Origin of the sequence: Salinisphaera orenii subsp. halophila YIM 95161 (genome assembly GCF_003732545.1) — a bacterium.
In the GTDB taxonomy this organism is placed as follows: Bacteria; Pseudomonadota; Gammaproteobacteria; order Nevskiales; family Salinisphaeraceae; genus Salinisphaera; species Salinisphaera orenii_A.
In genome coordinates this window covers 1-46,796 of record NZ_AYKF01000075.1, presented here as the reverse complement: position 1 = coordinate 46,796, position 46,796 = coordinate 1, and the positions used below count along the sequence as shown (strand labels likewise).

General features: G+C 68.1%; 46 protein-coding genes and 1 other RNA gene. 23 read left to right on the top strand and 24 right to left on the bottom strand.

Going from position 1 to position 46,796, the window contains the following annotated elements; genetic code table 11:
• Nucleotides 1-151 precede the first annotated feature (151 nt).
• Together SAHL_RS07890 and SAHL_RS18515 are read left to right on the top strand one after the other, a co-directional pair.
• Nucleotides 152-373, top strand: a complete 222-nt coding sequence (locus SAHL_RS07890; RefSeq protein ID WP_123590864.1) for an addiction module protein — start codon at nucleotides 152-154, stop codon at nucleotides 371-373.
• Nucleotides 370-669 (top strand): type II toxin-antitoxin system RelE/ParE family toxin, encoded by a 300-nt coding sequence (locus SAHL_RS18515; protein WP_123590863.1) that lies wholly within the window; start codon nucleotides 370-372, stop codon nucleotides 667-669. Before SAHL_RS07890 ends, SAHL_RS18515 begins: the two co-directional genes overlap by 4 nt.
• 185 nt (nucleotides 670-854) lie before the next feature.
• On the opposite strand, the gene SAHL_RS07880 is transcribed toward SAHL_RS18515, so the two are convergent.
• Nucleotides 855-1,802, bottom strand: coding sequence for a LysR family transcriptional regulator (locus SAHL_RS07880; protein WP_123590862.1), 948 nt, complete (start codon nucleotides 1,800-1,802; stop codon nucleotides 855-857).
• 250 nt (nucleotides 1,803-2,052) lie between these two features.
• Between SAHL_RS07880 and SAHL_RS07875 the strand changes: the two genes are divergently transcribed.
• Nucleotides 2,053-2,892, top strand: coding sequence for an alpha/beta fold hydrolase (locus SAHL_RS07875; RefSeq protein ID WP_123590861.1), 840 nt, complete (start codon nucleotides 2,053-2,055; stop codon nucleotides 2,890-2,892).
• 329 nt (nucleotides 2,893-3,221) lie between these two features.
• Nucleotides 3,222-3,725 carry a GNAT family N-acetyltransferase gene (locus SAHL_RS07870; RefSeq protein WP_123590860.1) on the top strand — a complete coding sequence of 168 codons (504 nt, stop codon included), beginning with the start codon at nucleotides 3,222-3,224 and terminating at the stop codon, nucleotides 3,723-3,725.
• 294 nt (nucleotides 3,726-4,019) lie between these two features.
• Here SAHL_RS07870 and SAHL_RS07865 read toward each other — a convergent pair whose 3' ends face one another.
• Nucleotides 4,020-5,018: a class I SAM-dependent methyltransferase gene (locus SAHL_RS07865; RefSeq protein WP_123590859.1), complete on the bottom strand. Its 999-nt coding sequence runs from the start codon at nucleotides 5,016-5,018 to the stop codon at nucleotides 4,020-4,022.
• Nucleotides 5,019-5,422: 404 nt separating this feature from the next.
• The gene (locus SAHL_RS17810) at nucleotides 5,423-5,911 is read right to left on the bottom strand and encodes a hypothetical protein (RefSeq protein ID WP_184947510.1); all 489 of its coding nucleotides are present in this window, start codon (nucleotides 5,909-5,911) and stop codon (nucleotides 5,423-5,425) included.
• Here SAHL_RS17810 and SAHL_RS07855 point away from each other — a divergent pair.
• Together SAHL_RS07855 and SAHL_RS07850 are read left to right on the top strand one after the other, a co-directional pair.
• Nucleotides 5,910-6,851, top strand: coding sequence for an alpha/beta hydrolase (locus tag SAHL_RS07855; RefSeq protein ID WP_184947508.1), 942 nt, complete (start codon nucleotides 5,910-5,912; stop codon nucleotides 6,849-6,851). The genes SAHL_RS17810 and SAHL_RS07855 overlap by 2 nt on opposite strands.
• A gap of 143 nt (nucleotides 6,852-6,994) precedes the next feature.
• Nucleotides 6,995-8,215, top strand: a complete 1,221-nt coding sequence (locus SAHL_RS07850) for a TrkH family potassium uptake protein (RefSeq protein WP_123590856.1) — start codon at nucleotides 6,995-6,997, stop codon at nucleotides 8,213-8,215.
• Between the two features lie 290 nt (nucleotides 8,216-8,505).
• Here the strand turns inward: SAHL_RS07850 and SAHL_RS07845 are convergent, their stop codons facing one another.
• The gene (locus SAHL_RS07845) at nucleotides 8,506-8,781 is read right to left on the bottom strand and encodes a hypothetical protein (protein WP_123590855.1); all 276 of its coding nucleotides are present in this window, start codon (nucleotides 8,779-8,781) and stop codon (nucleotides 8,506-8,508) included.
• 372 nt (nucleotides 8,782-9,153) lie between these two features.
• Here SAHL_RS07845 and SAHL_RS18000 point away from each other — a divergent pair, with 372 nt between their 5' ends.
• A complete protein-coding gene (locus SAHL_RS18000) occupies nucleotides 9,154-10,107 on the top strand; it encodes a tetratricopeptide repeat protein (protein WP_221177880.1) in 954 nt (317 codons plus the stop codon).
• 380 nt (nucleotides 10,108-10,487) lie between these two features.
• Complete coding sequence (locus tag SAHL_RS07835) at nucleotides 10,488-10,820, top strand: YnfA family protein (RefSeq protein ID WP_123590853.1); 333 nt, start codon at nucleotides 10,488-10,490, stop codon at nucleotides 10,818-10,820.
• A 795-nt stretch (nucleotides 10,821-11,615) separates the two neighbouring features.
• Here the strand turns inward: SAHL_RS07835 and SAHL_RS07830 are convergent.
• From SAHL_RS07830 to SAHL_RS07820, 3 genes are all read right to left on the bottom strand, one after another.
• Entirely contained in the window at nucleotides 11,616-12,092 is a 477-nt protein-coding gene (locus SAHL_RS07830) for a hypothetical protein (RefSeq protein ID WP_123590852.1), read from the bottom strand.
• A 3-nt stretch (nucleotides 12,093-12,095) separates the two neighbouring features.
• Complete coding sequence (locus tag SAHL_RS07825) at nucleotides 12,096-12,365, bottom strand: ElaB/YgaM/YqjD family protein (RefSeq protein WP_123590851.1); 270 nt, start codon at nucleotides 12,363-12,365, stop codon at nucleotides 12,096-12,098.
• 92 nt (nucleotides 12,366-12,457) lie between these two features.
• Nucleotides 12,458-13,255 carry a TatD family hydrolase gene (locus tag SAHL_RS07820; protein WP_123590850.1) on the bottom strand — a complete coding sequence of 266 codons (798 nt, stop codon included), beginning with the start codon at nucleotides 13,253-13,255 and terminating at the stop codon, nucleotides 12,458-12,460.
• Nucleotides 13,256-13,417: 162 nt separating this feature from the next.
• On the opposite strand from SAHL_RS07820, the gene SAHL_RS07815 reads away from it, so the two are divergent.
• The 4 genes from SAHL_RS07815 to SAHL_RS07800 all read left to right on the top strand — a co-directional run bounded on the left by SAHL_RS07815 (nucleotide 13,418) and on the right by SAHL_RS07800 (nucleotide 17,240).
• Complete coding sequence (locus SAHL_RS07815) at nucleotides 13,418-14,083, top strand: TIGR04211 family SH3 domain-containing protein (protein WP_123590849.1); 666 nt, start codon at nucleotides 13,418-13,420, stop codon at nucleotides 14,081-14,083.
• Nucleotides 14,084-14,216: 133 nt separating this feature from the next.
• Entirely contained in the window at nucleotides 14,217-16,145 is a 1,929-nt protein-coding gene (locus SAHL_RS07810) for a cation:proton antiporter (RefSeq protein ID WP_123590848.1), read from the top strand.
• On the top strand, nucleotides 16,138-16,782 hold the full coding sequence (locus SAHL_RS07805) for an alpha/beta hydrolase (RefSeq protein WP_123590847.1): 645 nt from the start codon (nucleotides 16,138-16,140) through the stop codon (nucleotides 16,780-16,782). The genes SAHL_RS07810 and SAHL_RS07805 overlap by 8 nt, the downstream gene beginning before the upstream one ends.
• A gap of 11 nt (nucleotides 16,783-16,793) precedes the next feature.
• On the top strand, nucleotides 16,794-17,240 hold the full coding sequence (locus SAHL_RS07800) for a tellurite resistance TerB family protein (RefSeq protein WP_123590846.1): 447 nt from the start codon (nucleotides 16,794-16,796) through the stop codon (nucleotides 17,238-17,240).
• Between the two features lie 30 nt (nucleotides 17,241-17,270).
• Here SAHL_RS07800 and SAHL_RS07795 read toward each other — a convergent pair whose 3' ends face one another.
• The 5 genes from SAHL_RS07795 to proC are packed head-to-tail and all read right to left on the bottom strand — an operon-like array spanning nucleotide 17,271 to nucleotide 20,873.
• A complete protein-coding gene (locus tag SAHL_RS07795) occupies nucleotides 17,271-17,684 on the bottom strand; it encodes a DUF4426 domain-containing protein (RefSeq protein ID WP_123590845.1) in 414 nt (137 codons plus the stop codon).
• An 11-nt stretch (nucleotides 17,685-17,695) separates the two neighbouring features.
• Entirely contained in the window at nucleotides 17,696-18,331 is a 636-nt protein-coding gene (gene metW / locus SAHL_RS07790; RefSeq protein ID WP_123590844.1) for a methionine biosynthesis protein MetW, read from the bottom strand.
• Nucleotides 18,328-19,473: a homoserine O-succinyltransferase MetX gene (gene metX / locus SAHL_RS07785; RefSeq protein WP_123590843.1), complete on the bottom strand. Its 1,146-nt coding sequence runs from the start codon at nucleotides 19,471-19,473 to the stop codon at nucleotides 18,328-18,330. Before metX ends, metW begins: the two co-directional genes overlap by 4 nt.
• A 6-nt stretch (nucleotides 19,474-19,479) precedes the next feature.
• The gene (locus SAHL_RS07780) at nucleotides 19,480-20,043 is read right to left on the bottom strand and encodes a YggT family protein (RefSeq protein ID WP_123590842.1); all 564 of its coding nucleotides are present in this window, start codon (nucleotides 20,041-20,043) and stop codon (nucleotides 19,480-19,482) included.
• Nucleotides 20,040-20,873, bottom strand: a complete 834-nt coding sequence (gene proC / locus SAHL_RS07775; protein ID WP_123590841.1) for a pyrroline-5-carboxylate reductase — start codon at nucleotides 20,871-20,873, stop codon at nucleotides 20,040-20,042. The genes SAHL_RS07780 and proC overlap by 4 nt, the downstream gene beginning before the upstream one ends.
• A gap of 124 nt (nucleotides 20,874-20,997) precedes the next feature.
• Between proC and ilvA the strand changes: the two genes are divergently transcribed.
• From ilvA to SAHL_RS07755, 4 genes are all read left to right on the top strand, one after another.
• Nucleotides 20,998-22,578 (top strand): threonine ammonia-lyase, biosynthetic, encoded by a 1,581-nt coding sequence (gene ilvA / locus SAHL_RS07770; protein WP_123590840.1) that lies wholly within the window; start codon nucleotides 20,998-21,000, stop codon nucleotides 22,576-22,578.
• Nucleotides 22,579-22,587: 9 nt separating this feature from the next.
• Nucleotides 22,588-23,559 (top strand): cation diffusion facilitator family transporter, encoded by a 972-nt coding sequence (locus SAHL_RS07765; protein ID WP_123590839.1) that lies wholly within the window; start codon nucleotides 22,588-22,590, stop codon nucleotides 23,557-23,559.
• Between the two features lie 76 nt (nucleotides 23,560-23,635).
• Nucleotides 23,636-24,613 (top strand): cation diffusion facilitator family transporter, encoded by a 978-nt coding sequence (locus tag SAHL_RS07760; RefSeq protein WP_123590838.1) that lies wholly within the window; start codon nucleotides 23,636-23,638, stop codon nucleotides 24,611-24,613.
• A gap of 1 nt (nucleotide 24,614) precedes the next feature.
• A complete protein-coding gene (locus SAHL_RS07755) occupies nucleotides 24,615-25,676 on the top strand; it encodes a glycosyltransferase family 9 protein (protein WP_123590837.1) in 1,062 nt (353 codons plus the stop codon).
• 626 nt (nucleotides 25,677-26,302) lie between these two features.
• On the opposite strand, the gene SAHL_RS07750 is transcribed toward SAHL_RS07755, so the two are convergent.
• The 11 genes from SAHL_RS07750 to SAHL_RS07700 all read right to left on the bottom strand — a co-directional run bounded on the left by SAHL_RS07750 (nucleotide 26,303) and on the right by SAHL_RS07700 (nucleotide 36,392).
• Nucleotides 26,303-26,779, bottom strand: a complete 477-nt coding sequence (locus SAHL_RS07750; protein WP_123590836.1) for an EVE domain-containing protein — start codon at nucleotides 26,777-26,779, stop codon at nucleotides 26,303-26,305.
• 40 nt (nucleotides 26,780-26,819) lie between these two features.
• Entirely contained in the window at nucleotides 26,820-27,416 is a 597-nt protein-coding gene (locus SAHL_RS07745; protein ID WP_123590835.1) for a 5-formyltetrahydrofolate cyclo-ligase, read from the bottom strand.
• A 27-nt stretch (nucleotides 27,417-27,443) separates the two neighbouring features.
• Nucleotides 27,444-27,627, bottom strand: a non-coding RNA gene (gene ssrS / locus SAHL_RS07740) — 6S RNA.
• A 23-nt stretch (nucleotides 27,628-27,650) separates the two neighbouring features.
• A complete protein-coding gene (locus tag SAHL_RS07735) occupies nucleotides 27,651-27,992 on the bottom strand; it encodes a cell division protein ZapA (protein ID WP_123590834.1) in 342 nt (113 codons plus the stop codon).
• 21 nt (nucleotides 27,993-28,013) lie between these two features.
• A complete protein-coding gene (locus tag SAHL_RS07730; protein ID WP_123590833.1) occupies nucleotides 28,014-28,211 on the bottom strand; it encodes a hypothetical protein in 198 nt (65 codons plus the stop codon).
• Between the two features lie 119 nt (nucleotides 28,212-28,330).
• Nucleotides 28,331-29,740, bottom strand: a complete 1,410-nt coding sequence (locus SAHL_RS07725) for a DegQ family serine endoprotease (RefSeq protein WP_123590832.1) — start codon at nucleotides 29,738-29,740, stop codon at nucleotides 28,331-28,333.
• Between the two features lie 128 nt (nucleotides 29,741-29,868).
• The gene (sohB, locus tag SAHL_RS07720) at nucleotides 29,869-30,924 is read right to left on the bottom strand and encodes a protease SohB (protein WP_123590831.1); all 1,056 of its coding nucleotides are present in this window, start codon (nucleotides 30,922-30,924) and stop codon (nucleotides 29,869-29,871) included.
• Nucleotides 30,925-30,958: 34 nt separating this feature from the next.
• Nucleotides 30,959-31,960 carry a ferrochelatase gene (hemH, locus tag SAHL_RS07715; RefSeq protein WP_123590865.1) on the bottom strand — a complete coding sequence of 334 codons (1,002 nt, stop codon included), beginning with the start codon at nucleotides 31,958-31,960 and terminating at the stop codon, nucleotides 30,959-30,961.
• A 106-nt stretch (nucleotides 31,961-32,066) separates the two neighbouring features.
• Entirely contained in the window at nucleotides 32,067-33,410 is a 1,344-nt protein-coding gene (locus SAHL_RS07710; RefSeq protein WP_123590830.1) for an alanine/glycine:cation symporter family protein, read from the bottom strand.
• A gap of 42 nt (nucleotides 33,411-33,452) precedes the next feature.
• Entirely contained in the window at nucleotides 33,453-34,793 is a 1,341-nt protein-coding gene (locus SAHL_RS07705) for a sodium-dependent transporter (RefSeq protein ID WP_123590829.1), read from the bottom strand.
• A gap of 312 nt (nucleotides 34,794-35,105) precedes the next feature.
• On the bottom strand, nucleotides 35,106-36,392 hold the full coding sequence (locus SAHL_RS07700; protein WP_123590828.1) for an acetyl-CoA C-acetyltransferase: 1,287 nt from the start codon (nucleotides 36,390-36,392) through the stop codon (nucleotides 35,106-35,108).
• Between the two features lie 289 nt (nucleotides 36,393-36,681).
• Between SAHL_RS07700 and groES the strand changes: the two genes are divergently transcribed.
• The 7 genes from groES (at nucleotide 36,682) to SAHL_RS07665 (ending at nucleotide 45,973) form a co-directional block, all read left to right on the top strand.
• The gene (groES, locus tag SAHL_RS07695; protein WP_123590827.1) at nucleotides 36,682-36,969 is read left to right on the top strand and encodes a co-chaperone GroES; all 288 of its coding nucleotides are present in this window, start codon (nucleotides 36,682-36,684) and stop codon (nucleotides 36,967-36,969) included.
• Between the two features lie 53 nt (nucleotides 36,970-37,022).
• Nucleotides 37,023-38,675 (top strand): chaperonin GroEL, encoded by a 1,653-nt coding sequence (gene groL, locus SAHL_RS07690; RefSeq protein WP_123590826.1) that lies wholly within the window; start codon nucleotides 37,023-37,025, stop codon nucleotides 38,673-38,675.
• 274 nt (nucleotides 38,676-38,949) lie between these two features.
• The gene (gene glnE / locus SAHL_RS07685; protein ID WP_123590825.1) at nucleotides 38,950-41,715 is read left to right on the top strand and encodes a bifunctional [glutamate--ammonia ligase]-adenylyl-L-tyrosine phosphorylase/[glutamate--ammonia-ligase] adenylyltransferase; all 2,766 of its coding nucleotides are present in this window, start codon (nucleotides 38,950-38,952) and stop codon (nucleotides 41,713-41,715) included.
• 175 nt (nucleotides 41,716-41,890) lie between these two features.
• Nucleotides 41,891-42,982 carry a glycosyltransferase family 4 protein gene (locus SAHL_RS07680; RefSeq protein WP_123590824.1) on the top strand — a complete coding sequence of 364 codons (1,092 nt, stop codon included), beginning with the start codon at nucleotides 41,891-41,893 and terminating at the stop codon, nucleotides 42,980-42,982.
• Entirely contained in the window at nucleotides 42,979-43,935 is a 957-nt protein-coding gene (gene rfaD, locus SAHL_RS07675; protein ID WP_123590823.1) for an ADP-glyceromanno-heptose 6-epimerase, read from the top strand. The genes SAHL_RS07680 and rfaD overlap by 4 nt, the downstream gene beginning before the upstream one ends.
• Nucleotides 43,936-44,298: 363 nt before the next feature.
• Nucleotides 44,299-45,222, top strand: coding sequence for a branched-chain amino acid transaminase (locus SAHL_RS07670; RefSeq protein WP_123590822.1), 924 nt, complete (start codon nucleotides 44,299-44,301; stop codon nucleotides 45,220-45,222).
• Between the two features lie 22 nt (nucleotides 45,223-45,244).
• A complete protein-coding gene (locus SAHL_RS07665) occupies nucleotides 45,245-45,973 on the top strand; it encodes a 3-deoxy-D-manno-octulosonic acid kinase (protein ID WP_184947506.1) in 729 nt (242 codons plus the stop codon).
• Here SAHL_RS07665 and SAHL_RS07660 read toward each other — a convergent pair.
• Nucleotides 45,946-46,796, bottom strand: an 851-nt coding sequence (locus tag SAHL_RS07660) for a lysophospholipid acyltransferase family protein (RefSeq protein ID WP_123590820.1), incomplete at its 5' end; no start/stop codon positions are given. The two genes, SAHL_RS07665 and SAHL_RS07660, sit on opposite strands and share 28 nt — an antisense overlap.

The following is a 46,796-nucleotide window of genomic DNA, read 5'->3' as shown; positions in this document are numbered from 1 at the left end:
CGCATGGCAGCCGAAGACCGAAAATACCCGTTAACCTGTTCTCAACCGTCCGCGGAAACGGGGTAGAACCCGGCGTGAAGTTGCAGGCTAGCAATTCGTTCACGTCAGTTCAGGCGTTGGGTTAACAGTACGATCGCGCTATTCTCTAACCATGATTGATGCAACGCTGATCTCGAAGGTAAAAGAACTTACGCCCGCTGAGCGGTTGGAGTTCATCGAGGCCGTCTGGCAAACGATGGCTGAAGAAGATGTTCCGATCACAGCTGCCGAGCGGTCGCTATTGGACACGCGTATTGCGGACGCGGACATCAATCCTGGCGACGAAAGCTCATGGTCTGACGTTCGCGAGCGGCTAAAGCGCCAGCTGCCTTGAGCTATAGCGTTTATGTTCGTGGCGCTGCAGAACGCGATGTCGCCGAAGCGCAGCGATGGTACGAACAGCAACAAGCGGGTCTGGCTGCCGAGTTCAACGCTGAATTCGGTTCGACTCTGGACCGGCTTGCTGATACTCCGTTTCTTTACCCGCAGAGATACCGCGAAATTCGGCGTGCGGTCCTCCGCCGATTCCCGTTTTTGGTTTGGTACCGAGTCGAAGGCGCAAAGATTACGGTCCTCGCCTGTACTCATGGCAAAGCGAACCCGAGTGAATTGCCGTCACGGCTCCGCTAGCCATGCACGGGGTCGGGTCTTGCATCGCCCCATGTCTAGCAAGCCGCCGCGCGAACGACAAAGTCGATCATGGCCTTGCGGCGCGTAGTTTTGTTGAGCCGCGATCCGTGGCCGTGACGTCCAACGCACTTTCAAAGGCCTTGTAATCGATAAGTCAAGGTGCGCCCGGTCTCCCAGCTCGGAGATCATTGCAAATGGACGTCAGGTTCTCGCCGCTTTCTAGCACCGCCGGTTGACCCTGCACTCAGGCGCTCACGCAGTCGCGGTTTGAGAAAATCGAGCAGGGCGCGCGTTTTTTGCGGCATCGGCGCCTGTCCGCCGTGTATGAGGCTGGCCGGCCAGGAGGCGGGCTCGAATGGTTGGAGCACGGCCTCCAGCCGTGCGGCGTCGAGCGCGTCGGCGATCTGATACGACAACACCTGCGTGATGCCGCTGCCGTGTTCCGCGGCGGCGATGGTGCCTTCGGCGGTCGTCACACTCAGCCGTGGTTCGATCGGCTGCATGAGAGTTTGCCCCTCGTCGGCGAATGACCAGGCGATCCGCTCGTTCGGCGCGCCCATGGCGATGCATTGATGATGGCACAGTTCGCAGGGATGGCCCGGACGCCCGAAGCGATCCAGATAGGCCGGGGCCGCGCAGCAGACCCGGCCGATGCGGCCGACGGGCATCGCCACCATGTTGCTGTCCGCGAGTTCGCCGATCCGCAGCGCGATGTCGACGTGTTCCTCCATCAGATGGACGAGGCGATCGACCAGTAGCAGTTGAATATCGATGTCGGGGTAGCGGGCCATGAATTCCGCGATCAACGGCACGACATGCAGTCGCCCGAACACGATCGGTGCCGTCATCACGACTTCGCCGCGCGGGACGGCATATTCGCCGCGTACGGCCCGCTCGGCGTCGTCGACTTGCTCGAGGATGCCCCGGCACGCCGCAACGTAGGCCGCGCCCGTGTCGGTCAGCCGTGTATGGCGCGTGGTGCGATGGAGCAGCCGACTGCCCAGATATGTTTCGAGATCGCCGATGCGGCGATGCACGGTCGATAACGGGATGCCGAGTCGTCGCGATGCCGCGGACAGATTGCCCGTCTCGGCCACCGCGATGAGTAGCGACATCGCCGCCAGTCGATCCATGCCGCTCCGGATTTCGGGAGAGTCATTCCCGATACTGCCCCGTTATCTTCGAAAGCGAAAGGCCCTACGGTTAGCCACGTACCCGGTGACGGTTCAGACCGGGCGGCTACGACAGAGCGGTGTGCGACCTCGCGAGTTCAGGGCGCGCCGCTCGCTCGGCACGGCCCCGCGGCAACGGCGCACGCACGGCCTATCGGAATCGCGCCTGTGACGTCACCACTTTTCGTTTCATCAACCCAGCGAGTACATCATGACGGATATTCGTTATCGCAGCGTCGATGTCGACGGCATCGACATCTTCTATCGCGAGGCCGGCGTGCCTGGCGCGCCCAAATTGCTTTTGTTGCACGGCTTTCCGACGTCGAGCCACATGTTTCGGGATCTCATTCCTAAGCTGGCGGATCGCTATCATCTCGTGGCCCCCGATATGCCCGGCTTCGGTCGTTCGGGTCTGCCCGAGACGAACCGGTTTGAATCGCTCGCGGACTCGATGACGGGGTTCACGGAACGCGTCGGCTTCGACCGCTTCGCGGTCTATGTATTCGATTTCGGCGCGCCGACCGCGTTTCGCATGGCGCTGCGGCATCCGGAGCGCATCACGGCAATCATCAGCCAGAATGGTAATGCCTACGAAGAGGGCCTGGGCGACGGCTGGAATCCGGTGCGCGCCTATTGGGAGGATCCGTCGCAGACCAACCGCGACGCCTTGCGCACCTTGCTGACCGAAGAGACCACGATCTGGCAGTACACGCACGGTGTGCCGGAGCCCGAGCGCGTCTCCCCCGATGGCTACATGCTGGATATGCATTACCTGGCGCGTGCGGGCATCGCCGACGTTCAGCTCGATCTGTTCGGCGACTATCGCTACAACATCGAAATGTATCCGGCGTTTCAGGCGTATTTCAGAACGCATCGGCCGCCGTTCCTCGCCGTGTGGGGGCAGCACGATCCGTTCTTTCTGCCGCCGGGCGCACAGGCGTTCAAGCGCGACATGCCGGAGGCCGACGTGCAGTTCTTCGATACCGGCCACTTCGCCCTGGAAACCCACGCCGAGGAGATCGCGGCGGCGATTCGGCGCTTCCTCGGCTAGCGGCGATGGCCCCCGTCTCCGCGATAAACGCCTGGCGTGGCTGCGAGCGGCGCCCGGGGACGCGGAGCGAGAGGCTTCAGCGAGCGCCGCGGTCAGCGGGGACGCTCGGGGCGGGTCTGCCATCGCCACGTTCTCCGCCAAACCGCCGATCCGGCTGGACCGTCAATGACGGTTGTGGCGTTGCGTGGCTTCGTCGAAAAGTGATCCGGCGCTCTGGCTTGCGACGCATGATCCGACGTTCTGCAATCGTGAAGCGATGATGCCCGGGCTTGTGCGTTGCGGCCCGGGGATGATTCGCTGATGGTCCAGACCATGCCGGAGTGCGACCTTTGAATTGCCGGATCCGCGACGAAACCCCGGGCGACGAAGCGCGTATCGACCAGGTCGTCGAGGCCGCCTTTCGGGAGGCGCCGCATGCGGATGCGACCGAGCCGTTGATCGTGGCGGTGCTGCGCCGGTCGGGCGCGCTGGCGGTGTCGCTGGTGGCCGAGGTCGAGGGGGCGATGGTCGGTCATGTGGCCGTGTCGCCGGTGAGCGTGCCGGGCGGCGCCTACTGGTACGGGCTGGGGCCGCTTGCGGTGCTGCCGACGCATCGACGGCAGGGCATCGGCGCCCGACTCGTGGACGCCGCGCTGGCGGATCTCGCCGCGATCGGCGCCTCGGGGTGCGTGGTGCTGGGCGACCCGGATTATTACGGGCGGTTCGGGTTCGAGGCCGTCGAAGGGCTGGTGCTGGCCGGCGCGGCGCCGGCGTATTTCCAGGCGTTATCGCTCGGGGATGCGTTTCCGCAGGGGGAGGTCGTCTACCACGAGGCATTCTCGGCGACGGCCTGACGTCGCCGGCGAGGCCGATGGCGGCCGGGCGGCTGCGTCGCGGGAGCGGGTCGGGCCATGCGGCATGCCGGATGGCCGCGGTGCCCCTCTATCGATGAGCGGGTCGGGCGTCGAAGGCGGGTCGGTCTCGGCTACGGCACGAGACCACCATTGCATCGCCATCGTCTGGCAGGTCGCCGCTGGCGCGTGCCGGCGGCGTGTCGAGCCTCCATGCCATGCCGTGGTGTTCGTCGTGACGCCCGGACGATGTCGATTGACGCGTCGCCGGATCCCGCAGGACAGCGTCCCGGACGATCAGGAATAGCGCCAGAGAATCGGCAGCTTTCGCAGCCCCTTGCGCAGCATGTCGGGCTTTTCCAGGCCGAGCACCCAGCGCCGCCTCGCGCGCACCGCGTAGGCGCCGTCGAGATACGGTTCCAGGACGTCGAGCCCGGACACCGGTACGTCCTCCGGCGCGATTGCGGCCGGGGTGGCCACGGCCCCGGCGCACAGTTGCTTGTAGCCCCACGGATGCGGCTCGGCGACCAGGCGCGACCAGCTCACCCCATAGCCCGCGAACGCCAGCAGGGCGCGCAACGAGTCGGGCGTGAAGAAGTTGAGATGTGTCACCGGCTCGTGGGCAGCCGGTAGCTGGCCGACGACTTCGATCGGCACCTCCACATAGATGATGCCGTCCGGTGCCAGCGCCTCGCGCAGCGCGGCGAGGGTTTCGCGCGGATCGGGCAGATGCTCGACCACATGGCTGCAGATGATGACGTCGTAATTGGCATCCGCAGGGATGTCGTGTTCGGTGTCGCCGATCTTGGTGACGCCCGGGTGCACGCGCTCGGAATAGTCGACGAGATGACACAGCGCGCCGCGGTCGACGAGGCCCCTGAGCATGCGGCCGTCGCCGCCGCCGAAGTCCAGCACGCGCAGGCCGCGGGTCGACTTGGCTTTCGTTTCGCCCAGTATCAGTCGGGTCAGGCGCCGCGCGCGGCGAACGTCCTGCCGGCTGAGCGCCGCTGTGGCCGCCGGCGCGTCCTGGGCGCTGTCGCTCGGCGTGTGCCGATACTTGCGCGCGATGTCGTCGGCGGTCGGCCGGGGGCTGTAGGTCAGAAAGCCGCAGTTGCGGCAGGCGATGAACTCGACGCGGAAGGCGTCCTGGCCCGGCGCCCAGACGTCGAACAGGACCTCCATGGCGTTGCGATAGGGCCGCGCGCCGCGCTGCCGATCCGCGCGGTGATAGGTCCGGTGGCCGCGATTGTCCCAGGATTGGTTGCTGCAGACCGGACACGTCGGATTGTCGTTCATTTCTTGTTCTCGTTATGACTGTAGGGGGCGCTGTGAGCCGCTCGGCCCCGGCGCGTTGCGGGTGCGAGCGGGAGGCGCTGGCGGCTGCGCCGGCGCCCGTGATGGGCGGGGCCGCTGTCCGCAGCGATTTTCGCGAGTCTGGCACCGTCGCGAGTTTAACGTCGGCGCCGACAGTTGAACCAGCGTATCCGGTATGACCGATGGGCACGAAACCGGCCGCCCGACGGCTATCGATGCGATGCATCGCCTGTCTGTGGGCATCGAATGCGTCGCAGGGGCGGGCCGTTGACGGCTGCCGGCGCGCGAAAGGATCGCCGCGGTGCCTCGCGTTCGGTTCGGCCGGTGGCGCCCGGCTGCGATGCGTCGTACTCGGGCAGACTTTCGATGATACGATCGATGCAGAATCAATCAGTCAGGGAGACGCCGTGAACCAGATCATCTATCTCGTGGGGCTTGTGGTCGTGGTGATCGCGATACTGTCGTTCATGGGGATCATGTAACGCGACGGACGACGGGGCGGTGAGCCGCCCTCGCGACGAAACGCGTTCGAAGCGGTGGGTGCCGTGCACCGTCGCTTCGGGCGCGTTTTTCGTTGCGTGCTGGTTGATCGCCGACGCCGGCCGAGCGTTGGCGTGCTGTGGGCCGGTGAATGCGCCGACGTATTCGGATGCGTCCCGGCCGGGTAGCGGATGCCTGTTCGCGGACCGCTGCGTGGACGCTCCGCGACTCGGAGAATGCGCCGGTGTTTGACCGCTGCCCAAGTCGGCAACACGATGACCGGATGAGGCGAAGCGGGCGCTCGATTCGCGGCCTCGCGCCCATTCGGGCGTCGATGCCGATGCGTGCTGGCCGGCGGTGAACCGGCCCGGCCTCGCCGCCGTGCTGGCTGCCATGCTGGCCTGTCCGCTCGGCTGCTCGGGCGAAGGCTCGTCGCCAACGCCGGACGGGCTCGACTTCTCGGCGCTGATGGCGCCGGACGACACCGCTGGCGCCCTGCCACCGCGCCAGCCGTATCGGGCGCGCGACGGCGCCCGGCTGCACTATCGCCACTACGAAGCGGATTCGCCGGTCTGGCTGATCCTGATCCATGGCTCGGCCACCGACAGCGTGTATCTGCAACGCTTCGCTAATGCGGTCGCGGGCGCTGGCGCCGCGCAGGTGGTCACGCCGGATCTGCGCGGCCACGGGCCGTCGCCGGGCCGGCGCGGCGATATCGCCTATATCGACCAGCTCGAGGACGATCTCGCGGATCTCGTCGGCCATCTGCGGTCGTGGGGCGGCGCTGGCCGCGTCATCGTGGGCGGCCATTCCTCGGGCGGCGGCCTGGCGTTGCGGTTCGCGGCCGGAGAGCATGGCGATCTCGCATCGGGGTATCTGCTGCTGGCGCCGTATCTCGGCCACGACGCGCCCACTGCGCGGCCGAGCGGCAACGGCTGGGCGAGGCCGAATCTGTGGCGCATCGTGCCGATCGCGGCGGCGAACGCATTGGGCATTCGCTGGTTCAACGGTGTGGATGTGCTGTACTTCGACCTGCCGGCGCGGTATCGGACCGGGCGGGAGACACTGGCCTACTCGTATCGGCTGATGACGGGCTTCGGCCCGGCGGACTACCGCTCGGCGTTCGCGACCCTCGACGCGCCGGCGCTCCTGCTGGCCGGCGCCGAGGACGAGGCCTTTCGGCCGGAGCGCTACGCGCCGGCGATCACGCCGCACAACGCGGCCGTGGATATCGAGCTGCTCGATGGCGTGTCGCATCTCGGCCTGGTGATGCGGGACGCGACCGCGAAGCGAGCCGTGCGCTGGCTCGATGCGCTCCGGCAGCCGGTGGACTGAGCCGTCCTGCGGCCCGCGTGCCGGGCCATTCAGGAGGGCGTAGCAACCCGGCGGAGTTTTTGTGTCCGCCGTGGTCCGCGGGCGCCGGCGTCGTCGTATCATCACGCTCGCGTGTCCTGTCGGGACGGGTGAGGCGGTCCGGTATGCGAGCGTGGCGGTGGGTGCGCGGGTTTCTGGGACGCCAGCGTCCGGTGCGGCTGGTGGCGGGCGGCTATGCGTTGTATGTGCTGATCGGGTTCGGTCTGCTTTGCCTGCCGTGGGCGCAGGCGGCCGAGGACGTCGCATGGCTGGATCATCTGTTCATCGCCACGTCGGCGGTATCCACCACGGGTCTGGCCTCGATCAGTCCGGCGGACAGCTACAGCTTCTTCGGCGAGCTGGTGATCATCGGCCTGATCCAGCTCGGCGGCATCGGCTACATGACGCTGGGCTCGTTCTTCATGCTGGCGGTGCGCCACCGGCTGGATTCGCTGCACACCAAGGTCGCGCGCCAGGCGTTCGTGCTGCCCCGCGGCATGGAACTGGCGCGCTTCATCCGCGGCGTGGTGCTGTTCACGTTCGTGATCGAGGCGATCGGTGCCGCGATTCTGGTGCCCGCCTTCATGGCCGCGGACGCGCCCGCGCCGGTCTGGAACGGTATCTTTCACGCCATCTCGGCGTTCTGCACGGCCGGCTTCAGCCTGTTCAACACCAGCCTGGAAGGCTTTCGCGACGACGTCGTCATCAACCTCACGATCGCGGCGCTGAGCATCCTCGGCGCGCTGGGCTTCATCGTGATGAGCGATGTGTGGCGGCTGGCGCGCGGCCGGCCGGGCCGGGTATCGCTTACCTCGACGATCATCCTGCGGGTGACCTTCGGGCTGATGATCGTCGGCACGCTGCTGATCGGGCTCGCCGACGACGCGCTCGCCGCACTGCCGATGGGCGAGCGCTGGCTGGCGGCGTTCTTCCAGACCATGACGGCGATGACCACCGTGGGCTTCGATACCTACGCCATCAACGACATGGCGCTGGCGTCGCTGCTGCTGATCGTGGTGGCCATGGTCATCGGCGCGTCGCCGTCCGGTACCGGTGGCGGCGTGAAATCCACGACCGCGGCGGTGTTTCTGGGCGCCATCGTGGCCACGCTGCGCGGGCGCGAGCGGGTCGTGCTGGCCGGCCGCGAGATCGACACCGCGCGCGTGAATTCGGCGCTCGCGGCGTTCGCCTTCTACATGATCTGCCTGATCACCGGCACCTTCGCGCTGCTGCTCACCCAGGCCGGCGGCTTCGTGCCGCTGATCTTCGAGGCGACCTCGGCGATCGGCACCGTGGGCCTGAGCCTCGGCGCGACCGCACCCTCGACGACACCGGCAAGTGGGTGATCATCGTGCTCATGTTTCTGGGGCGCCTCGGGCTGCTCACGGCGGGGCTGGCGCTGTTGCCGTCGCCGCAGGACGCGCGGCGGCTGCGCGCGCGTCGCGAGGATCTGGCGGTTTGAGATCGATACCGCCGGTGTGCGGGGCGGCCCGGCATCGCGCCGGCGGCCGGGCGAGCCGGCCCTGGGCAGGTTCGGGCCCGGACCGGCGGTAGATCGCCATCGCGGCGGTGCGGCTCGGTGCTGGCCGGGCGAGCCGGACGCGCGGCGTCGTGCGGTCGCGCCCGGTCCGCGCGCCTACTTGCCGGCCTTGCCCTGTGCCGACGAGACCTTGTCGATGATCTTCTGATTGACCTCGGCGCATTCCTTGAGCGACGTATCGGCGCCGCATTCGATGGTGAGGTCCATCGCGTTGCCGTTGGCGTCGTTGACCTGGAAATGGATGGCGGGCGAGGCCGGCGGCGCGGCCGCGGGACCGCCGTGCGAATGCGGCCGATGCGGCTCGGAATCGCCGCAGGCGGTGAGTGCGAGCCCGGCGGTGGCGACCGCGAGGATGGTGACAGCCTTGCGCATGCGAATCTCCCTTTGATGGTTCTGTGGTGAGCGATACGAGTATCCACGCTCGGCCGCCGCGGGTCCACGCCGCGCCGTCGGTGTCGGGTTTGAGCTGTCTGCGGGCGGGAGCCTTAGTGCGTGCTGCGAACGTAAAAGGCGTGGCCGGGTCGGGCGCCGGCCAGGGGGCTCGACGGCGATCGGGCCCGCCGGCTGATCGGCCTGGCCTTCGTGGCATGCCGAATGGTTGCGCTTTCGTTTCCGTGTGCGTCGTCTTTCGCGCCCGTTTCGTCCGCAGGCTGCTAGTCTCGGGATTCGATACCGGCGCGCTCAGGGGGCGGCATGACCATCGGAAACGGCGGGAGGCGAGGGCTGCGCGGAACGGCGGCGGCGATGGGCCTGCTGTTGGCGACGGGCGCGGTCGCACAGACGTCCTCGTTCGGCACGTCGCCGGCGACCGGGGATCAGGATCATGTCGCGCGCGAGATGGTGCGCGTGCTCAAGGCCTATGCGGTCTATAAATCCGGCGACTACGAGGCCGCGTTCGAGCGCTACCAAGCGCTGGCGGAGGCGGGCAGCGTGCAGGGCATGACGAACCTGGCCAACATGTATGCCGCCGGCGAGGGCACCGGGCGCGACGAGGCCCGGGCCCTGACCTGGTATCGCCGCGCCGCCGAGCAGGGCTCGGGCAACGCCATGCTGCAGCTGGCGCTGGCCTATCGGGACGGGCGCGGGACCACGGCCGACACCGAGGCCGCGGGCCGCTGGCTGCGCGAGGCCGCCGAGCAGGATACGACCGAGGCGCAGTGGCTGCTGGGCCGGCGCCTCTACGCGCGCGGCGAGCAGCTGGCCGGGCTGGAGTGGATCCGCACCGCGGCCTGGACAGGCAACGATCCGGAGGCCCAGCAGTTCCTGGTCGAGCGCGGCGAGGGCGAGGCGGGCCGGGGCGCGCTCGACGCGGCGCGACGCGAGGCCGTGCTGGCGACGCTGCGCGCCGTCGACGAGGCCGCCGGGGGCCGCGATGCCGCGGGGATCGTGGCCCGGATCGACCGCGACGCGGAGATCCGCGTGCGCCTGCCCAACGGCGCCGGCTGGACGCGCCTGACGCGGGCCGAGCTGGAAACGCTCTGGCGCGATACCTTCGAGCAGGCCGACGCGTACCGCTATCGGCGGGGCACGCCGCAGCTGCTGGCCACGGAGGACGGGGTCCTCGCCTTCTCCGAGATCGAGGAGCGGCTCGGCACGGCGCCCGACGCCCGCGAGCTGACATTGAGCGAAGCGGCGACGCTGCGGGTGCGCGACGGCACGGCGACGATCACGCGGCTGCGGCTGGATATCGACGACTGAGGGCGCGTTGCCGTTTGACAGGCCAGGCACGCCGATGAAGCGCTGGCTCGCGTGCCGCCTCGCGCGTTGGAGCGTCATGATGCCCGCGTGCCCCGCGTAGGGCGGATAAATAGTTCGATGCCGCACACCGAGATACGCGCACCCCGCGCACCCCGCGCACGGCCGGCTTGGTCACCGCACCCGGCACGCATTGAAGCGGTCGGGCGCGTGTCGGTTGCCGAGCGCCGCCGCCTGCCACGGTATCCTGCACCACGCCCGTGCAACAGCGGCCGGTGGTCGAAGGCACGCGTCTTGCTTTAATTGCGACGCACGGCGCGTATTCGCGCCGCCTGCGGCCGCTCGCGGCCGCAGGCATCCACCCCGATCCAACACGGACAAGCATGGCACTGCTCAAGGTCTTCGGTCTGTTCGTCTTCACCGCGGTGGTGGAGATCATCGGCTGCTATCTGCCGTACCTGTGGCTGCACAAGGGCCACAGCGCCTGGTTGCTGGTGCCCGCGGGCGTCTGCCTGGCGGGCTTCGCCTGGCTGCTGACGCTGCATCCGGAGGCCGCGGGGCGGGTCTATGCGGCCTATGGCGGTATCTATATCGGCGTGGCGCTGGCCTGGCTGTGGGTAGTGGATTCGGTCCGGCCGACGACCGCCGATATCGTGGGCGTCGTCGTCTGTCTGCTGGGCGCGGCAATCATCATGCTCGGGCCGCGCCATGCGTGATCGTCGCCGCGACTCGGGCACGGACCGTGGGCGGATGAACCGCGCCCGCGCGCTCGGGGTCGTCCGGGGCAGGATACGGGGCTGAAACGGACTCGGGGCGTGATCGCTCGCCGGTTCGGCCAGTGTGGAATGGCAGCCGCCGGCGAGATGGCGCCGGGCCGCAGATCGCCACGACGTTCGCCGTCGTTGCGCGTCCGGTACGTGCGTCTGACGCGGGATTGCGGGACAACCGTCGTCGAATCTCCGGGACCGCTTGCCCGGCCCCCGAGTCGTTCGCCGCGGTGCGACCTAAAACCGGGATCACGCTCCCCAGAAACGCGACCCCGGCCACCGCACAACGGTTATGAAAGCGGCTATCGGTCCACCCGGCGGCGCATGCGCTCCGCGTTGCCGATTGGGCCGATACGGATGATTCGAGGATCCGGTACCGCAATCACCCATAAACCGGCAAAATCGATGCCAGAATAATAACCGTTTTTATTCAGCTTGTTGTGTTTCTTTTCAGCAGCAGGGATAGCGGTGTCGTAAGATTTCTCGACAGCCGGGCACGGCGACTTTTGCCCCGCATATGCGGGGCCGCGCGGGTATACACGCCGTCATCTGGCGTTAATGGCGGTTTCGACGGTGCGCATGGAACCGTGTACCGCTCTGCAATGGCCTACCTGAACCTGTCATGAATACCGACAGCCGGGCAGGCGTGGCCGCCGCTCCGCGCCGAAACGGCTCGGTGCGGTCGGGGCAGACGTCAGGCGCCGGGGCGGCGCCTTCCGTTCGTCGTTGCGTCCCGCGCCGCCGTCAGTCGCCGTTGTCGGACAGGTCCTGCAGGGCCTGGATGGCCTTGCGGGTGGCCAGCGGTCCGGCCGCGCCCATCAGCAGCGAGCGGATCCGCGGGCTGGCGGTGAGGATCACGCCGGCCGACAGGGCGCCCACGACCGCGAGGCCGGTGTTGCGCTTGGCCCAGTTGGTCGCCTGATCGCCGATCACCGGGCGCAGCTGCTGTTCCAGCATGTTGTCCGGATTGCGACGCAGCTGTTTGGCCTTGCTCTTCTTGCCGCCGGCGCTGGCGATCAGCACGATCACCAGCAACAGCATGACGAGGCCGATCAGGCCGCCACCGGTGATCAGTGCCGCCTCGGCCGGCGTGAACTGGTTGGCCAGCAGCATGTAGACGCCGGCCGCACAGCAGAGCAGTCCGGCGAATGCGGTGAGCATCCCCAGCCAGATGAGGACGTTGAGGCTGAACGCCTTGGCCAGTATTGCCTTGGCATTCATGGGTTATCGACCGATGAGCTTGCCCAGGACCAGGCCGATGCCGAACGCCGCGAGCACGCTGGTGAACGGGCGCGATTCGATCTCGCTGCCGAGATCCTGCGTCTGGCGGTTGGCCTCGCGCTTGAGTTCATCGTACTTGCCGCGTGCGGAGTCGATGCCGGCCTGTGCGCGCTGCTCGGACGAGCGCTTGTAGGTTTCGGCCAGTGCGGACAGATCGCGCTTGAGCTGGTCGATGTCCTTGCGGAGCGCTTCGGATTCGGGATTCTGGGACATGGGGGAGCCTCCCTGATGGGATTGTCTGGGTAGAACGTGGAGCATACCGGTTGTGCACGACGAATGGACATCCGTAGTGCACCGGGTGTCGTTCAGCCGACGTCCGTGAGTCCGAAGAACCGCGCGGCATTGGCGTGGGTGTGGGCCGCCACGGCCTCCTGCGATTGCCCGCGGGCCTCGGCCACGGTCTGCAGCACCCAGGGCAGGTTGGCCGGCTCGTTGCGGCGTGTCCGGGGTTTCGGCCGGATCGTACGGGGCATCAGGTAGGGGCAGTCGGTCTCGATCATCAGGCGGTCGTCGGGAATGCGGTCGACGATGGCGTGCAGCTCGGCGCCGCGGCGCTCGTCGCAGATCCAGCCGGTGATGCCGATGTGCAGGTCCTCGGCGAGATAGGCATCGAGGGCGTCGCCGTCGTCGGTGAAGCAGTGCACCACGGCGCGCGGCAGGTCCGGCAGGTAATCGCGCAGGATCGGCAGAAACCGGGCGTGGGCCTCGCGTTGGTGAAGAAAGACCGGCAGGCCGTGTTCGCAGGCGATCTCGAGCTGGGCGGCGAACACCCGCTCCTGGGCCGCCCGCGGGGAGATGTCGCGGAAGAAATCCAGCCCCGCCTCGCCGATGGCGACGATGTCGCCGCCGGACGCGGCCCGGCGCATGAGCCCGGCCAGGGGCTCGTCCCAGTCCTCGGCGTGGTGTGGATGCAGGCCGGCGGTGGCGTGGCAGCGGCCGGGGTGGGCCCGGGCGATGTCGATGGCCGCGCGGCTGCTGGCCAGGTCGCTGCCGGTCACGATCAGGCGGCTCACGCCGGCCGCGTCGGCGCGCTCGAGCACCGCGTCCAGGTCTTCGGCAAAGCTTTCGTGCGCCAGGTTGGCGCCGATGTCGGTCAAGAGCATGGCGGGTCGAATGGGTCGATCGAAACTGGCGGCAGTCTAGCGCGTCGGGCAAGGCCGTCGGGGCGGTCTGGTCGCGCGCATGCGGTTTGCTACACTCGCGGCCTCGGTCGGGGCGCGCCGGTCAGGGATCGCGCCGAGCATTGTGCATTCGAAAGGGCGAGCATGCGGTATCGGGTGGGACAGCTGGTCGGCGTGGCCGGCCTGATAATGGTCACCGTTTCGGCGAGTGCGGCGACGCGCTATGTCAGCGATGAATTGTCGATCAACATGCGGCGGGGGCCCGGGACGAGCTATCGGATCACCGAGTTGCTGGCCGCCGGCGATCGGGTCGAGACGCGCTCCGAGAGTAACGGCTGGACCGAGATCCGCACGGAAGACGGCGACACCGGGTACGTGCTGACGCGCTTTTTGTCCGAGGACCCGGCGGCCCGCACCCGGATCGCGGACATGCAGCAGCAGACCGAAGCGCTGAAACAGGAGAACGCCGAACTCAAGGAAGAGCTCTCGGAGGCCTTGAGCGGCTCCAAGGAGCTCGGCGAGACCAAGCGCAAGCTGGTTTCCGAGAACGAGCGGCTGTCCTCCGAGCTCCAGAACCTGCGGGAGACGTCGGCCGATGCCATCCGCATCAGCGAAGAGAACGAGAAATTCCGCGAGCAGATCATGTCGATGCGAAGCGAGCTCGAACGGCTGCGCCATCAGAACGAGGCGTTGCAGAGCCGTCGCGAGGGCATGAAGATCGGCGCGCTCATCCTCGTCGGCGGCATCGTCGTCGGCCTGGTGCTGCCGCTGTTCCGCCGGCGTCGCAAGAACAGCTGGGATTCGCTCTAGCGCCGGGCGCGCGCGCCCGAGTGCCACGCCCGTCGACGGCGGGCGTGAAGCGGCCGGAATGCGTATGCTGACGCCGGTATCCCCATTCACTGCGAGCACAGCGCGGCGATTCGTCGTCGGCGTCGGATAGCGCATGGAACATCATCTGTCCATCATTCTCATCACCATCGTCGCGCTGGGCGTGTTCTCCCAGTGGGTGGCGTGGTGGCTGAAGATGCCGGCGATCGTGCTGTTTCTGGTCAGCGGCGTGCTCGCCGGGCCGGTGCTGGGCGTGGTCAATCCCAGCGAGGACATCGGCGAGGTGCTGTCGCCCCTGGTGGGCCTGGCGGTGGCCGTGATCCTGTTCGAGGGCGGGCTGAGCCTGCGGCTGCACGAGTTCAAGGAGGCCGCCTCGGGCGTGAAGCGCCTGGTGTCGGTGGGCGCGGCGCTGTCGTGGCTGCTGTACACGCTGGCCGCGCACTACATCGGCCAGCTGAGCCTGCCGGTGTCGCTGCTGTTCGGCGCCATCCTGATCGTCACCGGGCCGACGGTGATCATCCCCATGCTGCGGCAGGCCGGGCTCAATCGCCGCACGGCCTCGTACCTGAAATGGGAAGGCATCATCAACGACCCGATCGGGGCGCTGCTCGCGGTGCTGGTCTTCCAGTACTTCGTGTTTGCCGGGGCCGACGCGGCCGACGGCATGCAGGTGTTCATCGATCTGGGCTGGGCGATCCTGATCTCGCTGATCCTCGGCGGCGGCGTGGCCTGGCTGCTCGGTTGGGCGTTCAATCACACTTGGGTTCCGGAATATCTCAAGGCGCCGCTGACCTTCGCCTTCGTGCTCGTGATCTACGGCGTGGCCAGCGAGTTCTTCGCCGAGGCTGGCCTGCTGGCCGTGACCGTGATGGGCATGATCATGGGCAACATGTCGATCGCGGGCATGGCCGAACTGCGTCGATTCAAGGAATACATCACGATTCTCATGGTCTCGACCGTGTTCATCGTGCTCACCGCCGATCTGGATCCGAACGTGCTGCTGCATCTGGACTGGCACGCGGGCGCGCTGGTGCTGGCGGTGCTGTTTGTGGTGCGGCCGGCGGCGGTGTTCCTGTCCACGATGTTCACCGACATGAACTGGCGCGACCGGGTCCTCGTGGGCTGGATCGCGCCTCGCGGCATCGTGGCGGCGGCGGTGGCCGGCGTGTTCGGCCCGCGCATGGTCGAGGCCGGCTACGGCGGCGCCGAGCAGCTGCTGCCGCTGATCTTCGCGGTGGTGTTCTCCACCGTCATCCTGCACGGCTTTTCCATCGGCCGACTGGCCCGCTGGCTGCGCCTGTCGTCGGAGCCCAAGGGCGTTCTCATCGTCGGTGCCTCGCCCTGGTCGACGGAGCTCGCCCGCGCGCTGACCAACGAACTGGACGTGCAGGTGGTGCTGGTGGATTCGTCCTGGCACCGGCTGCGCACGGCGCGGCTGGCCGGCGTAAGGGTGCTCTACGGTGAGGTGCTCTCCGAACAGATCCAGCAGTCGCTGGAGCTCAACGAGATCGCCTGCCTGCTGGCCGCCACCAGCAACGACGCCTACAACGCACTGGTGTGCTCCCACTACGTCACCAGCCTGGAGCACGATAGGGTCTTCCAGCTGCCGATGTACGCCGCCGACGAGGATAACGGCGCCAAGATCGTCGCCCGGCCGCTGCGCGGGCGGCCCGCCTTCAACAACAACGCCCAGTACGAGGAGTTGTGGCGGCGGCATTTCCAGAGCTGGCAGTTCTACAAGACGCGCATCACCGAGAGCTACAGTTTCGAGGACTTCAAACGCGACTGCCCGGCCGACGCGATCTTCATCGCCCGGCGCTATGCCGACGGCACGCTGCTGTTCAACGCCGCCGGCGGCACGCCGCGCGCCGAGGTCGGCGACACGCTGATCTATTACGCGCCGAAAAAGGATGCCGGCGATCGGCGCCGCGCACGGGCCGAGCGCGCCGTGGCGGCCAGCGGCCGCACGCTGCCCGGCGCCCTGCCGGACAGCGAGGCAGCGCTCGAACGGGAACGACAGGAAGGAAACGACAGCAATGCTTGAATGGCCTGATGCGGGCGAGAGCACCCGCGGATTGATCGACGGCCCGGACGGCCCGCTCGAGGTCAGTGTCGGCCGACCGGATGAGGCCACCGGCGGTTTGGTCCTGGTCTGTCATCCGCATCCGCAGCAGGGCGGGACGCTGGATAACAAGGTCACCTACATGATGGCCCGGGCCGCGGTGGAGGCCGGCTACACCGCCGTGCGTTTCAACTTCCGCGGTGTGGGCGAAAGCGGGGGCGGCTTCGACGACGGCGTCGGCGAGGTCGACGATGCCCGCGCGGTGCGCGACTGGGCGCTCGAGGCCTCCGGCGAGCCGCTGGCCGGCGTCTGCGGCTTTTCGTTCGGGTCCGCGGTGGCGCTGCGGCTGGCCGCCGGCGACGGCGCGCCGCGGCTGGTGACCGTCGGTTTTCCCGCGGCCTACTTCGACGGCGCCCCGCCACGGCCGGAGACCGAGTGGCTGGCGATCTTCGGCGACGCCGACGATGTGATCGACGTCGACGCATCGATTGCGGCCGTGCGGGCACTCGAGCCGCCGGTCGATGTCCAGATCCTGGCGGGTGCCGGGCATTTCCTGCACGGCCGCCTGACCGACCTGCGGCAGCGGGTCATCGCCTTTCTGGACAGCGACGAGGGTTAGTGGAGGCTTCTATGGGATTGCTCGAACGACTGCGGCACGCGATCGATCCGGATCCGGACGAACAGCGCGACCCGGAGGCCGGCAAGCGGATCGCCGCGGCCGTCCTGCTGCTGGAGATGGCCCACGCCGATCACCAGCACGCGCCCGAGGAGTACGCGGAGATCCGCCGCCAGCTCAAGGCTTATTTCGGACTCGACGACGACGAGACCGAGGAGCTGCTGGACGCGGCGCGGCCGGAGGCTCAGGAGGCCGTCTCGCTCTATCGTTTCCTGAAGACGCTCAACGACGGGCTGGACCCGACCGAGAAGCGCCAGGTGCTGGAGATGCTCTGGCGGGTGGCCTATGCCGACCGGCATCTCGATGCCCAGGAGGAGCATCTGCTGCGCGAGATGGCCGAGCTGCTGTACCTGCCGCACAGCGAATTCATACGCGCCAAGCTGACGGTCACCGGCGAGTAGCGGCCGGGACCGTGCAGACGCGGGCCGCTACTATTCGGTGTAGAAGGTCTGGTTGAACTCCACGGGGATCATCGCGCTGCCGTCCTCGGCGCGCACGTCCAGCGACAGGGTAAGGGTGTCGTCGTCGCTGATCGGCAGCCCGGCGAGCGAGTAGACGCTGTTGGCGCTTTCCACCTGGGTGAACGACAGTGGCCGGGTCTCGCCCATGAGGGTGCGGGCCTGCCCGGTCACCCGGGCGGGCACGGCGTTGAGCGGGGCGTCGGCGGTGGGCCGCTGCAGGGTGACCATGACCACGGCGCGGTCGCCGGCGCGCTCGATGCCGTTGGCCTCGGCGACCGAGGCCGGGATCTGCATGCTGTTCACGGCGCTGTACTGCACGGTGTAGTCGCCGCTGTCGACGCTGCCCGCCTGTACCGGCCCGGCCAGGGCGAAGAGCGCCAGCACGGCGAGTGCGATCAGTCCGTGTCGTGGCCCCGCAGCTGATAGAGCGCGATCTCGCCGAGCAGATTCGGGAAGGTGCGCATCATGACGTTGCTCTGATGGGCATGGTTGACGACGTGCCGGCGTACGATCTCGACCTGCTTGTCCCGACATAGCGCCTCGAAGTCCCGCACCGTGCAGAGATGGATATTGGGCGTATCGTACCACCGGTTCGGCAGCGTCCGGGACACCGGCATCAGGCCGCGCAGGCCCAGCGAGGCGCGCGGCCGCCAGTGGCCGAAGTTCGGGAAGGTGACGATGGATTCGCGGCCGATGCGCAGCATCTCGCCGATGAGCAGGTCGGGTCGCATCACTTCCTGCAGCGCCGAGCTCATGACCACGTAGTCGAAGCTTTTGCTCTCGAACTGGGACAGCCCGTCGTCGAGATCCATCTGCAGTACGTTGACGCCGGCCGCGACGCAGGCGATGACGTTGTCGGCGTCGATCTCGAGGCCGTAGCCGGCAACGTTGCGCGCGGCGTGCAGGTGGGCGAGCAGGGTGCCGTCACCGCAGCCGAGATCCAGCACCCGCGTCTCCGGCGCGATCCAGTCCGAGATCAGCGCGAGCTCGGGGCGCAGTTCGGCGCGTGTGGGGGCCGCGGGCACGCTCATGTGTCGCGCTCGCAGGCCACGCGGTGGAGATAGGTGCGCAGCGTGTGAACGTAGTGCGGCATGGTCAGCAGGAAGTCGTCGTGGCCGAGGTCGGAGGTGACCTCGGCGTAGGAGACCTGCTTGCCGGCGTCCACCAGTGCATCCACGATCTCGCGCGAGCGCTCCGGCGCGAAGCGCCAGTCGGAAGTGAACGAGACCACCATGAAGCGCGCGGTGGCCGGGGCGAAGGCCTTGGCCAGGCTGCCGCCGGTCTCGTGCGCCGGGTCGAAGTAGTCCAGTGCCTTGGTCATCAGCAGATAGGTGTTGGCGTCGAAGCGGTCGACGAACGACGCGCCCTGATAACGCAGATACGACTCCACCTGGAACTCGACGTCGAAGCCGTAGTTGATGCGGCCCTCGCGCAGGTCGCGGCCGAACTTGGCGCGCATCGCGTCGTCCGACAGATAGGTGATGTGGCCGAGCATGCGGGCAAGCATCAGCCCGCGCCGCGGCACGACGCCGTGTTCGTAGTAGCGGCCGTCGTGGAACTCCGGGTCGGTGATGATCGCCTGCCGGGCGATCTCGTTGAAGGCGATGTTCTGGGCCGAGAGCTTGGGCGCGGCCGCGATCACGATCGCGTGTGCGATGCGGTCGGGATAGTCGATCGACCACTGCATCACCTGCATGCCGCCCAGGCTGCCCCCGATCACGGCGGCCCACTGCTCGATGCCCAGGGCCTCGCGCAGGATGTTCTGCGAGCGCACCCAGTCGCTGCAGGTCAGCACCGGGAAGTCCGGGCCGTAGTGGCGTCCGGTCTCCGGATGCAGGCTGCCGGGACCGGTCGAGCCGTTGTAGCCGCCGAGATTCGCCGGGCTGACCACGAAGAAATGGTCGGTGTCGATCATCTTGCCCGGGCCGATGCACTTGTCCCACCAGCCGGGCTTTTCGTCGTCCTCGCTGCGATAGCCCGCGGCGTGATGATTGCCGGACAGCGCGTGGCAGACCAGGACCGCGTTCGAGCGGTCGGCATTGAGGGTGCCGTAGGTCTCGTAGACCAGATCGAAGCGGTCGATCGTCTTGCCGCAGTCCAGCGGCATGGTCTCGGCCACGTGCAGCGTCTGCGGTTCGACGATTCCGACGGACTGGGGGTTCGGCTCGGCCATCGGCAGCTAGCGGAACAAACCAGGCAGGGGCAGCAGGCGGCTGACGACCTGCAGGCCGATGATGACGACCAGCGGCGACAGATCGAGCCCGCCCAGCGACGGCATGTACTGGCGCACCGGGCGCAGCAGCGGCTCATTGACGGTGAACAGCATCGCCGCGGCGGGCGAGTACTGATTGGGGGCGATCCAGGACATCAGCGCCTGCACCAGAATGGTGAAGAAATAGAAGTTGCAGATCAGCACGCCGGTCTTGAGCACCGCCCACCAGACGATGAGCAGCGGTTGCCCGCCGAACTCGGGCGCGGCCAGCCACAGATCCACCTGGATGTTGATCAGGCACAGGAGGACGACGAAGACCAGCGCCGGCACGTCCAGATTGCGCCAGCGCGGAATCAGCCGGCCCGCCAGGCCGACGGGCACGCGCGTGGCCTGCCAGACGAACTGCGAGATCGGGTTGCGGAAATCGGCGTGCACCAGCTGCAGGATCACGCGCAGCAGCACCACGGCCGTGTACAGCGCGATCACGGTATCGACGAGGAACAGCAGCGCGTTGTTCGCGTTGTATGTCATCGGCGTGTGTCGTCCATCAGTGCCTGGCCCAGGGTGTCGGCGCGCCGGGCGGCCGCCTGCATGGCGTCGCGCACCAGCGCGTTGAGATCGCCCGCCTCGAAGCGGTCGAGCGCGGCGGCGGTGGTGCCGCCCTTGGAGGTGACCTTCTCGCGCAGGGTGGCCGGATCGTCCCCGGATTCGATGGCCATGCGGGCCGCGCCCAGCGCCGTGTGCAGCACCAGCTCGCGGGCGGTGTCGTCGTCCAGCCCGAGCTCGCGGGCGCCGGCGTGCATGGCTTCCATGAAGGCGAAGAAGTAGGCCGGGCCGCTGCCCGACGTGGCGGTCACCGCGTCCAGCAGGGATTCGGCGTCGACCCAGACCGTGATCCCCGCGGTCGCCAGAATGGCGTCGGCGAGCTCGCGCTGGTCGGCGGTCACCCCGGTGCCGGCATACAGGCCGGTGGCCCCGGCACCGATGAGCGACGGCGTGTTCGGCATGCAGCGCACGAAGGCGAAGTCCTCGCCCAGCCACTGCGCCAGCGCGGCCAGCGGCACGCCCGCGGCGATCGAGATGATCAGCGGCCGGCGGTCGGCGAAGCGGGTCGCGAGATCGGCGCAGACCTCGGGCAGCAGCTGCGGCTTGACCGCGAGGATCACCGCGTCGGCGCCGAGCACCTCGGCGTCGGCCTCGGCCACGGTGCGGACGCCGTGGTCGTCGGCGAGCTGTCGGCGCTTGTCGGCGTCGGGTTCGACGATGGTGATGCGCTCGCCGGGACAATCGGCGCTGCGCAGCCCGCTGACCAGGCTGGTGGCCATGTTGCCGCCGCCGATGAACACGATGGAGGAATCCATTCCGGCCCCGCTGTCTGAAACTCGCCGCATGATACGCGATGGGTCCGGCCACGGGCGACCCGCGCGCATGGCCTGCGGCCGGGTTAGGGTTTAGCATTGTCGCCGGTTCAAACGACGCGTTCCCATGAATTCCAGCCTGATCGAAACCGCCGAGGCCGGTTCGGCGCCGGCCGTGGATGTCGGCGATGCCGACTATCTCAAGCGCATCAACGCCGCGCGCGTCTACGACGTCGCGATCGAAACGCCGCTCGTGGCGGCGGAGCAGCTCTCCGCGCGTATCGGCAACCGGCTGTTTCTCAAGCGCGAGGACCTGCAGCCGGTGCACTCGTTCAAGCTGCGCGGTGCCTACAACAAAATCTCCCAGCTGACCGCCGCCGAGCGCGAGCGCGGGGTGATCTGCGCCTCGGCCGGCAACCACGCCCAGGGCGTGGCACTCGCCGGCCGCAACATGGGCATCCGCGCGGTGATCGTGATGCCGCGCACCACGCCGGCGATCAAGGTGCGCGCGGTCGCCGGTTTCGGCGGCGAGATCGTGCTCCACGGCGACGGCTACGACGACGCGGCGGCCCACGCCGCCGAGCTGCAGGAACGGGACGGCCTGGTCTATATCCACCCCTACGACGATCCCGACGTGATCGCCGGCCAGGGCACCATCGGCATGGAGATCGTGCGCCAGCACCCGCAGGACATCCACGCGGTGTTCGTGTGCGTGGGCGGCGGCGGCCTGCTCGCGGGCGTGGCCGCCTATATCAAGAGCGTGCGCCCGGAAATCCGCGTGATCGGCGTGGAGCCCGAGGATGCGGCCAGCATGGGCGCGGCGCTGGCGGCCGGCGAGCGGGTCACCCTGAAGGAGGTCGGCCTGTTCGCCGACGGCGTGGCGGTCAAGCGCGCCGGGGCGGAGCCGTTCCGGCTGTGCGCCAAGCACGTGGACGCGATGATGACGGTCTCGGTGGACGAGATCTGTGCGGCGGTGCGCGACATCTACGAGGACACCCGCGCCCTGGCCGAGCCGGCCGGCGCGCTGGCCGTCGCCGGGGCCAAGAAATATGCCGCCGAGACCGGCATCGAGGATCAGCACCTGGTCGCGATCACCTCGGGTGCCAACGTCAACTTCGACCGGCTGTCCTACATCGCCGAGCGCGCCGAACTGGGCGAACAGCGCGAGGCGCTGCTGGCGGTCACCATCCCCGAGCGGCCGGGCTCGTTCCGGCAGTTCTGCGAGGTCATCGGCGATCGCTCGATCAGCGAGTTCAACTACCGCTATGCCGATCATGCCCGGGCGCAGGTCTTCGCCGGGGTGAAGCTGAGCAACGGCACCGCCGAGCGCGACACGATGATCGCCGACCTCGAGGCCGCCGGCTATGCGGTGCTCGACATGTCGCGCAACGAGATGGCCAAACTGCATGTGCGCCACATGGTCGGCGGCCGGGCCCGGGGCGTGGGCGACGAGGTGCTGTTCCGCGTCGAGTTCCCCGAGCGCCCGGGCGCGCTGCGCCGCTTCCTCGAGGCGGTGGGCGATCGCTGGAACATCTCGCTGTTCCACTATCGCAACCACGGCCATGCCCACGGCCTGGTGCTGGTCGGCATGCAGGTCGCGCCGACGGAGCAGGGCGACTGTCGCGCGGCGCTCGACGCGCTCGGCTACGACTACGCCGAGGAGACCGGCAACCCGGCCTACCAGATGTTCCTGCACAACAACGACTAGTCCGGCCGCGTGTCCGATTCCGGTTCGAAGTTCGTCGTTCTCGCCGCGCTGACCGGCAACGGCCTGATCGCGGTCAGCAAGTTCGCGGCATCGGCGTTCACCGGCAGCACCGCCATGCTCGCCGAGGGCATCCATTCGGTGATCGACACCGGCAACCAGGGATTGCTGCTGTTCGGGATGAAGCGTGCGGCCCGGCCGCCGGATGCGAAGTACCCGTTCGGCTACGGCAAGGAGATCTACTTCTGGAGCTTCATGGTCGCCGTGCTGCTGTTCACCCTCGGCGCGGGGCTGTCGATCTTCGAAGGCGTGGAGAAGATCCTCCACCCGCATCCGATCTCGCACCCGTATGTGAACTACGTCGTGCTCGGACTGGCGGTCGTGTTCGAGGGCACGAGCTGGACGATCGCCGCGCGAGAGTTCCGGCGCGTGAAGGGCCGGTGGGGCGCGCTGGAGGCGGTGCGCCGCGGCAAGGATCCGAACAAGTTCCTCGTGCTGTTCGAGGACACGGCCGCGCTCGCCGGTCTGGCCCTGGCGATCGGCGGTCTGGCGCTGACCCAGTACACCGGCATCGAGATCTTCGACGGCATCGCCTCCATCGGCATCGGGCTCATTCTCGCCATGGCCTCCGTGGGGCTGGCGATCGAGACCAGGGGCCTGCTCATCGGCGAGGCCGCCAACCAGTACGTGGTCGCCGAGATCCGCGCGGTGCTCGAGCGGGGTCCGGCGGTGGAACGGGTCAACGAAGTGCCGACGATGCACGTCGGCCCGGAGTACGTGCTCGCCAACATCAGCCTGCGCTTTCGAGACGATCTCTCCAGGCGCGAGCTTCAGAGCGCGATCGCGCGCATGGACCGCGAGATCAAGACACGCTGCCCGACGGTCAAGCGCGTCTTCATCGAGGCCGAACACGAGGCCGACGATCCGCCGGCCCACGACGACCGCCCCGACAAGATCGACAACGCGCCCGACCCGGCGGGCTGACGTCCGCGCCGCGGGGCGCGGGTATGTAGACTGACCGCCGGGCGCCGGGCCGCGCCCGCCCAAGACAGGAGAGCGCATGGCCTCGGGATCCAGGACCGTCATCTACGCTGCGCTGGCGGGCAATCTGCTGATCGCCATCACCAAGTTCATCGCCGCCGCCTTCACCGGCAGCGCCGCGATGATGGCCGAAGGCATCCATTCCACGGTCGACACCGGCAATCAGGGGCTGCTGCTCTACGGCATGAAGCGCGCTAAGCAGCCGGCGGATGCGCGCTTTCCCTTCGGCTACGGCAAGGAAGTCTATTTCTGGAGCTTCATGGTGGCGGTGCTCATCTTCGCCGTGGGCGCCGGCATCTCCATCTACGAGGGCGTGAGCCGGCTGTTGCACCCGCATCCGGTGGAAAGCCCGCTGATCAACTACGTGGTGCTGGGGCTGGCGATGCTCTTCGAGGGCGCGGCCTGGTTCGTCGCGGCGTGGCAGTTCAACCGCGTGCGCGGCAAATGGGGGCCGTTCGAGGCCGTGCGTCGCGGCAAGGACCCGGGCGCCTTTCTCGTGCTGTTCGAGGACAGCGCCGCCATGCTCGGCCTGATCGTTGCCTTCGCCGCGCTCCTGGCCGGCCAGCTCACCGGCATCCCGCAGTTCGACGGCCTGGCCTCGATCTGCATCGGCCTGATCCTCGCGGTCACCGCGGTCTGGCTGGCGATCGAGACCAAGGGCCTGCTCATCGGTGAAGCCGCGAATCAGCACGTGGTGCGGGACATCCGCGCGCTGGTCGCCCGTGACCCGGCGGTCGAGCGTGTCAACGAAGTGCTGACCATGCACGTCGGCCCGGAATTCATACTGGTCAACATCAGCGTGCGCTTCGCCCCCGGGCTCAGCGGCGAGCAGATCCAGGCCGCCATGCAGGGCATGGACCGCGCGATCAAGGCCGAGTGCGAACACGTGGAGCGGGTCTTCATCGAGGCCGAGCGTGAGGCGGACGGCCGTACCGAGGCCGGGGCCGACGGCGCGACCGGCGACGCGGCCAAGCCGACCGATCCCGCAACGCGCTGAGATGACGGCGACGCACGCGCATGCGACGCCGCGGCGGGTCTGCATCCTCCGGCTCTCGGCGCTGGGGGACTGCGCCAACGTGGTGCCAACCATCCGTACGCTGCAGGCGGCCCGTCCGGACATCGAGATCAGCTGGATCATCAATCGTGCCGAGGCGTCGCTGGTGGCCGATCTCCCCGGCGTGGAATGTCTGGTCTACGACAAGCACGGCGGGCGCGAGGCCGTGCGCGCTCTGAAGCGCGCGCTGGCCGGCCGGCGTTTCGACGCCCTGCTGGACATGCATGCCAGCTGGCGGGCCAACCGCATCAGCCTGCTCGTGCGCGCCGACCGTCGGATCGGTTTCGATGCCCGGCGCGCGCGCGACGGCCAGCGGCTGTTCGTACGCGAACGTATCCCCGCGATCGAGAGCCGCCATGTGGTGGACGGTTTCCTGGCGTTCGCCGGTGTGCTGGGGGCGCGCGAACCGGTGTTCGACTGGCGGGTGCCGATCGCCGCCGCCGATCGGGAGGCCGCCGGCGCGCTGCTCGAGGGGATCGATCGCGAGATCCTGTTCATCAGCCCCTGCTCGAGCCACACGCGCCGCAACTGGCAGGTCGCGGGCTACGCGGCGGTCGCCGATCATGCCGCGCGCGTGCACGGTCTGGCGAGCGTGATCGTGGGTGGCCCGAGCGCGGTCGAACGCGAGATGGCCGCGGCGATCGAGGCGGCCATGGTCACGCCGGTGCGCAATCTGGTGGGCGAGACCACGCTCAAGCAACTGCTGGCGCTGTTCGAGCACGGCCGGGTGCTGGTCACGCCGGACTCAGGGCCCGCACATATGGCCAACGCCACCGACATCGACACGATCTCGCTGCATGCCGCGACCGATCCGCGCCGCAGCGGTGCCTACCGCAGCCGCCACCTCTGCGTGGACTATTTCGCGCAAGCCGCACGCCGCTATCGCGACGCCGAGCCGGACGCGCTCAAGTGGGGCACGCGCATCGAGGATGACGCGGGGGTGATGGCGCTGATCCCGGTCGAAGCCGTGACCGAGCGTCTCGATCAGGCGATGGCGCGCGGGTGAGTGGCACGAGGCTGAACGTCTGCCCCGAGTTGCTCTCGAGAAGCTGAAGCGGATATGACTTCGCGCGGCTGCGCGAGTCGCTTCCCGTGCTTGCTGACGGGAAAAGTACCAATACGAGGGCGCCTCGAGGTCACGTTGACGGATGCGACCAGAACTCGAACGGTTTCGGCCGTTCGCGAACAGGCGGGTCGCACCGGCGCTGTGCGCCGGGCACTCGCCGGCGCGGCGTGTCTCCGTCGCCTGGCGGGCCAACGAAATCGCCCTGGCTCAGGTGCCGTGCCTCTCTCCGGTCCCTCGGGAGCGGGGCGCCGAGCAGTGCAGGCCAAAGAAGAGAAGAGACTTTCTTGGGTCGGTGCTGCATGCCGATGCCCCGCGCTGCTCGGCCGTCCTGGCGTTTCCGGCACGCCCTGTCGCCCCCGTATCGGCTGCTCCATTCCGGCCGCCTTGGTCGGCGCTTCGCCGGGAGCGTGCAGACGGCCAGTAAAGCGCGGCCGATTCGGCAACGGTTGGGGAAACCGCTTGGAGCCCGTCAGGCGGCGATGCCGGCTCGCAGCAGTGCAAAGGGCAGGCCGAGTCGAATCTTGTTGGGTTCGACAACGCTACGCGCGGGGTTGCCGGATCGGACGTCAGGCCTCGCCCGCGTTCTCCAGGTCCAGAATAAAGTCCCAGTGCGCCTTGTCGACCGGCATCACCGACAGGCGATTGCCCTTGCGCACCAGCGGCAGGCCTTCGAGCTGCTCGGCGTGGTCCTTGATCTCGGCCAGCGGGATGGTGCGCGCGAGTTCGCGTTCGAAGGTGACGTCGACGCGGTACCAGCGCGGCTTCTCCGGGTCCGATTTGGGATCGTAGTGCGGATCCTTCGGATCGAAGGCGGTGTCGTCCGGATAGCCCTCACGCGAGATGCGCATGATGCCGACCACCCCCGGCACCTTGGTGTTGGAATGGTAGAAGAACGCCAGATCGCCTTCCGACATGCCGTCGCGCATGAAGTTGCGCGCCTGATAGTTGCGCACGCCGTCCCAGCCCTCGGTCTGCTGCGGGCGCTGCTGCAGATCCTGGATGCTGAACTCGTCGGGCTCGGATTTCATCAGCCAGTAGCGCATGGATAGCGGTCGTCCTGTATGGGTTTGAAGGCCCGATAGTCTAGCGTGACTCTCCGGCCCGCTGCGCGCGGCGGTGGATGGCGGATTCGGTGACCAGCACGTCCAGATCGATGTCCCAGGGGCGCGTCTCGATGTGTGGAACCCGCTGGGCCTCGAATGCGAGGCCGACGAGATAGGGCCGGCGAAACCCGCCGAGGCCCTCCGGAAGCGCGAGCGTGCGGTCGTAGAAACCGCCGCCCATGCCGATTCGCCGGGCGTGGCCGTCGAAGGCGGCCAGCGGCGTGATGATGGCGTCCAGCGCGTTCACCGGCCGCACCGGGCCTCCAATCGGTTCGACCAGGCCGAAGCTGCTGGTCCGAAAGCGAAAGGACGCGGATTGCACGGCGACGAACGACAGGGCCCGGCCCTCGACCCGCGGCAGGAAGGCGGTGCACCCGGGGCCGAGCCGCGCGATCAGCGGGCGGGGATCGATCTCGCCGGCCATGGGCCAGAAGAAGCCGATGCGCCGGGCTCGGCGCAGGGCCGGCAGCCGGGCGGCACGGCGGGCGGCGCGGACGGAGAAATCGTCGCGCTCGCGGTCGGACAGGGCGCGGCGCGCGGCGAGCGCGCGCTTGCGCAGGGCGGTGATGTCGCTCATCGCATGGATCTTGATGAAGGGAGAACCGACACTCCCGCCTGTGCCGTCAGCCGTCCACTGACCTTGAGACAAGCGCTCAAGTGGGGCGTTCCACGTCGCATTAGGTTTCCCGCAGCCAGGGCGGGCATACTCACCTGCGACGCTTACCGGCCCCTGGTTAGGTAATTAGGCTCAAGGGGAACCGGGAGGCCGTCGAACACTGCAGGAGTGCCGGCAACTCGGATACTACGGGTGCTAGCCGCGGTCATCAAGCGCTGATTCGATACGCAGCTGCAACTGAGACAGGCGCTCTTCGATTGGGTCGTCGCCGGCCGGCGTGCCGGCCCCTGGCTCGACCCCCTGGCGCTCGAGCTTGCGCTCGGCGGCGATCAGGTCACGCGCGATGTTGAGCGCCGCCATCACGGCGATGCGATCGATGCCCAGCGTCTTGCCCTTGCGCTGGATGGCGTGCATCCGTCGGGACAGATACTCCGCCGATGCGAGCAGGCTCTCGCGCTCGCCCTCGGGGCAGGCGACCGAGTAGTCGCGTCCGAGGATGCGGATCGTCAGTGCGGCGGGTTGTTTTTCTGAGGCCATGGATCGCTCGACTCCGGCGGGTCAGGCGCTGTCGGCTTCCGCTTCCAGCGCGCGGATGCGTTCGATGACGCCGTTGAGGCGCTCGCGCACCTCGCGATTGCGCTGCTGTTCGGTCTCGTGGGCGGCCTGCAGTGCGCGATGGTCCGACAACAGCTGCCGGTAGTCCTTGAGCAGCTGCTCGACCCGGTCCTCGAACTGGGCGATGTCGAACTGATGCATGGTGCCTCCCTTGTCGGTGGTCGAGTATAGCGCCGCCGGTCGGGGCGATGGAAATGCGGCGGGCGACAAAAAAAGGCCCGGCGCGAAGCCGGGCCTCGAACGGGCGAAACGCGTGGCCTTCAGCGGATGAGCAGGAACAGGGCGCCGCGACCGCGACGCACGTGCAGCAACAGCTGCTGGGCGTCGGGGCCCGCCATGTCCGGTAGCTGGGAGACGTCCGAGATCTCGCGCCGATTGATCGAGGTGATGACGTCACCCGGACGCAGGCCGGCGCGGGCCGCGGGGCTGCCGGGCTGCACGTCGGTCACGGCCACGCCCTCGACCTCGCCGGCAAGCGGATTGTCGTCGGTGATCGGGCCGAAGCTGGCGCCGTCGAGCCCTTCGGCCAGCTTCTGCTGGCCCTCGTCACCGCCCTTGGCGTTGGCGGCCATGTCCTCGGCGTTGCCCAGCGTGGCCTTGACCTCGCGCTCGTCACCGTCGCGCACGAGCGTGATCCGGACCTTTTCGCCGGGCGATTTCAGACCGATGGCGTTGGCGAGCTGGGAGAAATCGGTGATCTCCTTGCCGTTGACCCGGGTGATCACGTCGCGCTCGCGGATCCCGGCCTTGTCGGCGGGCGAATCCGGCATGACCTGGGCCACGACCACGCCCTGGTTGATATCCAGATCGAAGGCCTTGGCCAGATCGTCGGTCAGGTTCTGGCCGACCACGCCGAGCCGGCCGCGCTTGACCTCGCCGTACTCGGACAGCTGTTCATAGACGCTGTTGACCAGATTGCTCGGAATCGCGAAGCCGATGCCGATGTTGCCGCCGGTCCGGGACAGGATGGCGCTGTTGATGCCGACCAGCTCGCCCTCGAGGTTGACGAGGGCGCCGCCCGAATTGCCCGGGTTGATCGAGGCGTCGGTCTGGATGAAGTCCTCGTAGCGGTTGCCCAGGCCATGGCGGCCGAGGCCGCTGACGATGCCAGAGGTCACCGTCTGGCGTAGGCCGAAGGGGTTGCCGATGGCGACCACGAAATCGCCGACCCGCAGCTTGTCGGAGTCCGCGATCGGCAGCTCGGTGAGGTTGTCCGCGTCGATCTGGATGACGGCGATGTCGGTCTCCGGATCGTCGCCGATCAGCTCGGCCTCGTACTCGCGGTCGTCGTTGAGACGCACCGTGATCTCTTCGGCGTCCTTCACCACGTGATGGTTGGTGATCACGATGCCCTTGTCGGCGTCCACGATGACGCCGGAGCCCGCCGCCGAGGGCCGCTGCGGCGCGCGGCGCTGCTGCTGGTCGGGCATATCGAAGAAGCGCCGGAAGAACGGATCGTTGAACAGCGGGTTGTCCGGCATCTGCTGGGCCTTGCCGGTGACCACCACGTTCACGACCGCCGGCAGGGCGTTGTCGAGCATCGGCGCGAGGGAGGGGTCCTCGCCCCCCAGCATGCCGCTCGGCACGGCGGCCTGGGCGCTGGCGGCGAAGCAGTAGAGCAGTAGAGCGAAAAGAAGGGTTGATACACGCAGGCTGGCGTTCGTCGTCATAGGTTATGTCTCGTTGGTGTCCACACCATACGACCGGCGTCCCCGGGTCGTCCCGGGATTGAGACCATGACGTCTGCGTCGAGTTTCACTGCATCTGCCACGCAACGGCGCGCCGGCGCCGCGCGGCATCACGGCCGATGGTGGACCAGACGCGCGATCCCGCTGTCGGCCAGCACGCGGCTGGCCGCGCGGCCGGCCTGTCCGGTGAGCCGGGCCATCAGGCCCTGGTGCCGGTCGAGGCCGACGGTGAACACGTCCCGGCCGTCGCGGGCCGCGGTCAGCATGAGGTCATCGCTGGTGGCGATCTCGTCGACGAGTCCGAGGTCGACAGCCTGGGTGCCGTGCCAGTGCTCGCCGGTGGCCACGCGGTCGATGTCCAGCGTGGGCCGGTAGCGGTTGACGAACGACTTGAACAGGCCGTGGGTGTCCTCGAGCTCTTCGCGAAACTTCTCGCGCCCGGCCTCGGTGTTCTCGCCGAACACGGTCAGCGTGCGCTTGTGCTCACCGGCGGTGTGCATCTCGAAGTCGATGTGCTTGTCCTGCAGCAGCCGGTGGAAATTGGGTACCTGCGCGACCACGCCGATGGAACCGATGATGGCGAACGGCGCGGCGACGATGCGCTCGCCCACGCAGGCCATCATGTAGCCGCCGCTGGCCGCGAGCCGGTCGACGGCGATGGTCAGCTTCAGGCCGGCCTCGCGCAGGCGGACCAGCTGCGAGGCGGCCAGGCCGTAGCTGTGCACCATGCCCCCGGCCGATTCCAGGCGCACGAGCACCTCGTCGTTGGGCTCGGCGATCTGCAGGATGCCGTTGATGGTCTCGCGCAGCGGCTCGGTGGCCGAGGCGCGGATGTCGCCGTCGAAATCCAGCACGAACAGGCGCGCGGCTTCGTGGCGCTTGCCGAGCTTCTCCGCCTTTTCCTGCTGTTTGCGCTCGGTCTTGCGGCGCTTGTGGCGGGCCTTGCGCTCGGTCGGGTTGAGCAGGGTGGCGTTGAGCGTGTCCGCCATGCGCTCCAGGCGCCGGTTGATGTGCTCAACCTGCAAGTCGTCCCGCCGCGCCGCCGCGCGCGCCTGCACGATGGCCGACAGCAGCCATGCCGCGGCCAGGCCGAAAGCGATGACGAGGGTGGCGGCCTTGGCCAAGAACAGGCCGTACTCGACGGCGAAATCCGCGATCAGCTCCATGCAGAAGTCTCTTTGAGGGGCGAAGGGTGGGCGCTCAGATCCAGCCCGACAGCTCGCGCTTGATCAGGCCGGCGAGAAAGTCGATGTGGTCGTCGCGGTCGTTGAGGGCCGGAATATAACGCAGCGACTCGCCGCCGGCCTCTTCGAAATAGCCGCGATTCTCCTCCTTGATCTCCTCGAGCGTCTCTAGGCAGTCGGCCGAGAATCCGGGGCAGATCACGTCGACCGTCTTGACGCCACGCGCGCCCCAGGCCTTCATCGTCTCGTCGAGATAGGGCTGCAGCCACGGCTCGCGACCGAAGCGGCTCTGGAAGCAGACCTTGTACTCGTCCCGCCCCAGGCCCAGCTCCTCGGCTAGCAGTTGCGCGGTGACGCCGCAGTCGCGGGGGTAGGGGTCGCCCTGTTTGACGTAGCGTTTCGGGATGCCGTGAAAGGACATCACCAGCCGCTCCGCGCGGCCGTGTTCGGCCCAGTGCTCGCGCACCGAATTGGCCAGCGCGACGATGTAGCCCGGCTCGTCGTAGTAACGATTGATCTGGCGCAGGGCGGGCGGTTCGGCCCAGTCCGCGAGCACTTCGCTGACCTTGTCGAAGGTCGTGGCCACGGTGGTGGCCGAATACTGCGGATAGGCCGGGCAGACCAGCACCTGCTTGCAGCCCGCGGCATCCAGTTCCCGCAGCCCGCTCTCGATCGACGGATTGCCGTAGCGCATGCCGAGCGCCACCTGCACCGGTCGCTCGACCTCGGCATCGAGACGTTTCTGGATGCCCGCCGCCTGGCGCTTGGCGTACACCAGCAGCGGCGATCCCTCGTCGGTCCAGACCGAACGATAGCCCTCGGCCGAGTTCTTGGGCCGGAAGGTGAGGATGATGCCGTAGAGGATGGGCAGCCACAGCGCGCGGTTGAGATCCACCACCCGACGGTCGCTCAGAAATTCGGCGAGATAGCGTCTGACCGCGGATACGGAGGTGTCGTCGGGCGTGCCCAGGTTGGTGAACAGCACCCCGATCGGGCGCGGTGCGCGGCGCGAACCCATCATGTCCTCTCGCTATCGTGTTGCAGACTGCGATACGTGAGGTCGATGGCGCGGGATGCAACAGCCCGGCTGCATCCCGCGCTCCGGCGTTGGCCGGGATCGACGCCTACGTTCGGTTGTTGAAATACGTCCGCGTGAGCTTGAACACGACCGGGCCAAGCAGGATCAGCGCGATCAGGTTCGGTACGGCCATGAGGGCGTTCATCACGTCGGCCACCAGCCAGACGAAGTCGAGCTGGGCGATCGCGCCCACGAACACCGCGATCACCCAGAGGATGCGGTAGGGCGTGATCACCCTGGAGCCGAAGATGTACTCGGCCGTGCGCTCGCCGTAGTAGCTCCAGGCGAGCATGGTCGAGAAGGCGAAGATCACCAGGCCGAAGCTCACGATCCAGCCGCCCGGTCCGGGCATGCCGGTGGTGAAGGCCTCGGAGGACAGCTGCGCGCCGGTGGTGCCCGACGACCAGGCGCCGGTGGCGATGATCACGAGCGCCGTCATGGTGCACACGATGATGGTGTCGATGAAGGTGCCCAGCATCGCGACCACGCCCTGACGCACGGGGCTGTTGGTACGCGCGGCGGCGTGGGCGATCGGCGCGCTGCCCAGGCCGGCTTCGTTGGAGAAGATGCCGCGGGCGACGCCGAAACGGATCGCCATGATGATGCCCGCACCCGCGAAGCCGCCGGTGGCCGCGGTGCCGGTGAAGGCGTCGGAGAAGATCAGCGCGATCGCCCCCGGTACAGCGCCGGCGTTGAGAATCAGCACCAGCAGCGCGCCCAGCACGTAGATGATCGCCATGATCGGCACGAGTTTCTCGGTGACCCGGGCCAGGCGCTGGACGCCGCCGATGATGACCGCGAACACGCCGGCGGCCAGCACCAGTCCGGTCAGCCAGGAGGGCACGTTCAGGGTCTCGCGAAACACCTGCGACACCGAGTTGGACTGCACCGTGTTGCCGATGCCGAAGGCCGCCACGGTGGCGAACAGCGCGAAGGCGAAGGCCAGCCATTTCCAGTTCGCGCCGAGCCCGTTGCGGATGTAGTACATCGGCCCGCCGACATAGTTGCCTTCGGCGTTGGTCTCGCGATAGTTCACGGCCAGCACGGCCTCGCCGTACTTGGTGGCCATGCCGACGATGGCGGTGACCCACATCCAGAAGATCGCGCCCGGGCCGCCCAGATGGATGGCGGTGGCCACGCCGGCGATGTTGCCGGTGCCCACGGTCGCCGCGAGCGCGGTGGCCAGCGCCTGGAAGGGCGTGATGTCACCCGGTTCGGTGGTCTGCTTGCGACCGGCGAACATCATCGAAAAGCCGTAGCCGAGCTTGCGCTGCGGCATGCCGCGCAGCCCGATGGTCAGGTAGAGGCCGGTGCCCAGCAGCAGGATCAGCATTACCGGGCCCCAGACCCAGCTGCTGAGCGTGCTCAGAAAATCGGAAAGCGCTTCCATGTTCGAATCCCCCTTGAATGCGGCTTGCGCCGCGAGCGTTGGTTAGAAGAACAGTCCCTGGATCAGGATCCAGCCGATGCCGATGGGTGCGACGAAGCGCAGTACGAACAGCCAGACGCCGGCCCAGGGCACGGCGATGCGGCCGTCGTTGCCGATGGCCCGAACCGCCCACGGGCCCAGCGCCCAGCCGACGCAGAGCGCGGTCAGCAGGCCGCCGAGCGGCAGGGTGATCGAGCTCGACAGAAAATCGAGCAGATCGAAGAACGTTCGGCCGAAGATCTCGACGTCGGACATCAGCCCGAACGATAGCGACGCCGGAATGCCGATCAGAAAGCACACGAGGGCGCTGCCGGCGGTGGCGCCGCGACGGCTGGCACCGTATTCGTCGACGAAGTAGCAGACGACGGTCTCGAGCAGGGAGACGGCCGAGGTCAGTGCCGCGACCGTCAGCAGCAGAAAGAAGCTGAAACCGAAGATCGGCCCGCCGGGCATGGCGTCGAAGACGGCCGGCAGCACCATGAAGGTGGTGCCCGCACCGCCGGAGCCGGGTTCCATACCGGCCGCGAACATGGCCGGCAGGACCATGAAGCCCGCCAGGATCGCGATCAGCGTATCCAGCACCACCACCGCGGTTGCGTCGGCGGGCAGGTTGTGATCGCGGGGCATGTAGGAGCCGTAGGTGAGCATCGCGCCCATGCCCAGCGACAGGGAGAAGAAGGCCTGGCCGATCGCGGCGGTGAAGGTCTCGCCGGAGACCCGACTGAAGTCGGGCGTCAGATAGAAGGCGATGCCTTCGCCGGCGCCCGGCAGCGTGACCGACCGGGCGACCAGCACGAGCAGAATCACGAACAGCAGCGGCATTAGCAGTTTCGCGGCCCGCTCGATACCCTTGCCGACACCGCCGAGCACTACCCCGGCGACCAGCGCCATGAACACGGCGGCGTAGACGAGCGGCATCCAGGTGCCGCCGGTCAGTTCGGTGAAGACCCTCTCGAGCGACGCCGAATCAGTGCTGGCCAGCGCACCGTCCACCGTGTACAGCATGTAGGCGATGGTCCAGCCGCCGACGACGATATAGAAGGACAGGATGATGAACGCGGTGACCACGCCCATGCCGCCGACCAGCGACCAGCCGCGACCGGCCACCTCGCGGAACGCCGCCACGGGCGTGCGCTGGGCCATGCGCCCGACCAGCAGCTCCGCCATCACGATCGACAGCCCGAACAGCACGATGCAGCCGATATAGATCAGCAGGAACGCGCCGCCGCCGTTCTCGCCGGCCACATAGGGAAACTTCCAGATGTTGCCGAGCCCGACCGCCGAGCCGGCCGCGGCCATGATGAACCCGATGCGCGTGCCCCAGCTCTCGCGTGCGACGCTCATGACCGGCCCGTTCCAGCAGCGTCGTGGCGTCGAATCCCGTTGTGCATGCAATCGCTCCCCTGAAGTCTGGTCTTCGCCCCGTCGACCGTTGCGCCCCCGGATCGGCGGAGTTGTCGCGGGCCCTGTCCACGATGCACTAATCGTGCCCGTATCGCCGGCCGCGGGTCTCGCCCGGCGCCACGGATGCGCCGACCCAGACCAAGTAGAGCCTAAATGCTGACGCACGTCACGTCGAAAATCGTCGTAGAGTCGGCAGGCGCATGAAAAAGGCGGGCCGGAGCCCGCCTTCGATTACTACCGTCTCGATGGGCGCTACGGCTTTTCCAGAATGGCGGTGACGCCCTGGCCGCCGGCGGCACAGATCGATATCAGGCCGCGGCCACCGCCGTTCTCGTCCAGTATCTTGGCCAGCGTTGCGACGATGCGCGTGCCGGTGGCGGCGAAGGGATGGCCGAGGGCGACCGACGAGCCCTTGACGTTGAGCTTGCCGGTATCGATCGACCCCAGCGGCGTGTCCCGACCGAGGCGCTCCTTGCAGTACTTTTTGGATTCCCAGGCCTTGAGCGTGCACAGCACCTGGGCGGCGAAGGCCTCGTGGATCTCGTAGAAGTCGAAGTCCTGGAGCGTGAGGCCCGCGGCGTCCAGCATGTCGGCCACCGCATAGGTCGGCGACATCAGCAGGCCTTCGCCGCCGTCGACGAAATCCACCGCCGCGGTGCGGGAATAGGGCGTGAAATAGGCCTGCACCGGCAGATCGTGCTCCTGCGCGTAGGCTTCGCTGCAGAGAAACACCGACGAGGCGCCGTCGGTCAGCGGCGTGGAGTTGGCCGCGGTCAGCGTGCCGTTGTCCTTGTCGAAGGCCGGCTTGAGCTTGGCCATCTGCTCGACGCTGGTATCCGGGCGCAGGTTGTTGTCGCGTTCGACGCCGAGGTAGGGAAAGACCAGATCGTCGTAGAAACCGTCGACGTAAGCCTGGGCGGCCTTGCGGTGGCTGGCGACCGCCAGTTCGTCCTGGGCCTTGCGCGTGATCTTCCATTCCTTGGCCATGAGCTCGCAGTGCTCGCCCATGGACAGGCCGGTACGCGGCTCGCCGACGCCGGGAAAGCTCGGCACCACGTGGCGCGGCCGGATGCGGGCCAGACGTTTCATGCGCTCGCCGCCGGTCTTGGCCCGGTTGACGTCCAGCAGGATCCGGCGCAGTTCCTCGTTGACGGCGATCGGCGCGTCCGAGGTCGTGTCCACGCCGGCGGCGATGGCCGAATCGATCTGGCCCATGGCGATCTTGTTGGCCAGCAGCAGGGTGGCCTCGAGGCTCGTGCCGCAGGCCTGCTGGACGTCGAAGGCCGGCGTATGCGGGTCGAGGTCGGTGCCGAGCACGGCCTCGCGGGTCAGGTTGAAGTCGCGCGAGTGCTTGAGTACCGCGCCGCCTGCGACCTCGCCGATGCGCCGGCCGGCAAGCCGGTACTTCTCGGACAGCGCCTTGAGCGAGGCGGTCAGCAGATCCTGGTTCGACTGATGCGAGTACTTGGTGTTCGACCGGCAGAAGGGAATGCGGGCGCCGCCGACGATGGCGACGCGACGAAGCGTGGGTTCGGACATGGGGCCTCCATGAGCGCCGAGCGGTTTCGGCGTGCCTGTGTGGTTGTAGGTCGACGATAAATGTTGCAGTGCAAACTGACAAGAAAGCGTTTCAGACGTGGGCCGGCCGGACGCCGCGATCTGCGCCGCCACGGTAAAAATTTCGGCCTGCGCTCTTGAAAGGGCCAGCCCCGGCCGCACTAATGCGGGTGATCGAGACCGCCAATGGCGGCGGTCCCGTCTGGGCCGAATCCTCGGCACAGACCACAGTGTTCACGTCAACAACCAATGTTCGAGGAGAAGGGTGGCAATGAATATCCGTCCTTTACATGATCGCGTCGTCATCAAACGTATCGAGGAAGAGCAGAAGTCCGCCGGGGGCATCGTCATTCCCGATACCGCGGCCGAGAAGCCGCAGCGCGGCGAAGTGATCGCGGTCGGCAACGGCAAGCCGCTCGATAACGGAGATACGCGCAAGCCGGAAGTCAAGGTCGGCGATACGGTGATGTTCGGCAAGTTCTCGGGTACCGAACTCAAGGTCGACGGCGACGAAGTCGTCGTGATGCGCGAGGACGACATCCTCGCGGTCGTGGGCTGAAGCGGCTCACGCGCATCGAACCGCATCCACACAGAATCTAGGGGAAGCTAGCAATGGCTGCAAAGGAAATTCATTTCGGTGAGGACGCACGTCAGCGTCTGGTCCGCGGCGTCAACACGCTCGCGAATGCCGTCAAGGTCACTCTCGGTCCGAAGGGCCGCAACGTCGTGCTCGACAAGAGCTTCGGCGCGCCGACCGTCACCAAGGATGGTGTCTCGGTCGCCAAGGAAATCGAGCTCGACGACAAGTTCGAGAACATGGGCGCGCAGATGGTCAAGGAAGTCGCGTCCAAGACGTCCGATCTGGCCGGCGACGGCACCACCACCGCCACGGTCCTGGCCCAGGCTATCGTGCGTGAAGGCGTGAAGGCCGTCTCCGCGGGTATGAACCCGATGGACCTCAAGCGCGGCATCGACAAGGCTGTCGACGCGGCCGTCGAGGAACTGGCCAAGCTGTCCAAGCCCTGCGACGATGAGAAGGCCATCGCGCAGGTCGGTTCGATCTCGGCCAACTCCGACGACGACATCGGCAAGATCATCGCCGACGCGATGAACAAGGTCGGCAAGGAAGGCGTGATCACGGTCGAGGAAGGCTCCGGCCTGTCCAACGAACTGGACGTGGTCGAAGGCATGCAGTTCGACCGCGGCTACCTCTCGCCCTACTTCGTCACCGACAACCAGACGATGCAGGCCGAGCTGGACAACCCGTACATCCTGCTCCACGACAAGAAGATCTCCAACATCCGCGACATGCTGCCGCTGCTGGAGAATGTGGCCAAGCAGAACCGGCCGCTGATGATCATCTCCGAGGACGTCGAGGGCGAAGCCCTGGCGACGCTGGTGGTCAACAACATGCGCGGCATCGTCAAGGTCGCGGCCGTGAAGGCGCCCGGCTTCGGTGATCGCCGCAAGGCGATGCTCGAGGACATGGCCGTGCTGACCGGCGGCACCGTGATCTCCGAGGATCTGGGCATGACCCTCGAGAACGCCACGCTCGAGCATCTCGGCGAGGCCAACAAGGTCCAGATCTCGAAGGAGAACACCACCGTCATCGACGGCAAGGGTGGCAACAACGACATCGAGGCCCGCATCAAGCAGATCCGTGCGCAGATCGAGGAATCCTCCTCGGACTACGACAAGGAGAAGCTGCAGGAACGCGTGGCCAAGCTCGCCGGCGGTGTGGCGCTGATCAAGGTTGGTGCGGCTACCGAAGTCGAGATGAAGGAGAAGAAGGCTCGCGTCGAGGACGCCCTGCACGCCACGCGTGCGGCCGTCGAGGAAGGCATCGTGCCCGGCGGCGGCGTGGCCCTGCTGCGCACCCTCAAGGCGATCGAGAAGACCAAGGGCGCCAACCAGGACCAGCAGGCCGGCATCAGCATCCTGCGTCGCGCCGTCGAGGAGCCGCTGCGTCAGATCGTGTTCAACAGCGGTGCCGAGCCGTCCGTGGTGATCAACGAGGTGCTGTCGAAGGACGGCAACTACGGCTACAACGCGGCGACCGGCGAGTACGGCGACATGGTCGAGATGGGCATTCTCGACCCGACCAAGGTCAGCCGCACGGCGCTGCAGAACGCAGCCTCCATCTCCGGTCTCATGCTGACGACCGAAGCCACCATCGCCGACGTCCCGGACGACGACGACAAGGGTGGTGCCGGTGCCGACATGGGCGGCATGGGTGGCATGGGCGGTATGGGCGGCATGATGTAAATCATCGCCGTTCCACGCCCATGGGATGACCATCCCGCGTGAAACGAGAGCCCCGCTTCGGCGGGGCTTTTTTGTGGGCGGCCGTCGGCCCCGTCCGTGGGCCGCGCACGTTCCATCGGCAGGGCGTCGGCGGGTAGACTACGGCGCATTGATCTCCACGATGTCGCCCGCGGATGCCGAACGCCACGCACCAGAGCCCGCCGAGACGGGAGGCCATTCGTCCCGGACGTCTCGTCACCGGGGTTCGCCCCCGAACTTCAGAGCGCATCTGACCATGGCCCAGCTGCCCACCGCGGTCGAGGCCGCGCGCGAACGCATCGCGGGCCTGAGCGATTTCTTGGACGCCTGGTGCGCAGCCAACCCCGAGCGTTTTGAGACGCTGGCCGCCGACGGGCGTCTGGACGATCCGGAGGCCGAGATCGTGGCGACGGCCCCGGCCGTGGATGAGCCGCCGGATTTCCAGGCCGCCCTGCGTCGCTATCGAGACGAGACGCTGGCGATCATCGCCTGGCGCGACCTGGCCGGCGTCGACGCGCTCGAGGCCACGCTGGCAGCGCTGTCGACGCTGGCCGATCGCTGCATCGAGGCGGCGCTCGAGCATGCCGAGGCCCGCGTGGCCGAGCGTCACGGCGTGCTGCGCGATGCCGACGGCCGGCCGCAGCGGCTGATCGTCATCGGCATGGGCAAGCTCGGTGGCGGCGAGCTCAACTTCTCCTCCGATATCGATCTGATCTTCGGCTACGGTGCGCCGGGCGAGTCCGACGGCGAGCGCGCGCTGGACGCCGACGGCTATTTCAAGCGCGTGGCGCGCACGCTGGTGCAGTGTCTGTCGGAGAGCACCGCGGAAGGCTTCGTCTATCGCGTCGATACGCGGCTGCGGCCGTTCGGCGATGCCGGGGCGCTGGTGGCCAGCCTCGCCGCGATGGAGAACTACTACCAGTCCCACGGCCGCGAGTGGGAGCGCTACGCCTGGGTCAAGGCGCGCCCGGTGGCCGGCGACATCGACGGCGGCGCGGCGCTCATCGACACGCTCACGCCGTTCGTCTACCGGCGCTATCTGGATTACGGCACCTTCGAGTCGATCCGGGACATGAAGGCGTTGATCGACCGACAGGTCGAGCGCGCGGAACTGCAGGACAACATCAAGCTCGGCAGCGGCGGGATCCGCGAGATCGAGTTCATCGTCCAGGCGTTCCAGCTCATCCGCGGCGGCCAGGAGCCGGCGCTCCAGGACAGCCGCCTCCTGCCGACGCTGGAGCGGCTGGTTGCCGGCGATCATCTGCCCGAGCACACCGCGCAGGAGCTCCGGGCCGCCTATCGCTTCCTGCGCCGTGCCGAGAACCGGCTGCAGATGGTCGACGACCGCCAGACCCATGACCTGCCCGAGACCGATCTCGAGCGCAGCCGGCTGGCCCGGGCCATGGGCTACGCCGACTGGGAGGCCTTCGATGCCGATCTGCGCTCGGTCCGCCGCGACGTGCACGACGCCTTCGAGCAGGTCTTCGTCTCGCCGCAGGCCGAGGCCGGCGAGGCCGAGTCCGACAGCGAGCGACTGGTCGCCCTGTGGGAGGGCGGGCTCGACGACGAAAGCGCGCGGGCGCTGCTGGCCGACTACGGCATCCGCGACGTCGACGCGGTGCGCCAAGCGCTCGCCGAAATGCAGGACCAGAGCCTCTACCGTGCGCTGGAGGACCGGGGCCGGCGCTGGATCGCCCGGCTGATCCCGCTGCTGTTCGCGGCCGCGGCGCGGGCGGCCGATCCGGATCTCGCGATCACGCGGACACTCTCGGTTCTGGATGCGATCGTCGGTCGCAGCACCTACATGGCGCTGCTGGTAGAACACCCGGCGGCGCTGTCGACGCTCATGCGCCTGTGCGCGGCCAGCGAATGGATCACCAGCCGGATTCGCGCCCAGCCGGCGCTTCTGGACAGTCTGCTCGACCCGCGGCAGCTCTATCGGCCGCCGCGTCGCGGTGAACTGGCGGCGGCGCTGGACGAGGATCTGGCGGCGATCGACGCCGACGACGTGGAACATCGCATGGACGCGCTGCGACGCTTCACGCAGTCGGCCAAGCTGCGGATCGCGGCCGCGGACGTCAGCAATTCGATGCCGCTGATGATCGTCTCGGACAACCTCACCGAGCTCGCCGAGGTGGTGCTCTCGGGCGCGCTCGACATGGCCCGCGAACAGATGTTCGCCCGCTACGGTCGGCCCAGCGACGCGGCCTTCACGGTGATCGCCTACGGCAAGCTCGGTGGCCTTGAGCTCGGCTACACCTCGGATCTCGATCTCGTGTTTCTCTACGACGGCGACATCGAGGGCATGACCGACGGCGAGCGCTCGCTGACCCACCAGGCGTTCTTCACGCGCATGGCCCAGCGCATCATCCATATCCTGAGCACCCAGACGGCGGCCGGGCGCGCCTACGAGATCGACATGCGCCTGCGGCCGAGCGGTAAGGCGGGCATGATGGTGAGCCACGTCGACGCCTTCGCGCGCTACCAGCGCGATCAGGCCTGGACATGGGAGCACCAGGCGCTGGTGCGAGCCCGGTTCGTGGCCGGCAATCCCGAACTCGGTGCCCGCTTCGCCGACATCCGCCGCGAGGTGCTCGCCCGCGAGCGCGACGTGGCCGCGCTGACCGAAGAAGTACGCCACATGCGCGATCGCATGCGCCGGGCCAAGGACGAGACCCGCGGCGAGCATCTCGACGTCAAGCAGATGCCGGGCGGGCTGATCGACATCGAATTCATGGCCCAGTTCGCGGCCCTGCGGCACGGACCCGACTGCCCCGAACTGCTCCTGTTCACCGATGCGATCCGCATTCTGGAAACGCTCGAATCCGGCGGGCTGGCGGCCTACGAGGACATCCGTACGCTCACCCGGGCCTATCGGTATTATCGCAAGCGTATTCACGCGGATTCGCTGCAGCAGCAGCGGGCCATGATGCCGGCCGCGGAATACGTTGAGCAGCGGCGTGCGGTCGCCGCGCTCTGGGACGACTGGATCGGGCCCGCCGGCGCAGACGCGGCCTCGTGATGCCCGGCGCGGGTCACGCGGCCGGTGTCGCCCTAGAGGCCGTCAGCGGCTTCGGGCGCCGAGCGTCTGCGGCCTCGAAGGCCACGTCCCGGCGGGGCGGCCGCGCTCGCGTGACGCGACGGCCATCGTCTGCCCCGATCCATCGCCGGCCGGGTGTCGCGGTCGCGCCTCGGGCATGACGCTGACCCACATCAATCTCGCGCGCGGATTCCGCGGCGGCGAGCGTCAGACGGAACTGCTCGTCCGGGCGCTGGCCGAACGCGGCATCGCCCAGCGCATCGTGCTGCGCGAGGGTCAACCGCTGGTGAGCCGCCTCGCGGACGTCCCCGGTCTCGAGCGCCGCCCCATCCGCAAGCCGTTCATACGCCACGCGCGGGCACTGCGCGGCGGGCTCCTGCATGCACACGACGGCAAGGGGGCGCATCTGGCCCACGCGGCGCACGTGTTGAGCGGCTGCGAATACCTGATCACGCGGCGGGTGGACAATCGCCCGAGCGGTAGCTGGCTGACGCGGCGGATGTATCGCCGGGCGCGCGCCGTGGTCGTGCTATCGCACGCCATCGGGCGGGTCATGCAGGATCATCTGCCGGGGCTGGCAACGGTGCGCATCCCGAGCGCGGCCGGCGAACTGCACGTCGACGCGGCCGAGGCCGCGGCTCTGCGGGCCGGGTTCGGCGGCGCCTGCGTTGTGGGCCATGTCGGCGCGCTCGACGACAGCCAGAAAGGCCAGCACGACCTGATTACGGCGGCGCGCTCGCTGGCCGCCCGTGAGCCCGGCTGGCGTTTCGTGCTCGTCGGCGGGGGGCGCGACGAGGCCGCGTTGCGCGACGCCGCCGCCGGCTGCGAGGCGATCCGCTTCGCCGGCCAGGTCGACAACGTGGGCGATTACCTCGCGGCCTTCGATCTGTTCGCCTTTCCCTCGGTGCACGAGGGGCTCGGTTCGACGCTGCTGGATGCCATGCGCGCGTCGCTGCCGATCGTGGCCAGCGCGGTCGACGGCATCCCGGAACTGGTCGCCCACGAACGCACGGGACTGCTCGTGCCGCCGCGCGACCCGAGCGCGCTCGCGGCCGCCCTGAGCCGGCTGCGGGCCGATCCGTCGCTGGCGGCGCGGCTGGCCGCGGCGGGTCGGGAACAGGTCCTCGCGTATACTCCGCGCGCGATGGCCGATCGCTACGTGGCGCTCTACCGCGAGCTCGGTCTCGATCTCGACGGGACGAACGAGGCCCGGTCCGGTGCGCCGGCGGGTCCGGGAGATAGACAATGATCATCGTCACGGGTGCCGCCGGTTTCATCGGCAGCAATCTGGTCGCCGGGCTCAACGCACGCGGCCGCTCGGACATACTGCTGGTCGACGATCTGGCCGACGGCCGCAAGTGCCTGAATCTGGCCGATCTCGATTTCGCCGACTATCTCGAGTACGACGATCTGCTGGCGCGCGTCGAACGCGGCGATGCGCTGGGGGACATCGACGCTGTGTTCCATCAGGGCGCCTGCTCGGCCACCACGGAATGGGACGGGCGCTACATGATGGCGCGCAACTACCGCTACTCGAAGAGCCTGCACGACTGGTGCGCGGCCCGCGGCGTGCCGTTCCTCTACGCCTCGTCGGCGTCGGTCTACGGCATGGGGCCGCACTTCGTCGAGCAGCGTTCGGCCGAGCGGCCGCTCAACATGTACGCCTTCTCCAAGTTCGCCTTCGACCAGTACGTGCGCGCCAACGCCGATCGCGTCGAGTCGCAGGTCGCAGGGCTGCGTTATTTCAACGTCTACGGCCCGCGCGAACAGCACAAGGACGGCATGGCGAGCGTGGCGCGACATTTTTCACGCCAGATCGCGGCCGAGGGCGAATGCCGGCTGTTCGAGGGCGCCGAGGGCTACGGCGACGGCGAGCAGCGCCGCGACTTCATCCACGTCGACGACTGTGTGGCGGTGAATCTCTGGTTGCTGGACAATCCCGGCGTGTCCGGCATCTTCAACTGCGGCACCGGCCGCAGCCAGACCTTCAACGAGGTCGCCGATGCGGTCATTGCCTGGCACGGCCGCGGCGCCCGTCGCTACATCCCGTTTCCGGAATCGCTGGTCGGGCGCTACCAGAGCTATACCGAGGCCGACATGAGCGCACTGTGGGCCGCCGGCTATCCGGGTACGTTCCGGCCGGTGGAGCGGGGCGTGCCCGACTATCTCGACTGGCTCGAACGACACGCGCTGACCGTTTAGGGCCGGTCATCGCGTCCCGCGAGACCGCGCCGGCGACTGCCCGTAACCCGGCGGGTTCCCGCGAGCCGCAGTGTCGGGCGTGCGGTGGTGCCGGCCGAAAGGCATGGGCGGCAATGCGCGATCGCGGGGCGGTTCGACCGATCCGGCGCGCCAACGGTTTCGCCCGCGGTAGCCGCCCGTCCGTCCCCGGCTGTCCATGGTTGCGAGCGGCGGCGCGATCGGTGAGGGCGCGTTGGCAGGGCGTGATTCCCGGTGTGGCCGCGGACGCTGCAGCCTGCTGATGAGCCGCTGGCCGGCGGGCGGCGCGCTGTGGTCAAATAGCGGGCCTTTCCGCCGGCAGGCGACAACGACAGGAGACTGCCCATGACCACGATGGCCGATCGCGACGGCAAGATCTGGCTCGACGGCCAGCTCGTGGACTGGCGCGAGGCCAAGGTCCACGTGCTCACGCACACGCTGCACTACGGCATGGGCGCCTTCGAGGGCGTACGCGCCTACAACACGAGCCGGGGCACCGCGATCTTCCGCCTGGACGAGCACACGCGGCGGCTGTGTCGTTCGGCCAAGATTCTGGGCATGCCCATGCCGTATTCCGAGGACGAGCTCAACGCCGCACAGGTCGAGGTCGTGCGCGAGAACGGGCTGGAGTCGGCCTATATCCGGCCGATGATCTTCTACGGTTCCGAAGGCATGGGGCTGCACGCCGAATCGCTGTCCAGCCACGTCATGATCGCGGCCTGGACCTGGGGCAGCTATCTCGGCGAGGACAACATGGTCAACGGCATCCGCGTGAAGACGTCGTCGTTCACCCGCCACCACGTCAACTCGGCCATGACCAAGGCCAAGGCCAACGGCCCGTACTTCAACTCGATGCTGGCGGTGACCGAGGCCAAAAAGGCCGGCTACGACGAAGCGATGCTGCTCGACTGCGACGGCTTCGTCTCCGAGGGCAGCGGCGAGAACCTGTTCATCGTCCGAGACGGCGTGCTGATCACGCCGGATCTGACCAGCGCCCTGGACGGCATCACCCGCCGCACGATCCTGACCTATGCGCGGGAGATGGGCATCGAGTGCGTCGAGCGCCGCATCACCCGTGACGAGGTCTATATCGCCGACGAGGCGTTTCTCACCGGCACCGCCGCCGAGGTCACGCCCATGCGCGAACTCGACGACCGCACCATCGGCGAGGGCCGGCGCGGCCCGGTGACCGAAGCGCTGCAGGCGCGCTATTTTGATCAGGTCAGCGGCAAGCGCGACGATCACGCCGACTGGCTCACCTACGTCTGAGCCGCGTCGCGGTGTACCGGCCGTGACGCTGGCCACGGCGGTCGTTGACGGCCAGCATTTGGCCTGGGACCCGGCGCGGGTGGCCGACGCCGACGCGCGCCTGTTCGATCCCGCCTGGTGGCGCTCGCGTGGGGCGGTTCGCGGCGAGGCGGCGGGGCGCGGCGCGGCCTATTTCGTCGACGGGCTGGACGGCGCGCCCTGGGTGCTGCGCCACAATCGCCGGGGCGGCGCGTTCGCGCGCCTCAACCATGATCGCTTCCTGTGGACGGGCGCCGCGCGCCTGCGCCCGATCGCCGAACTGCGACTGCTCGCGGCCATGCGGGCCGACGATCTGCCCGTGCCGGCGCCGGTGGCCGCCCGGGCCGTCCGGGGCGGCGGCTTCTATCGCGGCGACGTGATCACTGCGGCGCTGGTCGAGAGCCGGCCGCTGGCCGATCGGCTGGCGACGGCGCCGCTGCCGGCGACCGAATGGCAGCGCCTGGGCGGGGTGCTGGCGCGCTTTCATCGCGCCGGCATCGATCACGCCGATCTGAACGCGCGCAACATCCTGATCGACGCCGCGGACGCGTTTCACCTGATCGATTTCGACAAGGCGCGCCGGCGCGCGCCCGGCCGCTGGCGTGAATCCAATCTGGCGCGGCTCAAGCGATCGCTGGACAAGTGCGCCGACGGCCTTGCCGAATTCCATTTCGCCGAAGGCGACTGGTCGGCGCTGCGGGGCGGCTATGCGTCGGTGTTCGCCGCCCGGTAGGGGTCGTGCCCCTTGCGCTTGAAGCGCTGGTGCAGCCAGAAGTACTGTGCCGGCGCTTCGCGGATCACCGTCTCGATGATGCGATTGATGCGCAGCGCGTCCTCGGCCTCGTCGGCGCCGGGAAAGTCGTCCAGCGGGGCCTGGATGATCAGGCGGTAGCCGCGGCCGTCGGCACGCCGCAGGGTGAAGAACGGCACCACCGTGGCCCGCGTCATCTTGGCGAGCCGGCTGATGGCGACGTGGGTCTGGGCCGGCTGGCCGAAGAAGTCGACCAGCATGCCGTGGCGGCGGCCGGCCTTCTGGTCGGCGGCGTACCAGACCGCATCCTTGTGCTTGAGCGCCTTGAGCAGGCCCATCATGTCGTCGTCGGGGATGCTGGCCCCGCCGATGTGGGCCTCCCGGCGCGTTCGCATGACGTGATCGATGACCGGGTCGTGCGGCGGCTTGTACATCGCCGTCGTGCGATAGCCGAGCGCGCGCAGGTGCGGCTTGGCCATGCGCACGCCGAGTTCCAGCGAGGTGAAATGCGCCGACAGCAGGATGATGCCGCGGCCGCGCATCGCCGCGGTTTCCAGATGTTCGAGCCCCTCGACCTCGGCGAGCGCGTCGATCTTGGCCTGGTCGCCCCACCAGCAGAGCCCGGTCTCGATCGCGCCCATGCCGACGGAGGCGAAATGTTCGCGCAGCAGGCGGGCGCGTTCGGCTTCGCCGAGCTCCGGGAAGCACAGCCGCAGGTTGATGGCGGCGACCCGCCGGCGCGCGCCGATGACGTGGTAGCCGAGCCGGCCCAGCGCCCGTCCGATCGCCATCTGCGGGCGATAGG

What these genes read in the sequence shown, in the direction of transcription:
- SAHL_RS07890 (WP_123590864.1), top strand. Translation starts at nt 152, where the DNA reads ATGATTGATGCAACGCTGATCTCGAAGGTAAAAGAACTTACGCCCGCT.
- SAHL_RS07880 (WP_123590862.1), bottom strand. Translation starts at nt 1,802, where the DNA reads ATGGATCGACTGGCGGCGATGTCGCTACTCATCGCGGTGGCCGAGACG.
- SAHL_RS07875 (WP_123590861.1), top strand. Translation starts at nt 2,053, where the DNA reads ATGACGGATATTCGTTATCGCAGCGTCGATGTCGACGGCATCGACATC.
- SAHL_RS07865 (WP_123590859.1), bottom strand. Translation starts at nt 5,018, where the DNA reads ATGAACGACAATCCGACGTGTCCGGTCTGCAGCAACCAATCCTGGGAC.
- SAHL_RS07855 (WP_184947508.1), top strand. Translation starts at nt 5,910, where the DNA reads ATGCTGGCCTGTCCGCTCGGCTGCTCGGGCGAAGGCTCGTCGCCAACG.
- SAHL_RS17810 (WP_184947510.1), bottom strand. Translation starts at nt 5,911, where the DNA reads ATGGCAGCCAGCACGGCGGCGAGGCCGGGCCGGTTCACCGCCGGCCAG.
- SAHL_RS07850 (WP_123590856.1), top strand. Translation starts at nt 6,995, where the DNA reads ATGCGAGCGTGGCGGTGGGTGCGCGGGTTTCTGGGACGCCAGCGTCCG.
- SAHL_RS07845 (WP_123590855.1), bottom strand. Translation starts at nt 8,781, where the DNA reads ATGCGCAAGGCTGTCACCATCCTCGCGGTCGCCACCGCCGGGCTCGCA.
- SAHL_RS18000 (WP_221177880.1), top strand. Translation starts at nt 9,154, where the DNA reads ATGGGCCTGCTGTTGGCGACGGGCGCGGTCGCACAGACGTCCTCGTTC.
- SAHL_RS07835 (WP_123590853.1), top strand. Translation starts at nt 10,488, where the DNA reads ATGGCACTGCTCAAGGTCTTCGGTCTGTTCGTCTTCACCGCGGTGGTG.
- SAHL_RS07830 (WP_123590852.1), bottom strand. Translation starts at nt 12,092, where the DNA reads ATGAATGCCAAGGCAATACTGGCCAAGGCGTTCAGCCTCAACGTCCTC.
- SAHL_RS07825 (WP_123590851.1), bottom strand. Translation starts at nt 12,365, where the DNA reads ATGTCCCAGAATCCCGAATCCGAAGCGCTCCGCAAGGACATCGACCAG.
- SAHL_RS07820 (WP_123590850.1), bottom strand. Translation starts at nt 13,255, where the DNA reads ATGCTCTTGACCGACATCGGCGCCAACCTGGCGCACGAAAGCTTTGCC.
- SAHL_RS07815 (WP_123590849.1), top strand. Translation starts at nt 13,418, where the DNA reads ATGCGGTATCGGGTGGGACAGCTGGTCGGCGTGGCCGGCCTGATAATG.
- SAHL_RS07810 (WP_123590848.1), top strand. Translation starts at nt 14,217, where the DNA reads ATGGAACATCATCTGTCCATCATTCTCATCACCATCGTCGCGCTGGGC.
- SAHL_RS07805 (WP_123590847.1), top strand. Translation starts at nt 16,138, where the DNA reads ATGCTTGAATGGCCTGATGCGGGCGAGAGCACCCGCGGATTGATCGAC.
- SAHL_RS07800 (WP_123590846.1), top strand. Translation starts at nt 16,794, where the DNA reads ATGGGATTGCTCGAACGACTGCGGCACGCGATCGATCCGGATCCGGAC.
- metW (WP_123590844.1), bottom strand. Translation starts at nt 18,331, where the DNA reads ATGAGCGTGCCCGCGGCCCCCACACGCGCCGAACTGCGCCCCGAGCTC.
- metX (WP_123590843.1), bottom strand. Translation starts at nt 19,473, where the DNA reads ATGGCCGAGCCGAACCCCCAGTCCGTCGGAATCGTCGAACCGCAGACG.
- SAHL_RS07780 (WP_123590842.1), bottom strand. Translation starts at nt 20,043, where the DNA reads ATGACATACAACGCGAACAACGCGCTGCTGTTCCTCGTCGATACCGTG.
- proC (WP_123590841.1), bottom strand. Translation starts at nt 20,873, where the DNA reads ATGGATTCCTCCATCGTGTTCATCGGCGGCGGCAACATGGCCACCAGC.
- ilvA (WP_123590840.1), top strand. Translation starts at nt 20,998, where the DNA reads ATGAATTCCAGCCTGATCGAAACCGCCGAGGCCGGTTCGGCGCCGGCC.
- SAHL_RS07760 (WP_123590838.1), top strand. Translation starts at nt 23,636, where the DNA reads ATGGCCTCGGGATCCAGGACCGTCATCTACGCTGCGCTGGCGGGCAAT.
- SAHL_RS07755 (WP_123590837.1), top strand. Translation starts at nt 24,615, where the DNA reads ATGACGGCGACGCACGCGCATGCGACGCCGCGGCGGGTCTGCATCCTC.
- SAHL_RS07750 (WP_123590836.1), bottom strand. Translation starts at nt 26,779, where the DNA reads ATGCGCTACTGGCTGATGAAATCCGAGCCCGACGAGTTCAGCATCCAG.
- SAHL_RS07745 (WP_123590835.1), bottom strand. Translation starts at nt 27,416, where the DNA reads ATGAGCGACATCACCGCCCTGCGCAAGCGCGCGCTCGCCGCGCGCCGC.
- SAHL_RS07735 (WP_123590834.1), bottom strand. Translation starts at nt 27,992, where the DNA reads ATGGCCTCAGAAAAACAACCCGCCGCACTGACGATCCGCATCCTCGGA.
- SAHL_RS07730 (WP_123590833.1), bottom strand. Translation starts at nt 28,211, where the DNA reads ATGCATCAGTTCGACATCGCCCAGTTCGAGGACCGGGTCGAGCAGCTG.
- SAHL_RS07725 (WP_123590832.1), bottom strand. Translation starts at nt 29,740, where the DNA reads ATGACGACGAACGCCAGCCTGCGTGTATCAACCCTTCTTTTCGCTCTA.
- sohB (WP_123590831.1), bottom strand. Translation starts at nt 30,924, where the DNA reads ATGGAGCTGATCGCGGATTTCGCCGTCGAGTACGGCCTGTTCTTGGCC.
- hemH (WP_123590865.1), bottom strand. Translation starts at nt 31,960, where the DNA reads ATGGGTTCGCGCCGCGCACCGCGCCCGATCGGGGTGCTGTTCACCAAC.
- SAHL_RS07710 (WP_123590830.1), bottom strand. Translation starts at nt 33,410, where the DNA reads ATGGAAGCGCTTTCCGATTTTCTGAGCACGCTCAGCAGCTGGGTCTGG.
- SAHL_RS07705 (WP_123590829.1), bottom strand. Translation starts at nt 34,793, where the DNA reads ATGAGCGTCGCACGCGAGAGCTGGGGCACGCGCATCGGGTTCATCATG.
- SAHL_RS07700 (WP_123590828.1), bottom strand. Translation starts at nt 36,392, where the DNA reads ATGTCCGAACCCACGCTTCGTCGCGTCGCCATCGTCGGCGGCGCCCGC.
- groES (WP_123590827.1), top strand. Translation starts at nt 36,682, where the DNA reads ATGAATATCCGTCCTTTACATGATCGCGTCGTCATCAAACGTATCGAG.
- groL (WP_123590826.1), top strand. Translation starts at nt 37,023, where the DNA reads ATGGCTGCAAAGGAAATTCATTTCGGTGAGGACGCACGTCAGCGTCTG.
- glnE (WP_123590825.1), top strand. Translation starts at nt 38,950, where the DNA reads ATGGCCCAGCTGCCCACCGCGGTCGAGGCCGCGCGCGAACGCATCGCG.
- SAHL_RS07680 (WP_123590824.1), top strand. Translation starts at nt 41,891, where the DNA reads ATGACGCTGACCCACATCAATCTCGCGCGCGGATTCCGCGGCGGCGAG.
- rfaD (WP_123590823.1), top strand. Translation starts at nt 42,979, where the DNA reads ATGATCATCGTCACGGGTGCCGCCGGTTTCATCGGCAGCAATCTGGTC.
- SAHL_RS07670 (WP_123590822.1), top strand. Translation starts at nt 44,299, where the DNA reads ATGACCACGATGGCCGATCGCGACGGCAAGATCTGGCTCGACGGCCAG.